The organism is Methylobacterium gnaphalii (genome assembly GCF_007992215.1).
In the GTDB taxonomy this organism is placed as follows: Bacteria; Pseudomonadota; Alphaproteobacteria; order Rhizobiales; family Beijerinckiaceae; genus Methylobacterium; species Methylobacterium gnaphalii.
Map to the genome: position 1 here is coordinate 1 of NZ_BJZV01000027.1, position 50261 is coordinate 50261.

The 50261-nt window shown below is 61.7% G+C and carries 34 protein-coding genes, 2 tRNA genes and 2 pseudogenes; 20 read left to right on the plus strand and 18 right to left on the minus strand.

What is annotated here, in order from left to right; all coding sequences use genetic code 11:
* A pseudogene (locus MGN01_RS23945) lies at positions 1-655 on the plus strand (integrase); the annotation flags it as partial.
* A 539-nt stretch (positions 656-1194) separates the two neighbouring features.
* Here the strand turns inward: MGN01_RS23945 and MGN01_RS19005 are convergent.
* Positions 1195-1269, minus strand: a tRNA-Gly gene (locus MGN01_RS19005).
* Positions 1270-1550: 281 nt separating this feature from the next.
* Entirely contained in the window at positions 1551-2339 is a 789-nt protein-coding gene (locus tag MGN01_RS19010; RefSeq protein WP_170246064.1) for a restriction endonuclease, read from the minus strand.
* 141 nt (positions 2340-2480) lie between these two features.
* On the opposite strand from MGN01_RS19010, the gene MGN01_RS23705 reads away from it, so the two are divergent.
* Together MGN01_RS23705 and MGN01_RS19015 are read left to right on the plus strand one after the other, a co-directional pair.
* Positions 2481-2939 carry a hypothetical protein gene (locus MGN01_RS23705; RefSeq protein ID WP_170246065.1) on the plus strand — a complete coding sequence of 153 codons (459 nt, stop codon included), beginning with the start codon at positions 2481-2483 and terminating at the stop codon, positions 2937-2939.
* Positions 2939-3724, plus strand: a complete 786-nt coding sequence (locus MGN01_RS19015; RefSeq protein ID WP_147048409.1) for a hypothetical protein — start codon at positions 2939-2941, stop codon at positions 3722-3724. Before MGN01_RS23705 ends, MGN01_RS19015 begins: the two co-directional genes overlap by 1 nt.
* 150 nt (positions 3725-3874) lie before the next feature.
* Here the strand turns inward: MGN01_RS19015 and MGN01_RS19020 are convergent, their stop codons facing one another.
* The 3 genes from MGN01_RS19020 to MGN01_RS19030 form a co-directional block, all read right to left on the minus strand.
* Positions 3875-5581, minus strand: coding sequence for a UvrD-helicase domain-containing protein (locus MGN01_RS19020; RefSeq protein WP_147048410.1), 1707 nt, complete (start codon positions 5579-5581; stop codon positions 3875-3877).
* 4 nt (positions 5582-5585) lie between these two features.
* Positions 5586-7361, minus strand: coding sequence for an ATP-dependent nuclease (locus MGN01_RS19025; protein WP_147048411.1), 1776 nt, complete (start codon positions 7359-7361; stop codon positions 5586-5588).
* Positions 7362-7531: 170 nt separating this feature from the next.
* Complete coding sequence (locus MGN01_RS19030; RefSeq protein WP_373319230.1) at positions 7532-7726, minus strand: helix-turn-helix domain-containing protein; 195 nt, start codon at positions 7724-7726, stop codon at positions 7532-7534.
* Between the two features lie 96 nt (positions 7727-7822).
* Here MGN01_RS19030 and MGN01_RS19035 point away from each other — a divergent pair, with 96 nt between their 5' ends.
* A complete protein-coding gene (locus MGN01_RS19035; protein ID WP_147048413.1) occupies positions 7823-8479 on the plus strand; it encodes a hypothetical protein in 657 nt (218 codons plus the stop codon).
* Between the two features lie 405 nt (positions 8480-8884).
* Here the strand turns inward: MGN01_RS19035 and MGN01_RS19040 are convergent, their stop codons facing one another.
* Entirely contained in the window at positions 8885-11167 is a 2283-nt protein-coding gene (locus MGN01_RS19040) for a DUF5906 domain-containing protein (RefSeq protein ID WP_147048414.1), read from the minus strand.
* Between the two features lie 60 nt (positions 11168-11227).
* A complete protein-coding gene (locus MGN01_RS19045) occupies positions 11228-11527 on the minus strand; it encodes a helix-turn-helix domain-containing protein (protein ID WP_210246085.1) in 300 nt (99 codons plus the stop codon).
* Between the two features lie 1988 nt (positions 11528-13515).
* On the opposite strand from MGN01_RS19045, the gene MGN01_RS19050 reads away from it, so the two are divergent.
* The 8 genes from MGN01_RS19050 to MGN01_RS19085 all read left to right on the plus strand — a co-directional run bounded on the left by MGN01_RS19050 (position 13516) and on the right by MGN01_RS19085 (position 30156).
* Entirely contained in the window at positions 13516-15687 is a 2172-nt protein-coding gene (locus MGN01_RS19050; protein ID WP_147048415.1) for a type I restriction-modification system subunit M, read from the plus strand.
* On the plus strand, positions 15684-16961 hold the full coding sequence (locus tag MGN01_RS19055; protein WP_147048416.1) for a restriction endonuclease subunit S domain-containing protein: 1278 nt from the start codon (positions 15684-15686) through the stop codon (positions 16959-16961). Before MGN01_RS19050 ends, MGN01_RS19055 begins: the two co-directional genes overlap by 4 nt.
* Positions 16958-17569: a hypothetical protein gene (locus MGN01_RS19060; RefSeq protein WP_147048417.1), complete on the plus strand. Its 612-nt coding sequence runs from the start codon at positions 16958-16960 to the stop codon at positions 17567-17569. Before MGN01_RS19055 ends, MGN01_RS19060 begins: the two co-directional genes overlap by 4 nt.
* A gap of 179 nt (positions 17570-17748) precedes the next feature.
* Positions 17749-20646, plus strand: a complete 2898-nt coding sequence (locus MGN01_RS19065) for a type I restriction endonuclease subunit R (protein ID WP_210246086.1) — start codon at positions 17749-17751, stop codon at positions 20644-20646.
* An 826-nt stretch (positions 20647-21472) separates the two neighbouring features.
* The gene (locus MGN01_RS24200; protein WP_238258619.1) at positions 21473-24178 is read left to right on the plus strand and encodes a DUF8426 domain-containing protein; all 2706 of its coding nucleotides are present in this window, start codon (positions 21473-21475) and stop codon (positions 24176-24178) included.
* Entirely contained in the window at positions 24175-25509 is a 1335-nt protein-coding gene (locus MGN01_RS19075) for an McrC family protein (protein ID WP_147048419.1), read from the plus strand. Before MGN01_RS24200 ends, MGN01_RS19075 begins: the two co-directional genes overlap by 4 nt.
* Before the next feature lie 306 nt (positions 25510-25815).
* A complete protein-coding gene (locus tag MGN01_RS19080) occupies positions 25816-29250 on the plus strand; it encodes a TM0106 family RecB-like putative nuclease (RefSeq protein WP_147048420.1) in 3435 nt (1144 codons plus the stop codon).
* Positions 29251-29304: 54 nt separating this feature from the next.
* Entirely contained in the window at positions 29305-30156 is an 852-nt protein-coding gene (locus MGN01_RS19085) for a hypothetical protein (protein ID WP_147048421.1), read from the plus strand.
* A gap of 163 nt (positions 30157-30319) precedes the next feature.
* Here MGN01_RS19085 and MGN01_RS23710 read toward each other — a convergent pair whose 3' ends face one another.
* From MGN01_RS23710 to MGN01_RS19105, 6 genes and pseudogenes are all read right to left on the minus strand, one after another.
* Entirely contained in the window at positions 30320-30958 is a 639-nt protein-coding gene (locus MGN01_RS23710) for a tyrosine-type recombinase/integrase (RefSeq protein ID WP_170246066.1), read from the minus strand.
* A 348-nt stretch (positions 30959-31306) separates the two neighbouring features.
* A pseudogene (locus tag MGN01_RS24610) lies at positions 31307-31579 on the minus strand (Arm DNA-binding domain-containing protein); the annotation flags it as partial.
* Positions 31580-31663: 84 nt separating this feature from the next.
* Positions 31664-31766 (minus strand) — tRNA-Gly (locus tag MGN01_RS23715).
* A 360-nt stretch (positions 31767-32126) separates the two neighbouring features.
* Positions 32127-33530 (minus strand): amidase, encoded by a 1404-nt coding sequence (locus MGN01_RS19095; protein ID WP_147048423.1) that lies wholly within the window; start codon positions 33528-33530, stop codon positions 32127-32129.
* Between the two features lie 48 nt (positions 33531-33578).
* On the minus strand, positions 33579-34775 hold the full coding sequence (locus MGN01_RS19100; RefSeq protein WP_147048424.1) for an amidohydrolase family protein: 1197 nt from the start codon (positions 34773-34775) through the stop codon (positions 33579-33581).
* Positions 34776-34824: 49 nt separating this feature from the next.
* Positions 34825-35901, minus strand: coding sequence for a SphA family protein (locus MGN01_RS19105; RefSeq protein WP_147048425.1), 1077 nt, complete (start codon positions 35899-35901; stop codon positions 34825-34827).
* 197 nt (positions 35902-36098) lie between these two features.
* Between MGN01_RS19105 and MGN01_RS19110 the strand changes: the two genes are divergently transcribed.
* The 4 genes from MGN01_RS19110 (at position 36099) to MGN01_RS19125 (ending at position 40147) form a co-directional block, all read left to right on the plus strand.
* On the plus strand, positions 36099-37493 hold the full coding sequence (locus tag MGN01_RS19110; protein WP_147048426.1) for an NAD-dependent succinate-semialdehyde dehydrogenase: 1395 nt from the start codon (positions 36099-36101) through the stop codon (positions 37491-37493).
* 77 nt (positions 37494-37570) lie between these two features.
* Positions 37571-39001, plus strand: coding sequence for a UbiD family decarboxylase (locus tag MGN01_RS19115; RefSeq protein ID WP_147048427.1), 1431 nt, complete (start codon positions 37571-37573; stop codon positions 38999-39001).
* Between the two features lie 48 nt (positions 39002-39049).
* Positions 39050-39634 carry a UbiX family flavin prenyltransferase gene (locus MGN01_RS19120; RefSeq protein WP_147048428.1) on the plus strand — a complete coding sequence of 195 codons (585 nt, stop codon included), beginning with the start codon at positions 39050-39052 and terminating at the stop codon, positions 39632-39634.
* Positions 39635-39664: 30 nt separating this feature from the next.
* The gene (locus MGN01_RS19125; protein WP_147048429.1) at positions 39665-40147 is read left to right on the plus strand and encodes a TIGR02444 family protein; all 483 of its coding nucleotides are present in this window, start codon (positions 39665-39667) and stop codon (positions 40145-40147) included.
* A 6-nt stretch (positions 40148-40153) separates the two neighbouring features.
* Here MGN01_RS19125 and MGN01_RS19130 read toward each other — a convergent pair whose 3' ends face one another.
* On the minus strand, positions 40154-41086 hold the full coding sequence (locus tag MGN01_RS19130; RefSeq protein WP_238258622.1) for a LysR family transcriptional regulator: 933 nt from the start codon (positions 41084-41086) through the stop codon (positions 40154-40156).
* Between the two features lie 179 nt (positions 41087-41265).
* The gene (locus MGN01_RS19135; RefSeq protein ID WP_147048430.1) at positions 41266-41844 is read right to left on the minus strand and encodes an amino acid synthesis family protein; all 579 of its coding nucleotides are present in this window, start codon (positions 41842-41844) and stop codon (positions 41266-41268) included.
* Between the two features lie 76 nt (positions 41845-41920).
* On the opposite strand from MGN01_RS19135, the gene MGN01_RS19140 reads away from it, so the two are divergent.
* The 4 genes from MGN01_RS19140 to MGN01_RS19155 all read left to right on the plus strand — a co-directional run bounded on the left by MGN01_RS19140 (position 41921) and on the right by MGN01_RS19155 (position 46698).
* On the plus strand, positions 41921-42595 hold the full coding sequence (locus MGN01_RS19140) for a DUF4286 family protein (protein ID WP_147048431.1): 675 nt from the start codon (positions 41921-41923) through the stop codon (positions 42593-42595).
* On the plus strand, positions 42595-43263 hold the full coding sequence (locus MGN01_RS19145; protein WP_147048432.1) for a GntR family transcriptional regulator: 669 nt from the start codon (positions 42595-42597) through the stop codon (positions 43261-43263). Before MGN01_RS19140 ends, MGN01_RS19145 begins: the two co-directional genes overlap by 1 nt.
* A 631-nt stretch (positions 43264-43894) precedes the next feature.
* Positions 43895-45172: an MFS transporter gene (locus MGN01_RS19150; protein ID WP_170246068.1), complete on the plus strand. Its 1278-nt coding sequence runs from the start codon at positions 43895-43897 to the stop codon at positions 45170-45172.
* A gap of 107 nt (positions 45173-45279) precedes the next feature.
* A complete protein-coding gene (locus tag MGN01_RS19155) occupies positions 45280-46698 on the plus strand; it encodes an aldehyde dehydrogenase family protein (RefSeq protein WP_147048434.1) in 1419 nt (472 codons plus the stop codon).
* Between the two features lie 26 nt (positions 46699-46724).
* Here MGN01_RS19155 and MGN01_RS19160 read toward each other — a convergent pair whose 3' ends face one another.
* From MGN01_RS19160 to MGN01_RS19170, 3 genes are all read right to left on the minus strand, one after another.
* On the minus strand, positions 46725-47279 hold the full coding sequence (locus MGN01_RS19160; protein WP_170246069.1) for a MarR family winged helix-turn-helix transcriptional regulator: 555 nt from the start codon (positions 47277-47279) through the stop codon (positions 46725-46727).
* Positions 47280-47388: 109 nt separating this feature from the next.
* On the minus strand, positions 47389-47946 hold the full coding sequence (locus MGN01_RS19165) for a flavin reductase family protein (RefSeq protein WP_147048436.1): 558 nt from the start codon (positions 47944-47946) through the stop codon (positions 47389-47391).
* Between the two features lie 31 nt (positions 47947-47977).
* A complete protein-coding gene (locus tag MGN01_RS19170; protein WP_147048437.1) occupies positions 47978-49477 on the minus strand; it encodes a 4-hydroxyphenylacetate 3-hydroxylase family protein in 1500 nt (499 codons plus the stop codon).
* Between the last annotated feature and the right edge of the window lie 784 nt (positions 49478-50261).

Genomic DNA, 50261 nt, shown 5'->3' on the forward strand with positions numbered 1-50261 from the left:
GGCCGACCCTGCACTAACTTTGAACTCGGACCACCGCATGGGGGCAGGTCACCAACGGCTTCAGGCCGAAGCGTTGGCATTTGCCGCTGGACACGCCCGTAAATCCGATCGCTTCGATGGGACCATCCTCTCGCTCTCGCGGCGTTATCAGACTGGTCCAGCGAGCCCGTTCCAGCGGCTGAAGCACAATAGCCGCCGCAAAGACCTCTACACGCTGAAGCTGATCGAAGCGGCCTTCGGCAACAGGTCGCTCGCCGCCCTAAGGGTAGGGGACTTCTATCGCTGGTACGACAAGGCCAAGGAACCAAAAGCACCCGGAGATCCGGAGCGCCTGCGTCGCGCGTACGGCATCATCAAGAAGCTGCGCGAGCTCTTCGCCTATGGCGTCATGGCCGAATTGCCGGACTGCGCTCGGCTCTATGCGATCCTGCGACATGCGCGCTTCAAGCAGCCTGCTCGTCGACGCATCTCAATGGACCTGTCTCACGTCCAGGCGTTCATCGCGACGGCCTTGCGCCTGGACCGCCTCTCTCTGGCGCTCGGCACCGCCATTCAATTTGAAACTGCCCTGCGACAAAAGGACGTCATCGGCGAATGGGAGCCGATCTCGGCAGGGGAGGGTGGAGGTTCGTTCGTCCTAAGGGGACGCCGATAGACCAATGGCCTTACGTGGCAGGACATCGATCCGAATCTGGTGATCCGAAAAGCGACGACGAAAACCGGAGCCTTCGCGGCTCACGACCTCAAGCTCTGCCCGTTGGTAAGCGAACTCATCGCGCTCATTCCCCCCGAAGCTCGGATCGGACCCGTCATCGTGGATGAGTTGGCCGGACGCCCCTACGCCGAGTCAGCGTATGGGCGTGAATGGCGTGTCGTGGCACGGGCAGCCGGCGTGCCGGATAACGTTTGGAACATGGACGCTAGAGCTGGCGCCATCACTGAAGCCGAGGATGCCGGCGCCGACCTCGACCATATCCGGTCAGCTGCAGCACATTCTCAGACGGCTACAACCCAACGCTACTCGCGAGGTGCGCTCGGGAAATCACGCCACGTCGCCGAGCTTCGGATCGCACACAGGGCTGCGAAGAACGGATCCTGAACGAAACAGGAGGCCGATGGGGAACACCATGGGGAACATGGGGAACACCTAGACCATAATCGAGAGCGAAAAGATCAGTGATACGAGACACTTAGTGGAGCGGGCGATCGGGATCGAACCGACGACATTCAGCTTGGGAAGCTGACGTTCTACCACTGAACTACGCCCGCGAACCTATGCGCTATGAGACGCTTAGGTGCCCTACGTCAACGTTCGTTGCGCGAAGGCGAGGTCGTACGTAGCAGCTTCGTAGCGCCCGCGCCACGGGTGCAGATGCCATCTAAGCGATAAGAGATAGAGATAGGCCTTGGGCACCATGTGGCCGCCCACGCGCCGATCGGATTCGCCTTCGCTGTTCCGGTTTGCGCCACGAGGAGACGTTGAATCTGCTCCACATTCCGGACATTCGGGCATAGAGTTGGAGGGCACTGACGCGCTTGGCCACATAAGCTCAGTCGTCGCGTTCAACTGCGCCCGGTACCTTGTCACGCGTGATCGGATTAAGTGCGCGCAGCACCGCTAGGCCCTCGCGGGCATAGGCTTCGAGGAGCTCCAGGAATTCTTGGTAACCGGTCGCGGCCGCGAGGTCCGCGGGCACCTCGACCTTGAACTCGTCTCGGACCACGCCCCGGAGATCAATCGGCAGCCCTGGTAGTGGCGTTGCCTGGCCAAGTTGGCGCAGGTACGGCGAAAAGGCCGGCAGGATCGCGCCGATGAAGAGGTACTTTCGCCAGACGCGATAGTACGCCTCGCGCTCCGCCTCATCCTCGATCAGGTTCATGCCCGGGATGCCGAACGGCTCGTAATAGGTCTCAATGCTGTCGACAGCGCGCGCGAGTGACCACGTCCGGGCGCCGACCCACTTCTCGAAATGCCGCTGCTGAAACTGCGCGAAGGTGAGGAGTTCGATGTTAGTGTTGTGGGCGGCGAGGAGCGCGCCCGGCTGGAAGCCCACTTTCGAGATGATGTAACCGCGATGCGCGCCCGCCTCGGCCATCACAGTCCGGAAGCTGAAGACCACGTCCTGTGGGACATTGCTCTTCCAATTCTTGCACTCGCAGAGCGTGACCGTCTTGATCCCGTTGACCGTCTCCGTCGCCATCACGTCAACTGCGGCCTCGCCGCCCCGGGGCAGGGCGATGGCGGCCTGGCGCACGGCGTCCATCCCACACTCAGCGAGGATCTGGCGCACCGCCTCTTCCAAGGCCTCCCAGGTCGGCGGTTCGCGTTGGGTGATCACGGGGTCATGGCCTTCCTCGGGGCAAGCCCACGGTGATGCTGAATGGATAGTGTGGCCGACACCTGCGGTCCACCGAACATCTGGGCTGTACGACACCCGAACGCTACAAGGGTCATCCCGGCAACCCGAGATTGACCGCGCTTGGCCGAGATCGACCCGATTGTTGAACCGCTCCTGACTGGGCTGCTGAACAGCCCGATGGCGGACTATGGCCGCGCGGCCACGGTGCGGCTCGAGGAGAACGAAGGATTCCGCGACGAGCGCTTCGACCTTCGCGCAGGCAGGCGGGCTGCGCAGCGCCAGCGTCGCCGGATGCGCGCTGAGCGGCAGATCATGGCAATCGACGCCGTCGTCCAGAACGCGCTGATCCGCGAGCTCGCGCTTACCGATCGCCTTCAGGGTCTGGCCGAACGGCTCAAGATTCGCTCAATCGGCGTCCTTCCGGCCGGCACCGGCGAGGCGACGGCCGAAGCGGTTTCCAGCCCGGGCCCGGTCGATGAGCTCCTCAATCCTGCGCGCGCTACGGCAATCAAGACCTTCCTGGAGGTTTGGGCCGACGCCGTCCGCGAGACGCGCCAGCGGCTGGAGCATGAGCTCTAATGGCCAAGCCCAGTGCCGCCACCCTAGCGAAAACTGCGGCCGAGAAGGCGGCGATGGAAGCTAGGATCAGCAAGGCCGCGGCCGACCTAGCGGTCGCCGCGCCGAGCCTCGCCTCAACGAAGGGTAAGACCTACGAGACCTGGGTCATGTTCGAAATCGCCGCACGGCTCGCGATAAGCCACAAGGTCAAGGCCCGCAATAGCGCAGGCAAGTCGACCACCACCTTCCGGGTGCGCGGCGGGCCCGGGCACATCAAGTCGGCGAGCGAGCCCCCCGGCAAACTACCCTGCCACTTCGAGCTCGGGTCGCCCCAGGCGAGAGAGCCGCTCGAACTTCACAACAGCGTCGAGCACGTCGGCCTCAGCGACGAGACGCACGAGTTCGACGTGTCGGCGATCTCGAAGCGGTACACCTCGGGCCTGCGGAAGTCTGCAAAGGGGGGACCCTACGAGGGCCCGTGTGCCCTCGGCCTGGAATTGAAGGCTTATGACGTTGCGACTACGCTGGACAAGGCGATCGCGCGCGCCTTGCTAGGCACCGTCGTCGACCTCCACCCCGGCGCGGTCGTCAAGAGCGTGAAGATCGAATTCCGCGCCAAGGCTTCCGACACCTATGTCGAACGCTTCGGCTATCCGCGCGCGGCGCTCCTGACGACGGCTTGGATCACGCCCGAGACGCGGAAATTCCTTGAAGCCTACGGGATCGGCTCCCACCCCAATGTCGCGCCAGGGCACAACGAAGGCGATCTTGACGCACTGGCGTCTATGATCAGGCCTTGGCTCTGACGTCTACCTGCGCGCGGCCGCCGGGGATGGAGCCTGCTATGGCAGCGATCTTCTTACCCGACCAATGCTCGTCGACCCGCGCCCACGCTTGCCGATTGTTCGTCACATTGGCTCGGCCGGAACTCGCCTGTCGGGCTGGCAGAGCTTGGATTAGGGAAGTAACGAACAAGGGTCCTGGAGTGGCGTCATTAGAACAACGCTGCGCTTCGCGCGCGTGGCCGCCACATGGAGATTGGATCGGGCGGAGCGCTCGCGGTCGCCGCCTCTCGCTGACAGGTAGCGCTGGTAGACACCCTCGAAGACGATGACCTCGTCGAACTCCTTTCCCTTGGACTTGTGGATCGTCATCACCGTCACCCCGCGATGCGGGCGGGTCGTGGCGGCGAACTGATCCTCGACAACTGCGGCCGCCAGGTGTTCACGGGCGTCGCGATATGCACCGTTTGCGCGCCAGGCCTCGGCGAGTCGTCCCTCGATCTGGGCACCGCGCTGAAGCAGACGTAGATGACGCGCCTCACGAGCGACATGCTGCAGCTCTTCACGCGGGCTGTCCGCAAGGGCAGCGCGGACCAGGCGCCAGTCCGACATCGGATCGCCTGTGAGCACGATCTGCCGAACATTGCCGACGAGATCGCGGACGTCCGTCGGAATGCCTCGGGCTCCATAGCCTGCATCGCCGCGCTGCCGGACTTGGCCGGCCGCCCGCCTCAGGCGTCCCGCCTTAGTCAGTGCTGTCGATCCAGCGGCCTCGGTGCGGCCCACCTCAAAGGAGGCTAGAGCTTCGAGCACCAAGGCGGCCAGCTGATGGGGGTCGTTGTGCGGCTCGAGTAGGAGCGCGATCAAAGCCGATGCCAAAATTGGCCCCTCAGCGGCGACCAGGATCTCGGCCGGGTAGGCGGGCAGTCCGTGGTCAGAGCCACGCATGTAGTCGAAGGCGGCGATCGCAAGGGCGTTGGTGGGGACAAGGATCGCGACGGACCACTCCGGCGAACGGCGATAACGGTTCACAGCCTGCAGCATAGCCTGCTTCAACGGCCGCAGGCTCTGTCCACGGTAGCGGTCAATGGTAACGCCGGAATAGGGCTCAGGCCGGAAAGCGCCATCCAGAATGGCGTCGGCGAACCGGATGATGTCTGTCCCCGCGCTACGGTTGTTCTCGCCGCCAAAATCGAACGGCTCCGGCTGGAACGCAGCGAGGAAATCATCAAACCGACGGGGGTCGGCGCCCTTGAAGTCGTAGATGCGCTGCTTCGGATCGCCGAGGGCGATCAGCCGGCTGCGTTGGCCGAGTGTGAAAATCATCTTCCACTCCTCGGCGTTCGTGTCCTGGAACTCATCGACGATGATCAGCGGGTAGGCGAAAGCATAGGCCTCAGCCAAGACCTCCAACCGGGTGAACAGCTCCACAAGAAGAGTCGGGAAGAGGTCGAAGGCGACGAGGCCCTCTTCGTCGAATAGCTGTCGCTGCCGGGCAAAACGGGCGGCACCGTCGAGGCCGGCCAGCCGGTCCCGCGCCTGGGTCGGCAGGAGCAGCCGAACCCCTGGCTTGGCGCACAGCAAGTAGCCGTGGCTCTTCAGGATGGTCCAGGCGAACCCGTGGTAGGTGCTGATCTCGATCCGCGAGAGCTGATCGGAGCCAATGGTCGCTGTCGCCTGCTCGGCAACGCGGGCGACGGTGGCGCGGGCAAAGCTTAGAAACAGGGCCTTGCCCGCCGCGCCTAGGCGTCCTGCGTCGAAGTCGACGCAGGCCTTGGCCAGTGCGATGGTCGTCTTCCCAGAGCCTGCGCCGCCACGAACGAGCACGTGCCCTGTGGTCGCCAGGAGTCGCCGCTTGTCATCGGTGAGGACAAGGGCCATGCGGTTACTTGAACTGGTCAGGAAGGATCGGAGTCGGCGGGGGTGGCGGTGCAGGTGGCGCCGCCATGGTCTTCAGGGCCGCGAGGATGGTCCGCATGGTTTGCGGCACGTGCGCGGCACCCGTGCATTGCTCAAAGAAGACGGTGATGTAATCCGCGCCCTTCTTATGGAGGAACAGCGCATTGAACGCGGCATCGTGCGTGCCTGCCGGCGGCAGAACGTTGGTCAGGGCAGGCGGCCACTCGCCCTGGCCGTTGAACCAGTCGACAAACCAGGACTGCATGTTAGCGGGGACCTCCGCGTTCAGAAGGTTCTCGAACCCGGCATAGGGCTGCTCAAAGGCTTGGTCGCAGGCGGCCACGATCACCGCCTTGTCGGCGGGAGTCTGCTGGTCGAAGATCGTGGCGGTCATCTTACCGAGACCCCGGAAGAAGCGGGCGAAGTCGGCGACCGCGGTTTGGCTGCCAGCGTCGAAAGGCACCCAGCCGAGGGTGTCAAGCCGGTCGTACGTCTGGGGCTCGAAGCTGGCGGCCCGTCGGGCGGCCGCGCTGTAGGCGACCAATTCGGTCTTACCTTCCACCACCAGGACGCGGCGGGCCAACAAGGCCTCACAGAAACGAGTCCTGAACCCGTCGCGGAAGACCTTGAGCTTTAAGTTGTCCGGCAGGACGACCCGCGCGGCGTTGAGTAAGCCCGTGCCGTCGCGCGTCATCACCGTCATCTGCTCGGGCGCAAATTGCTCGATGACGTACGGCGAGTGCGAAGTGAAAAGCGCTTGAGCCGCCAGGTCGCGCACCTTATCGACCACGCGCTTCTGGACGTGCGGCGGCAACGACAGTTCCGGCTCCTCCATGGCAAAGATAACCCGACCCTGCCGCCGCTGGGCGATCAGACCGAGCATGGCCAGGACCAGAGCGTTGATCGTGCCGGAACCCTGGTGCTGGAATGGCGCGGCATAGCCAGGAACCCCCGTCGCCAGAAAGGACTTCAACACTCGGCGGAGGTCTTCGCGGGTCAGCTCCGAGACCCGAAGGTGCGGAGCGTCGGCCCATTCCCCGGGGACGATCTCGCGCATCGCGTCGCGGATGTCGGTGAGGATCTTGCCGAACTCCGGGTCCTTGGCCCCGACGACATCGAGGTCGCGCAGCCCGTCGAGCAGGCCCTCCCACATGCGCGTGCGCACCTCATAGGTGCGCAAGATCACGTCGAGCAGCGAGCCGCGCTCCATCGAGAGCGCCCGACTTCCCGTGCGCAGGGCGCGCAGGTGAAGGAAGCCAAACTCCCGCTTGTCGCCGGACCGGCATTCAGCCTGCGGCACGCCCTGGTCGTTTCGGGGTACAGCGAACCAGGTTTTGGCGGTGAACTCGTCGGCGTCGGCATCGTAGGCGCCCTCGAAGCGGACGCGGACCGCGGGCTTCGTGCCCGGTGCCGCGGCCGCGACGAGGTCGGCGGCCACGTCCTTACTAGCTGGCCGCCAAAATTCGAGATTGTTGCGGAACTTGGTGCAGAGCTGGTCGTCGAGCTCGGAAATCACGACCTCAACGACGATCTTTTTGCCCGCTTCGCCATCGCGCGCCTGGTAGTCGCCGCCGAAGAAATCGTGCTCGTCGATCGCCTGCGTGCGAGACAAGCGATCTGCGCCGACGGCAAGCTCAATGGCCTCGAGCACCGTCGACTTCCCGGTGTTGTTGTCGCCCAGGAAGACAACCGTGCCATCCAGCTCGATGTCAGCCTGCCGAACGCCTCGGAAATTCGCGATGTGAACGCGGACGATCCGCACGACCCGTCCCCTGAACTAGCTCCACCTTTGCGAGCCTAGCAGGTCTTTCGGCCCCAGGCCGCTAAAGGTTCGCGCCCGCGAGCGGACCTTCCGAACGTCGCCAATGGGTCACTCTCCTCCGAGAAGTCGAAAAACCCCACCACCGGCTCACCCAGAAGCCCCGCGGCAGTTCAATCGTCCCGGCTGACGATCTGTTCGATGTCGCTGCCTAGCGCCTCGGCGATGCGCTGGAGCACCACGATTGTCGGGTTGCGGCGCCCTCGCTCGACGCCACTTAAATACGTCGGATGGACACCCGCGCGGTGAGCCAGCTCCTCCTGGGAGTAGCCACGCTCGCGGCGAAGCGCCTGCACATTCAGGCCCACCCTTTTTCGCACGTCCATCGTCGGACGACAGGGGGTCGACCCGACGCCGACCACAGACTATGAGTCAAGTCGCTTGCCTCATGCCTGTGCGGGGTCGTGTTCAACAGTTTTGCCGATTTCGGCCTCGACGGCCTGGAGGCACTTCGGGCTGTCATAGCGGCCACGCCATATCGCACGATCGATCAGGCGGTGGCCTCGTTGGTGGTCTTTAGCCACCCAGACACTGTTCGACAGACCGGCTGTCGCCCCTTCGTCAAAACCGTGAGGGATGCCGCGCGCCGCGGTCAGATCGAGGAGCGGGGAGGGGTCCTCGTTGGTCTCGACGATAACAAGAGCCCGACTGACGCCTTCTTGTGGTGCAATGCTCTGCGACGGCCACGGGAGGCGCAGTTCAATCACGTATACGCCGACAGTGCCGACCCGGAGAGTTATACCTCTTTGGCCAACTTGTGCGTTACGCCTTCGTTTATCGCTAAACTGACCGACACAGACCCGTACGTTCGTAGCCTACTAAGGTATCGCACCTTCGACCTCTACGGCTGGGTTCCTGCGGGCTTGGCCGAGCCGGAGCGGCCTCCCAAGTACGACCGGCTGGTTTGGGCGCCGCCGCTGCCGCCGGTGGCTGACGTTGAAGCAGTGAGCCGCGCGCGGATGAGTCGAAAACCTCGGGACCGCACTGTGCAGATTGTGCGGCGGATCGGCTGGGTCTTCGGGGATTTCGAGGCGACGGTCGTACCATATGGGAAGGTATGAGCTCAGGCTTAAGGCCGGGAGATGACATCGGCTCCTATGTCTCGGAACTTCGTAGGAAGCATCCGGGCTCGCCTAGATCGTGCAGCACATTGCAAGCCCGGAAATGCCCTGCCCACCCTATTTGATCTATGGATGCAAGCGCCACCTGTTCTTTTCCGCCGTAGAGTGGAAGGGAATGGTCGTCATCCAGGCAAAAATTAGGGAGGCAGGTCAGCTTGCGTTTTTGAACTAAAGGCCTCAAGACTAAGAGCCTAATTAGGACTAAGTACGCATTGAAATAATTGATAACAACTGTCGCGCAAATAATAAAGCGCGGCAATGCGAGCATCTCATCACCGCGCTAACGAAGCCCCATTAGCTTTCCCGGAACAACCTATACGTACTTAGCTTGTTAGTCCTCAAGCCTCAGAGCAGGATTTCCGCATCGCCGGGTTTAGACTTTCCATCGAGGTCTCTGAGAGACCTGATGTACTGCTCGATGAGAGCTTGGGGGGACATGCTCCGATAACGATCGATGTTGCGGACCGCCCATAACGATTTCCGCACCTCAACGCCACTCACCGTCCCCTTCTTCTGACCTAGGTCAACCGCTCCGATCGCCCGCATCGCTCTCGTCAGAGCTGGCCGCGTAATAGTCGTCCCTCGACCATCCGAAAGAATGTCGGAAATGACCCGCCTGACCTCGGCGAGCTCGACAAGATCGTGTTGGAACGGCGCCGCACAATCCGCCACCAGATCCGCCACTAGAACCTCAGCGTCACTCCGGCCAGCATCGATCATACGACGCCTGCCCTCCGTGGCCGGCGGTCTTGCGTCCGGCTTAAAGCCGGTCAGATCTCGAGACAGCAGCCAATCAAGAATGACCCCTAGGTGCTGCGCCTCCCAGGCCCATAAGCGGTCGTAGTAGTCCGGCGCTTCGGGCGCCCTATCACTGATGACGATGAAGTACCTGCGATCCCCGTCTTCGAGCTTTAGCGCATCTTCGTGGTTTGACAGGAAAATGAAGTTAGCACGGTTTTCGATCTCGTATGCAACGAGATACTTCTCGTTGACCCTGACTGTCGGCTGAGTGATCAAGGGCTTGAGCCTGTTCATAATCTCAAGCCGGCCAAGAGCCATGACTTCCTCGACGATAACGAGCTGCTTGGCCTCCATGTATCCATTGTAGTCGGATTTGATGTCTGTCGACTCAACGTTCGATGTGTTATGCGCGCCCAAGATCCTACGCATGACATGGCCGACAAAGCTTTTGCCGGTCCCAGGTGGTCCAATGAGCACGATGGCACTCTTGAGCTTGCTACCTGGATGCTGCGCCATGAATGCCAGCATATTTGCGAGATGCTCAAACTCTTCATCAGTCGGGCAGAGGTAGCGCAGATGCCTTTCGTATGGGGCAGCATCGCCGGCCTGCGGTACCGCGTTGGACGGCCGCCAGAGGTTCAGAACCAGAAGGTCGTCGTCCACCCTTACGATCCGGTCTTCATTGCCAGGTATATACGCGAAGCGCTGCACCTTGCGCAGCCGTATATCTTCGAGCAACCTTAGCGCCATACCTTTAGAACCAGTATGTCGAAACATGTTGTTGAGTTGCGCGCTTCGCAGACGGTAGCCACTACGAAGATCTACGAACTGGTCCGTCTCGACGTTGTAAACCAACCGTTCCAACAACTCTTCAAAGCCCAAATCACGCAGTAAAGCCCTTTGGATTGCTGCAGTCGCCGCAGCATTCCGCAGCAGCTCTCGAAGATCTAATCCTGGTGGCGGATCGTCCGCCATGTCCCACCCACGAGGTAGGTCGGAGGGCAATGAAACAACCTTGAATTCGGCCACGCCGGCCTCCATCAAGATCCGAGCGACCTCCTCGACCGACCTCAATCCGGCGGCGTCGGCGTCGGGGCAATATGTGACGGACCGGCCACGTAGCGGTGTGAAGTCGGCTTTCGAGACCTGACCGACACCGCCAGGCCACGTGACTGCTATGATGTCGGGAAAAAGGTCGGTCGCAGCGTCGGCCGTCTTCTCGCCCTCAACAAGCAAAACGGGAGCATCGGGACGCTGGGTGAGCCTGTCGAGCCCGTAGAGCGGCTTCTTTCGACCGCCGAGCCCCTTCCAACGCCAGCCGGCGATGGCGAAGAAAGAGTGCGGCAGGACCTCCTTCGCGATCTTGCCCTTCGGGCTCGTCTGATCCGCATTCTCAAACCGAGCTACGTAGTTGATTAGTTGGCCGCTGCCGTCGCGGTAGGCCCACTTGGCTGTCAGCACGTACCCCGGTTTGTCATGTCTGGGGTGGGGCAACCCGAGGGGCAAATGAGCGCTAGGCGCGCCCGCCGGGACTGGAACTGTCGCCTCGATATCCGCCCTTCGGGCGGAGAGGCTACCTTGAGGAGGTGGATCGCTATCACCGCTGATTTCTGCGATGATGCGCCGCGCCGCTTCAGCATAAGAGACATTATCTCTGGCCGCGCGGAGACTGATCAGGTCGCCGCCCTTGTGCCTCGGTACATTGAAGTCGGCCCACACTCCGGTCTTCAGATTTACTTTGAGACTCTGCCCCTTCTTTCCGTCTATGCTTCCGATGCAGAACTCGTCCCCGAAAATAACTCCGTCAGGGTACATATGCTGCAGCAATTGCCTCGCGCGATCGAGAGTTTCCTGTCTCAAGCGCTTATGCTCAATTCCTTTTGGCATAGCTTCGCCATCCCCCTCGCGAGGGCCTCTGATTTCTGGATTGTCAGGGTTTGGTTCGGGTCAGATTTTGCTTACGCTTCCCGGCACGCGCAGCCGCGCCACCGCAGCGACGACATCGGCGCGGGCATATCGGACTGAGCGACCGATTTTGGCGTAAGGGATCGATGCGAGCGGGCCGCGACCTGTACTGCGGGCCTTCTCAAGCGAGGTCGCGCAGATCTGCAGAAGCATTGCAGTCTGATCTGTCGTCAGCCACTCTGCGCGCTGAAGACTTAAAGCACTGCTTAGTTCGGTGCGGATCATTGATTGGATGCAGGCAAGGTCTTCGCTCTTTTTTCCAAAGGGGCTGTCGCATGTCACAATTTTTCTCCGTCCGTCTGTGGGCCGTGCTGAGCTGCCGGCTTGACGAGGAGATTGACTTAGATTGGCCTGCCGAATCTCGGCTCAAAAGGGCCACACGATTTGAGGCATCTTATGAGCCGGAAAGCACGACGCGAGCCGGAGTGGGCCGTCGACGAAGAGAAAGAGCTGTTACGCGATGCCGAAATGGCCGATAGGTATAGATTCTACTCAGACGACATAACGGCGGCGCGGCACGATCTTGAAACGTTCTCTTGGACCTTTCACAACAATCCTTTTAAAATTTACGAGAAATCGGCGAATTCTATAAAGGTAATAGCGCGCAAATTAGAATACGAATGTGAATGCCTCGATAAGTTAAACAACAATATGAACAGTTCTTTACTTGCCACCTCAATAGCAGAAATAAGACATATTATACGGAAACTAGATTACCTTCGAAGCAATTTGCCGCGCCGTAGTCATAGCTTGCAGACAATATCCGTTATGTATCTTATGGCGTTTTGGTACCATACTATACGCCTGGAAGGATATGATGGGCCACGAGATGTAGTTAATAGCTTCAACGGTGATCAGCCTAGCCATAAATCTATGAAATTTATCGTTGAAATGTTAAACCGTTGTACTGACCCTCAGACTAAAAACACCAGCAAAAGCACTATCACGCGCTCGGTGAAACTGTTCCAAGTAACGAAACCTCGTCCGGATGAGGTGCATCCATTCGAGGGAGACGCTAGTTTTCTGAACTAAATCAATGAATTTATGTTTGAGATTGAAATTGATTGCTATATGTAAGTTTTAGATATTTTATAATGTTTTGTGAGTATTTTTAAGACTTATCAGTGATAAATAATGCGGCCAATCGGATACCACCGGCGGTGTACATTCGAGTAAAACCTAGATACCCTGATAAGCTGCTGTACTTTACAAGATTAATAATCATATATGTAAAAGTTGGACATTATATTCGCATCCGCTTCATTAAGCTAGCTTTTAGACAGAAATCAGACTTACGGCCGATATCATCGCGGCGTTAAGCTGTCTTGTGTTCATCATGTTTTCAGCGCTGTTGGGTGGACTAATGCCTTGATCGGCCGCAATTTTACGCAAGGTAGGCATGGCGACAGGTTCGCGGACGCCATCCCTACCGACAGCAATCGAGCCGCTCTCATACCGGACAATGCGCCGATATCCGGCAAGAGCGGTTACAGTAATAGCCAGGCCATCAAGAGCAACAAGTTCGGATGTGATCTCCTAACCTTGTAACTTAGGATGATACCAGCAGCTAACTCTCTTAATGCTCTGCTCGGAAAGCTAACGTCTTGAGCGATATTGAAGGGAAATTTTCGAATTAGCCGCAAAAGCTTATCAATTTTTGGCAAATGAAATTGAGATACAATACGGCCTATTGTAGCAATATTGTAGCGTTAGGCTAATTTATATGCTGCCGAACCCCCTCAAACCAACGAGAGACGTTCTTTTGCCTCTCCGGCGAGGGAGGGCGATATCGTTCGCTTTGCGCCTGCCTCGGCCTTCTTACTCGACCAGCAACTGCCGCGGAGCGGACATATGCACTGACAGGATGACGGCTAAGGGTGGGTTTTGCCTGTCGGCTTTCGATCGCAGCTTGGAAAAAGCGGACGTTCGGCGTGGTTCCGCCTGACCCATAGCTGAAGTTGAGAAAGTCCGCTTTCTGTGCAATCAATGGCGCGTCTCGCCTAAAGAGACTGTCTAAACACAGATGTCTGAGGCGTTCAGCCTTTCTGCGACAGCGTTCGACAGCTGCAGGTGAAGCATCACCCAACCGCGCCTGAAAAGCTTGAGCCGCTCAAGCACTCGCGGCTTGGCAGTCATTCCCACGCATCGGGCTCGCCTGTTGCGGCTGCAGCTCCCTCTAGACGGGAGCATGGTTATGCTACTTCAAATGGTGCATGCGGGTGAGCAGGAAAACGATTCGTGCTTGATGCCCGTCGGGTTGGGGGAACGAGTTGCTAACCGAACGCCACCGCGAGATCGCCGGCCAGATCTGGGTAATCGCGAACCGACTACGAGGGCCTTATCGACCACCACAATATCGGCTCGTGATGCTGCCGATGATCGTGCTCCGCCGGCTAGACTGCCTGCTCGCGCCCAGTAAAGACGCGGTAATCAAGGAGCACACACGGCTCAAGGCGGCCGGCACGCCCGCGAGCGCCGTCCCGCGGCTCCTGACCAAGATTGTCGACAAGGAGCGGACCCAGCCGCTTTACAACGTCAGCCCATACACGTTCGAGAAGCTGCTCGCGGACAGCGAGAACATCGCGCCGAACCTCGTCGCCTACATCAACGGGTTTTCCGATACGGCGCGGCGCATCTTCGAGAAATTCAAGTTCAGCGATCAAATCGAGAAGCTGGATTCCAGCAATCGACTTTACGCGATCGTTCAGGCGATGGCCGGCGTGGACCTGCATCCGGACCGGATCGGCAACATCGAGATGGGCTACATCTTCGAACATCTCGTCATGCGCTTCAATGAGCAGGCGAACGAAGAGGCTGGCGATCACTTCACGCCGCGCGAGGTGATCCGGCTGATGACCCACCTCGTCTACACGGGCGAGGAGGACGTCTATAAGCCAGGCGTCTTCCGGGAAATCTATGACCCGGCCTGCGGCACGGGCGGCATGCTGTCGATATCCGAGGAGACGGTTCGCGCCGGCAATGCCCGAGCCAACCTCGCCCTCTACGGCCAGGAGTACAACGACGAGAGCTGGGCAATCTGCTGCTCGGACATGCTGATCAAGGACGAGGAGACCGATCACATCGTCCTCGGTGACACACTTGGCGACGGCAAGACCAGCGACGGCTTCCCGGGCCGCCAGTTCCACTACCTGCTCGCCAACCCGCCGTTCGGTGTGGAGTGGAAGGACCAGCAGAAGGTCGTCGAGAAGGAGGCGAAGGAGCTCGGCTTCTCTGGCCGTTTCGGCGCCGGGCTGCCGGCGATCAATGACGGGTCCTTGCTGTTCCTGCAGCACATGATCTCGAAGATGAAGGACCCGCCGGAGAAGGGCGGCGAAGGCTCCAAGATCGCCATCGTCTTCAACGGCTCGCCCCTGTTCAGCGGTGACGCGGGCTCCGGCCCATCGAACATCCGCCGCTGGATCATCGAGAATGACTGGCTCGACGCCATCGTGGCCCTACCGGACCAGCTCTTCTACAACACCGGCATCTTCACCTACGTTTGGCTCGTCACCAACCGGAAGGCGGCCGAGCGGCGCGGCAAGGTCCAGCTGATCGACGGGACCCGCTTCTTCGCCAAGATGAAGAAGAGCCTCAACAACAAGCGCAACGAGCTGACCGAGGCGCAGATCGCCCGCCTGACGGAGATCTACGGCAACTTCCAGGACGGCGAGCGCGAGACGTTGCTGATCGACGGCAAGCCGGAAAGCCGGGTCGTGAGCCGCATCTTCGAAAACCGCGAGTTCGGGTTCCTCAAGGTGACGGTCGAGCGGCCGTTGCGCCTCAACTTCGAGGCGACGCCGGAACGCATCGCGCGGCTGGACGAGCAATCCGCCTTCGCCGCGCTCGCCACGTCGAAGAAACGCAAGGACGTAAAGGCCGTCGAGGCCGAGGAGGAGGCCGGACGGCAGGCGCAAGATGCGATCCGCGCGATGCTGGGCCGGCTCGCAGGCAAGGGCCGCTACATGGGCCGGGAGGTGTTCGAGGCGGACCTGGAGGCGGCCGCGAAGCGGGCGGGCGTGAAGCTGCCGGCGCCGCTAAAGAAGGCGATCTTCGCCGCGTTGGGGGAGCGCGATCCGAAGGCGGAAATCTGCCGTGACGGCAAGGGGCGGCCCGAGCCCGACGCCGAGCTGCGCGACACCGAGAACGTGCCCTTGCCGCCCGGCACGGCCCTGCCGCTGCCGATCGGATTCGGCCCGGATCAGCTCAACGAGAAGCTGGTGACGGCGATGCGCCCTGCCATTGACGCCTATGTGGCGGCCGAGGTGCTACCGCACGTGCCGGACGCATGGGTCGACTACGCCAAAACGAAGGTCGGCTACGAGATCCCGATCAATCGGCACTTCTACGTCTACAAGCCGCCGCGGCGGCTGTCGGAGATCGAGGCGGACATTCAGGCGCTCGAAGGTGAGATTGCGGGGCTTTTGAAGGGGCTGGTCGGGTGAACGAGCACGACTGGCTGGCCGAGTTTCCCGCTGATTGGAAAGAGCTGCGCGCCGACTTCCTCTGCAATCCATATCGCCTAACCGTGTCACCTGACCTCTACGACGGCGAGATGGTGGCCCATTATTCAATCCCGCAGGTGCAGGAGACGGGCGGACCGTTGGTGCAACCTGCCGAGGATATTGACAGCTCCAAGCTGCTGATCACCAAGCCGACCTTACTTGTCTCCAAGCTAAACCCTCGCAAGCGGACGATTTGCATCGCCGAGCCACAAGAGGAGATGCCGACGCTGGCTTCGGGGGAGTTTGTGCCGATTCAATCGGATCAGTTCCAGCAGCGGTACGGGTATTATCTCTGGGCAAGCGAGAAAGTGACGGACCGCCTCTCGGCCATTGTTCAGTCCGCTACTCGCAGCCACCAGCGCGTAAATCCAGCTGACATTCTAAAACTTCCCTGGAAGTGGCCGCCGCTCGAAACCCAGCAGCGCATCGCTGCCTTCCTCGACAAGAAGACGGCGCAGATTGACGGGCTGATCGAGAAGAAGCGGGCGCTGCTGGAACGGTTGGCGGAGAAGCGCCAGGCGATCATCACCCAGGCCGTAACCAAGGGCCTCAACCCCGCCGCCCCTATGAAGGACAGCGGTATCGACTGGCTCGGCCAAATCCCCGCGCATTGGGAGGTGAAACCACTCAAGCGTATATCGCCGCGCGTAACTGTCGGCATCGTCGTCACGCCGGCTGCATACTATGCCGACGAGGGCGTGCTCGCATTGCGAGGCTTGAACGTCCGCATCATGGGTTTCGACCTGTCTGACACGCGCAACATTACCGAAGACGGTCACGAGCTGAACCGGAAGTCCGAGCTTCGGCAAGGAGATTTGGTCGCGGTCCGTACGGGAGCTCCGGGCACCACGGCAATCATCAGCGAGGACCTCGCAGGCTCCAACTGCATTGACCTCGTCATTATCCGTAAGCCCTTGAATGCCGATCCGCGCTATCTCGGCTGGTTTCTTAACAGCGATGTGGCTGCTACGCAGTACACATTAGGCTCCGAGGGTGCCCTTCAGCAGCACTTCAATGTGGAAACATCTAAGGCAACGCTCGTTTGTCTACCCTCTCCCGACGAGCAACGCGCCATAAGTGCTCATATTGATTCCGAGATCGCCGCGCACGACAGACAATCGGAGCTTGTTGAGAGCAGCGTCAGCCAATTGCTGGAGTACCGCTCCGCCCTCATTACAGCCGCCGTCACCGGCCAAGTTGAGGGGCTACAATGAGCCTCGACGCGGCAACTTATTTCCAGCACCTGAAGGCTTATGTGAACCATCGCTACGTCGTCCACGACGGCGAAGGCGGGCATGTGATACTTACCGAGAAGTACTATCCCGAAGGCGCGACGCGGGCGCGGACCCGACGTATCTCGCTCGGCCTCAACGGGCTGGGCATGGCGTTCAAGCTAGACCACGATCAGGTCGAGTTGCAGCGCAAGAAGGCGAAGCCCGCGTTGTTCCACTTCCTCGACGATAATGCCAAGCCTTGGTCAAAGCGGTGCGACTTCGTTGTTTTTCGCACCGAAGGCCGCAGCTTCGTTGCCGACTGCATTGAATTTAAGAGCAAAAGCCTGACAGCCGAAAAAATCGTGCCGCAACTGCGAGCGGGGGTGTGCTGGTGCCGCAGCCTGAAGCGCACAATAGAGCATTACACCGGCGACGCGAGGCGTATCCGCGTCCGCAAGTTCGTATTTGGCACTAACGATAACCCCGGCGCTTACTTGAACGGTAACGGGCAGCTCAACGCCGACCCTTCGATCCGCTACTTTCACTTCGACGAGGTCAATGGCCGAACACTATCCGACATTGATAATGCTTCGGTCGTGGAGATTTGAACGTGCCTGGCCATACGGAAGCCGATTTCGAGCACGCGATCGAGCACGGCCTGATCACGCGCGACCGGTACCAGAAGCGCGCGCCGGCAGACTTCGACGTGTCTTCCGCGCTGTTCTCCGAGGACGTGATTGCCTTCATCCGCGACAGCCAGCCCGCGCGCTGGGGCCAGCTCGAGGCGATGCTGAAGGATCGCACATCCGCCATGGTGCTCGACAGCCTGGCTAAAGAGCTGGCGAGCAAGGGAGCGCTCGGCGTGCTGCGGCATGGCTTCAAGTGCTATGGCAAGGAGCTCCGGCTCGCCTGGTTCCAGCCGAACTCGGGCATGAACCCGGAGAGCGCGGCGCGCTATGCCACGAACCGGCTGACGATCACGCGGCAGGTTGCCTTCCCTTCGCAGGTGCTAAAGCGCCCGGACGGAAGTCCGCGCACCTGCATCGTCGATGTGGTGCTGAGCCTCAACGGGCTGCCGGTCGTCACTGTGGAGCTCAAGAACCCGCTTACAGGCCAGCGTGCCGCGGATGCCTGCAAGCAGTATCAGATCGACCGCGACGGCCGCGACCTGCTGTTTCGCTTCAAGGAGCGAGCACTGGTGCATTTCGCGGTCGATCCCGATGAAGCTTGGATGACGACCGAGCTGAAGGGTGCGGAGACGCTGTTTCTGCCGTTCAACCGCGGTCACGGCTTCGGGGCCGGAAACCCGCCGGTCGCGGGGAACTGGAAAACGCATTACCTCTGGGATGAGGTCCTACGCGCCGACAGCCTGCTCGATATCCTGCAGCGCTTCATGCACCTCGACGTGAGTGAGCGGACGATCGACACGCCGACGGGCAAGCGCACTGTGCGGCGCGAGGCAATGATCTTCCCGCGCTACCATCAGCTCGATGCGGTGCGAAAGCTCGTCGGCCACGCACGCGCGCACGGGCCTGGGCGCAACTACCTCGTCCAGCACTCGGCGGGGTCGGGCAAGTCGAACAGCATCGCGTGGTTGGCTCACCGGTTGGCGAGCCTGCACGACGGGAACGATGCCAAAGTGTTCGATTCGGTGATCGTCATCACCGACCGCCGCGTGCTCGACCAGCAGTTGCAGAACACGATCTACCAGTTCGAGCACAAGACAGGCGTGGTCGAGAAGATCGACGAGAACACGCAGCAGCTCGCCAAGGCGCTGGCCGGCGGCACGCCGATCATCATCACGACGCTCCAGAAGTTTCCGTTCATCAGCCAGGCGATCCGTACGCTGGAGAAGAAGGGCGAGGGGCTTGCGCTCGACACCGCGGGCAAGCGCTTCGCCGTGATCGTTGATGAGGCCCACAGCTCGCAATCCGGCGAGACGGTCGCGGCGCTCAAGGGCATCCTGAACAAGGACGGCATTGCCGACGCGATCGCCGCGCAGCTCGGCGAAGAAGAGGACGATGCCCTCTCGGAGGAGGCGCGTGCCGCGATCCTGAAAGAGGTGATGAGTCGGGCACGGCAGCCGAACCTCAGCTTCTTCGCCTTCACCGCCACGCCCAAGTTCAAAACCAAGGCGGTATTCGACGAGCCTGGGCCGAGCGGCGCAGCACCCTTCCACGAGTACACGATGCGGCAGGCGATCGAGGAAGGCTTCATCCTCGACGTGTTGCAGAACTACACGACCTACAAACGCTTCTTCGGCCTGGTGAAGCAGGCCGAAGGCGACCGCGAAGTTCCCAAGAAGGCGGCCGCGAAAGCGTTAGGGCAGTTCCTGGAGCTTCACCCCGTAAACGTGGAGCAGGTCGTCCAGGTAGTCATCGAACACTTCCGCCTGAAGGTGATGCACGAGCTGGGCGGGCGAGCGAAGGCAATGGTGGTGACCGCCTCCCGTCTGTCGGCAGTCAAGTACAAGCAGGCCTTCGATCGCTATATCAAGGACAAAGGTTATAGCGGCATTCGCGCTCTCGTCGCCTTTTCCGGCACCGTGGAGGACCCGGACATTCCAGGATCATCCTTCACCGAAGTGAGCATGAACAACGGCCTGCCCGAACGCGAGCTGCCCGAACGCTTCGCGGGCGAGGAGTACCGCATCCTGATCGTGGCCGAGAAGTATCAGACCGGCTTCGATCAACCGCTCCTGCAGACCATGTACGTGGTCAAGAAGCTGGCTGGCGTGCAAGCCGTGCAGACGCTCTCGCGCTTGAACCGTACCGCTGTGGGCAAGACCCGCACCTTCGTCCTCGACTTCCGCAATGAGGAGGAGGATATCTTCAAGGCGTTCAAGCCTTACTACGAGACGACGCCCGTCGGGGAGAACGCCGATCCGCAGAAGCTCAATGAGTTGCACCACAAGCTGCTGCAGGCAGCCATTTTCACGCCTCAGGACGTGACGGACTTCGCGGCGGTCTGGTTCAAAGCGATCCGCGACCCGAGCGGCCAAGACCACAAGCAGATGAACGCGGTTCTCGACCGCTGCGTCGCACGCTTCAAGGAGCGCGACGAGGAAGCGCAGGAAGCGTTCCGCGGCGTACTGACCGCCTACCGCAATCTATACGGCTTTCTGTCGCAAATCCTGCCTTACTTCGACGAGGAGCTGGAACGGCTCTACGCATTCGTGCGGAACTTGGGTCCGAAGCTGCCGCCGCCCGGGGGCGGGGTCCGTTTCACGCTCGACGATGAGGTCGCCCTGAAATTCTTTCGACTGCAGCAGGTAAGTGAGGGGGCGATCGACCTCCAAACCGGTGAGATTGACCCGCTTAAGGGGCCAACCGACGTTGGCACTAGCCGCCAAATGGACACCGAAGTGGCCTTGTCCACCTTGGTCGGGCAACTCAATGAGAGGTTCGGTACTGACTTCACGGAAGCGGACCAGCTGTTCTTCGATCAGGTCCGTGCCACAGCTGAGAACAACGAGCAGGTGATCGAGGCCGCCAAAGCCAATAATGAGGCGAATTTTGCAGCGTACTTCAGCCGCGTATTGGACGATCTATTCATTCAGAGGATGGAGGGCAATGACGAGATTTTTAGCCGAGTGATGAGCGACAAGCAGTTTCGGTCGGCTGCTCAGGAACACCTGGCGCGGGAGGTCTTCGAGCGAATAAGAGGCTACGGGCATCGAGAATAACGACGGTCTGCTGCAGATCGCATTTTGCCAATGCCCGTCCCAGGCGATCCATAATCGGCGGCGTCAGCCACCTTGTCGTGCTCGCGTCCGCTTCAGGACAGCCACCCGGCTTCTGCTTATGGCGCACCTGAGACTTTCATCAGATCTGAGGTGACGTCCGCTTCCGGAATGAGCGCGAAGCGGCCGGAACCTCGACAGAGCAAAAGTCCGCTTTCCGGCACTGCACCGCGCGCTGTGAATAACAAAATTGGGTCGACATCTGCCGCTCCATCTAAGTCTGCTTCGGAGTAATGAGGCCGAAAGCTGTCAGTCAGATGTCGGCCAGTTTGCGATCAATCAAACTGGTTGTTCGCTCGTCGAAAAATAGTTCAACTTCGACCGGTCCACCGGACTTTGAGCAAAAGGCACAATGGCAAAATTGTGGTATTCTGGTGACATTCTAGAGCCAGATCCGGGCACCCAGGCAATAGTGTATGCCGGTCTTTTCCCAGGTCCATTTACTTCGACCCTGCACTAATTTTGAACCCAGATCACCGCGATTGGGACGATCAACACGAAGGTGGTTTCACTTTCCGTATTCTAGGCTGATCTGCTTTATTTCACTTTAGGGGACTCATCCCAGGTTGCACGAAGCCGCTCGTATGCGTTCACATCCTCGACATAAGCCTCCATCGCCCTGGACAAGCGCAGTGCATCAATCTTTAACCCAGGAAAAAGAGGGAAAAGGCAGCTGGAAATGCAACTGCGATTTGCTGCCTCACTCGCGCAGACATCCTTGCTGTCGAAGGCATGTCAACTGCGGCCGTTACTAGGAACATGAGCGTCAATGGCCGATGATGGGTCGAATCAGATCGGAACGGCACCTGCAGGCAGTGAAACATCAACGCAAGCCGCCAGTGCGTCATCATCTGGTGTCGCCTTTACTGAAGCAGCGTTGCGCGCTCGATATGGCACGCCCATTTGCGGCGACAAGCCGAGCGGAAAGGCGGTTGGGTTTCAACTCCCGGATGGACGCCAGATCGGGCTTCAGCGGGACGTCGGTACGATCACCATTTGGATTGAAGCCGACGGGCTCCAGAGCCCCCTGCCCATCGGCGATATGACCACATACACGGCGGACCAAGGTCGCCATTCGAACTTGCCACCCCGCTTGAAACACGATCCAGGCGCGTCGTTAAGGGCGCAAGGGTTTCCGCGCGCGGTAGCGAGCGTAAAACTCGCCGAAGCCGCCGCCGTTGCTCAATTGCTCGACTGGTACGATGCGCATCGCCCTGTACTAAATCGAGCGGTGTTGGAGCGGTTAAAGCAGGTCTTCCTAGCGGCATTCCCAGACTTCCTGCCGAGCGCCTTCCAGGCCGAAGGCGGGAAATTTCATGCCGACGAGGATACCGACAAGCGCGCGTTGATTGCCCGAGTCTCGGCACTGGTCGACGGCGCAACAGGTGACGACGCGGCCCTCGGTAGCGCGATTCTTGAGGTGCTGCTCGGTCGCGACCATAACTTGCTGGGCAATTTTCGCACGAATGAGTTGCTGCGCGCCGTGCGAGAAAGTCATCCCGGGGTCCTGGAGGCGGCAACTGGGCGTCTGGCGCGCGATACTGCTGGACCGGACGAGGCCGCGGCCCACTTTGTCGAGACCGTCTGGCCAGCCCTTTCCGCGGGGCGGGAGGCGAACATGCCCTACGCCGAAAGCCGCGTACTCCCGACCCTCGTTCTCGCTCTCGTGCGGCCGGACGAGGCTATCCTTGTACGCTACCAGCCGTTTTATAACGCTGGCATGATGCTGCTCGGCCGTTCCCTCTTCGCGAATGGCCCGCTGACCCGCACCGAGTACGCCACCGTGCTCGAACTCAGCCGCGCGATCTTCGCCATCATGCGCGATGCCTGGGATTGGCGCCCGCGCGACCTCTTCGACGTCCAAAGCTTCATCTGGGTCACATGTCGCGACCGCGCGGCCGCGCTCTCATCAGCTTCGATCCCGGAGTCTGCAGTGTCCGCACTTACACCAGAGCCCACGAACCTGATTCTGTACGGCCCACCGGGAACAGGGAAGACCTTCAGAACGGCCGCCGAAGCTGTGAGGCTGTGCGGTTACGACGACTTCGATTTCGACGATCGGTCTGCCGTTATGGCGAAGTATCGCGAACTCTGCGGACTTAAGCAGATCGCCTTCGTGACCTTCCATCAATCTTATTCGTACGAGGAGTTCATTGAGGGCCTGCGTCCGAAGCCTATTCACTCGGAAACGGGTGAAGCGGGTGCAGGATTTACCCTGGAGCCAGAACCCGGTGCATTCGTCCGGCTGGCACGTAGCGCGTTGACCGGCGGCGGCCAAAGTGACGCCAACTACGATCTAGCGAACAAAAAATTCTTTAAGATGTCGATCGGGCGAGCCAATAACTCGACCGACGAGCATATTTTCGAGGACGCGATCGAAACCAATTCCGTACTGCTCGGCTGGGGCGACCAAGTCGATTGGTCGGACGAGGCTTTCGCCAGTCGGGAGGCGATGATTGAGGCTTGGCGGCCACATCACCCTGATCACGAAGAGGCGCACGCCAATGTCGGCTATGTTCGCTTCCCATACATCCTACGCAACGAGGTCCGCACCGGCGACATCATCATTGTGTCGAGGGGCAACAGCCTCTTCCGCGCAATCGGCGAAGTCGTCGGACCCTACCGGTATGTGCCCCGCGAGGCGGACGGTTATGTCAACCAGCGACCGGTGCGATGGCTCTGGGTGAACCGGGAAGGCGCCCCGGTCAGTGACATCTTCGACCGTGCCTTTGCTATGGCGGCGATCTACGAGCTCGCCGCGAGCAGCATCAACAGGCCCGTTCTCGAACGCTATATCCTGTCGAACCGCGAGAGCGCAGACGCTCATCCGCCCGTTCCCTTCGTACTCATCATCGACGAGATTAACCGTGCCAACATCTCGAAGGTGTTCGGCGAACTGATCACGCTTATCGAGCCAGACAAGCGCTTCGGTGGGCTAAATGCGCTCGAGGTGCAGCTTCCTTACTCGCGCAGCTCATTCGTAGTGCCAGCCAATCTGCACATCATCGGAACAATGAACACCGCCGATCGCTCGATCGCGCTGCTCGATACGGCGCTGCGTCGTCGTTTCACGTTTCGCGAGCTGATGCCCGATCCGAGCCGTCTTCCGGAATTCGTAGACGGCGTCCCGCTCCGCAACATGCTGCGCGTCCTCAACGAGCGCATCGAGTACCTTTTCGATCGCGACCATCAGATCGGGCACGCGTACTTCATCGGCCGCGACACGCGCGCTGAGATCGACGTCGTGATGAGGACCAAGGTGATCCCTCTGCTGGTCGAGTACTTCTTCGAGGACTGGACCCGGGTGGCGATCGTCCTGGGGGATGCTGACGCAAAGTCCGGAGAGGGTCGGTTCCTCGTGCGCACGGAACTCAAACCGCCGCCCGGGATGACCTCCGACGATCACGCGCTGCCGCGCGTCCGGTGGGCACTCCGCGACCCGTTCCTGCCCGACGCCTATGCAAGCTTCGCATGATCGAGCGCACGATGCTGGAGTGGAGTCGCCTACCTTACGGCGAGGACCTCTCCCAACGCGATACCATCCCCATGGCTATGGCCGACCGGCTCGCGGCAGTGGCACGGCGTACCGCACTCGGCGGGGAGGATGGCGGCCGCATCCTGCAGCACGGACGCGACGCGATTCGAGCTGGCCAGATCGTCGGCGTCCTCGCGGCCGAGGGCTGCGCTCTGGAAATTCTGCCGAAGATCGATCTGATTGGCTTCGGAGCGGGTCACGCAGATAGGCCGGCGGCGCTCAGGCGCGAGCTGATCCACATGCTCGCGGTCGCCCTCGATCTCGATATCGCCATCGGGTCCATAACGGCGCTCGGCACGCAGCACGAGACGCTCCTCGAGGTGCTGATTCGCCTCTTCTGTACCAAGCTTTTCGAAGCGGTTCGCCGGGGCTTGCCGCGTCGGTACATTTCCCAGGCAGACGATCTGCGAGCTTTGCGCGGTCGCCTTGACGTTGTGCGGCAGTTCTCGGCGCTTGCTGCGTCACCGCAGCGTCTGGCCTGCCGCTATGACGAGCTTTCGCCCGACAACGCCCTCAACCAAATCTTGAAGGCGGTGGTGTCACGCCTCGCGTCTGTGGCGCGTGCGTCTGACAATGTGCGCAGCCTGCGCGAGCTTGCATTCGCGTTCGCCGATATCACCGACATCCCGGTTTCGGCCTTGTGCTGGGACGATGCGGTCATCGATCGGACCAACGCGCGCTGGGGCGAGCTGAAACGGTTGGCGCGTCTGCTCCTCGGCAACCAGTTCCAAACGACCTCGCGCGGCCACGCGCCGGGCTTTGCGCTCCTCTTCGAGATGAACGTGCTGTTCGAGGAATATGTGGGACGCCTTCTGGCGCGCGCACTCGCCAAAGAAGGGTTCGCAGTTCGTCTGCAGGGAGGCGGCCGTTACTGCCTAATCGAGCTCGACGAAATCGGAACAAGTGGCTCCAAACGCTTCCTCACTCGGCCCGATATCATCGTCAGCCAGCGAGATGCACCTAAGTTGATCATCGACACGAAGTGGAAGCGCCTCGCGTCGCAGATCGATGACCCCAAGCGGGGCGTCGCGCAAGGGGACGTCTATCAGCTGATGGCATACGGACGTCTATACGGCTGCCAGCAATTGATGCTGCTTTACCCGCATCACGCCGGCTTGATTCAACCCGAGGGCGTCATCGGCCGGCACCGCATCGAGGGTGGCGATGATCGGCTGACGATCGCGACCATACAGCTCGGGCAGAGGTCGACCATCGCAAACCGGCTCTCAACGCTGGCCGCGATGCGGTCCGTGGAAACCTCGCCAGGCTAGGCTAATCCTCGGTTCGCAGGCCTGTCGGTCGCAACGCGAGGGGAGGGGCTGCAAACCCAATTTCTCTTGCTCGAGCGGCAAACGCCGGCTCGGAAACCACGATCGAGGGGCGTCTGTGGCGATGCTGGCGGCGGATGCGACCGCAATACCCAGCACGGGAAACGCGGCCATCGCCCTTTTTCATCCCGATCGATTGGTTGCAGTCGGCAGCCGGTCAACTGTTGCGACGCTAACCGATCAACCTATGGTAGGTGCCCTTAACGCTATCCGGCGTCCACAACGGCCGGAAGGAAAGGGAAGTCGGACATGCAGGCCTCGACGCCCGAGATCGGTCGCCTCTCGCCGACCTTCCTCGCGACGTTTCTCGGCTGTACGACCTCGGCGGCTTGGACGCTGGAGAAGCGGCGCGGCCTGCGCTCTGCACCCGAGGTCGTCGCGGATGCTCAGGCCGGGCTGATTCAACGTAAGGGGCAGGAGCACGAAGATCGCTGCCTAGCCACGCTATGCGCGCAGCACGGCGCGCCGGTCTTGATCGGCCGGGACAGCCCCGAGCAAGCCATGAGGGCGACTCGCACTGCAATGGACCGCGGCGCACCGCTAATCGCGCAGGCGGCCCTCGTGGACGGGCCCTGGATCGGTTACGCCGATTTCCTTGTGCGGGTCGAGACAGCCTGCCCGAGCTGGGCATGGTCGTACGAGCCGTGGGACGCCAAGCTAGCCCATACGGCCCAACCCGCACACGTGCTGCAGATCGCCCTCTACGGTGATCTCCTGGCTCGCGTGCAGGGACAGGTGGCTGAGCACGGCGCGCTAATGCTCGGTAGCGGCGACCCGGCCAAACCGCACGTAATCGAGCGGTTCCGCCTCGCCGAAGTTCGGCACTACGTCCGCCGTGCCGCCCAGCGTCTCGAGCGGTTCGCGGCTGACATCCCGGTCGGCCTTGAGGGCGAGCCGTGCGGCCATTGCGGCAAGTGCGAGTGGATGGTGACCTGCGACGAGGCGTGGGCGAAGGCCGATCATCTGTGCCGGGTTGCAGATATCTCTCGGCGTCAGCGCCTGCGTTTGATGGAGGCCAACGTCTCGACAGCGGCCCTGCTCGGCGCCCTCGACGCGCAGCGCGTGCCCGGTATCGGCGCCGAGACGCTTGCCCGGCTTGTCCAGCAGGCGCGGTTGCAGCATCAGAGCGCGAGCGAAGGGCGCGGCGTGTACGAATTGCTAGCGCACGCTTCTGGCCTTGGGTTCGATCGCCTGCCGCCGTCCGATCCGGGCGACCTGTTCTTCGACTTCGAGGGCGACCCGATGCACCCGGGCGGCCTCGAGTACCTGTGCGGCGTTCTCTGGCGAGCGAAGTCCAATGACCCGGACGGAACGCCGGTGCCCGGCCATCCTGAAATGCGCTTCCTAGCCATCTGGGCGCATGATCGGGCACAGGAGAAGCGCGCATTCACTGATGTGATGGCGTTCCTCATGCGCCGCCTCTTGGAAGCGCCCAGAGCCCATCTCTACCACTACGCGCCCTACGAGAAGACAGCCTTGCGCCGGCTTGCCTCGATGCACGCGGTGGCCGAAACCGCAGTCGACAACCTTCTTCGAGAAGGCCGCATGGTCGATCTCTATCGCGTCGTGCGCGAAGGCGTACGTGTCGGCGAGGCGAGTTACTCGATCAAGAGCCTAGAGCGATTCTACATGCCGCCTCGCACGACTGAGGTGGTCTCGGGTGGCGACAGCCTCGTGCTCTATGACCGCTGGCGAACGACCGGCGATGCAAGCGCGCTAGCGGCGATCCAAGAGTATAACCGCGACGATTGCCTCTCGACCCTGTTGCTGCGCGACTGGCTGATTGGGCTGGCAAAGGCGGCCGGCATCGTAGCCGCGCGCGGCTTGGCTGACGGATTACCGCCCGACTTGGATGAGGGGCGCGAGAAACGGGAAGAGCGCGAGCGCGCGCAAGCCGAGCTCGAGGCGCGGGTAGTGGGTGATCCGAGCCTGCCAGGGGCCGAGGTTCGCCAGCTCATGGCGGACCTCGTGGGGTTTCATCGGCGCGAGCAAAAGCCCGCCTGGTGGGCGTACTTCGATCGTCAAGAGCGCGGACTCGAAGAGCTGCAGGAGGACGAGGAGTGCCTTGCTGGCTGCGAGCGGGACGGCGATGACTGGATTGGGACCGAGAACCGGAGCTTTACCTACCGCTTCCGCTATCTCGAGCAGGAGACGAAGTTGCGTACGGGCAGCGCGGTCTGCCTTACGCAGGACGGTGCGTCAGTCGGGAACATCGTCGCCCTCGACGAGTCGCGCCGCCTCGTTACGCTGAAGCGCGCCCAACGAAGCGGTCCGCTGCCGGAGGCGGTCAGCCTCATGCCTGGCATGCCGCTGTCGGTCGACGTCCTGCGTCAAGCCGTGTGGACGGTCGCGGCGGACATGACAGCAGGCGGCTCGGGCTTCCCGCACATCACCGCGCTGCTGGCCCGGATGCCGCCCCGGCTAACGGGACGCGCCGCCGGAAGCCCAATTATCGCGATGGAAGACCGCGAGGACCCCGCTCGGCTGCTCACGTCCGCGATCGCGGCGGTGCGCGCACTGGACCGCTCATGGCTCGTGATCCAGGGGCCGCCCGGCGCCGGCAAAACCTATACGACCTCCCATATCATCGCGGCGTTGATCGCCGACGGTAGGACGGTGGGCATCGCCTCGAACAGCCACAAGGCGATCGACAACGTGCTGCACGCCGTCGAGGAGCGCCTCCACGCGGCAGGGCGGCCTGTCACGACGCTTGGGCAGAAGAAGGACAGCGGGAACGAGGGCGGCTTCGCGGGTCGCGGCTACATCGCGAGCATTGCGGACAACAAGCAAATTGACCCGGATCTGCCGATCCTAGCCGGTACTGCGTGGCTGTTCGCACGCGAGGAGCTGCGCGCGAGCCGCGACGTGCTCTTCGTGGATGAAGCAGGTCAGGTTTCACTGGGCAACCTTGTGGCAATGGCACACGGCGCGCGCTCCCTAGTGCTCGTGGGCGACCAGATGCAGCTTGCCCAGCCAATCCAGGGGGCGCACCCTCGTTCGAGCGGCGCCTCGGCACTCGATCACCTGCTCGAGGATCACGCGGTGGTGCCGCCCGAGCGCGGCATCTTCCTCTCGCGCACCTGGCGGATGCATCCGGATCTCTGCGGCTTTGTTTCGGCTGCGGTCTACGATGGGCAGCTTCAGGCTGAGGTCGGCTGCACCCAACAGCGGCTCGTGCTGGCCACCGACGCCCATCCGGCACTCAAACCCGCAGGTCTCGCCTTTCGTCCCGTGGCGCACTCCGGCTGTCGGCAGCGATCGCAGGAGGAAGCCGACGAGGTGCTTGCTATTTTGAATAGCTTGCTTCGGCAGCGCGTGGTCGACCGAAAGGGACACGAGCGCGCGATGTCGCTCGACGATGTGCTGGTGGTCGCCCCCTACAACATGCAAGTGAACCTACTGAGGAGTCGCCTGCCGGCGGGCGCGCGCGTCGGCACGGTCGATAAATACCAGGGGCAAGAGGCGGAAGTGGTGCTCGTGTCGATGGCGACGTCGGGTGCCGAGGACATGCCACGCGACGCCGCATTTCTGTTGTCGCGCAACCGCTTCAACGTCGCCATCAGCCGGGCACGGTGCCTGGCCGTCCTCGTCGCGTCGCCGGGGCTCCTCGATATCGTGGCTAAAAGCGTCGAGGAGATGCGGCTGGCCAACCTGTTCTGCTGGGCGGCAGAGCACGGGAGCTGACCGGTGCGATGCAAATACCTGCAAACGCAAAAGATCGGGACTGGGGAGGTTTGATTGCCGCGCAACACTGCACAGATCGCTGACCCGATCTCGGGCGACCAGCTGTTTCAGCAGCGCGCTCGCCGTGCTCTCCCTCTTCTGGTGCGTCAAGCCGAGCTTCAGCGCCCGATTATTTACGGCGATCTTGCAGCTGAACTGGCCATGCCGAATGCCCGCAACCTCAACTATGTCTTAGGCAGCATCGGCAACACTATTGAGAGACTGGCTAAGTCGTGGAAGGTCGATATCCCACCGCTGCAGGCTTTGGTCGTCAATCGGCAAACGGGCCTGCCCGGCGAGGGCATTTCATGGTTTTTTCGCGCTGACAAATTCGTCGAACTTCCGATCGACAAGAAGCGGGCCGTCATCGCCGGTGCGCACGCGAAGATCTACGCTTTTCCGCGATGGCGGGAGACACTTGACCTGTTGTCTCTCGACTACCCGACTCCAAACGCGGCTGACGATGTCTATGCGGCAGCTGCGTTTGGCGGTGGCGAAGGAGAGCGGCATCGCGCGTTTAAGGAGCGCGTGGCGAAGCAACCCGACTTGTTCGGGTTGCCGAAGGGCACGCCGGTTGGACGGACCGAGGTACCACTTCCTTCGGGAGACCGCCTTGACGTATCGTTCGACCGGCAAGGCATATGGGTCGGAGCTGAGGTCAAGCCATCCACCGCTCCCGAGCCCGACCTTGTGCGAGGGCTCTTTCAATGCATCAAATACAGCGCGGTGCTAGAGGCGATGGAGCGTGTTTGCGGCGGCACGCGCGTTGTGCAAGTATTCCTCGTGCTGGAAGGTCAACTACCGGCTCGACTTATCCCATTGCGCAATATGTTGGGTGTACGTGTGCTTGAGGCACCCTTCAAATAAATACTGCGCCCCATTGAACTGTCCTGCCCAGAAGTATGGTTTCAAGGCCAGATGAAGGCGGCCGAATAGAACGAAGCGTAAGATAAACTTGTGACTTCATTCTTCGATTGTGCGGAGGGAGAACTCGAACTGCCTTAGCGTCTCCCTGAATTCGGTCAGCCGCTCAACTCAGTCCACGACGATCCTCCGAGCGACACGGTTCTAAGCGCAACTGGGGCAGGCTCCGACGCAACCTCCGCGTCAACCCTGCATTGCCGACGAATTCGAGCTTGCCATCCAGAAAATCAGCGACGCGTTGGGCAGCGTTGGCGACATGCCCAGCCGACGGCTGCACGTAGCGAGAAGTTACATCCGTCTTGTCCATTGCATGGTTGAGCAGCAACTTGATCGTGTAGGGGTCAACCCCCGCCTCCGCGCAGGCGGTAGCGTATGTACGGCGCAGATCATGCGGCCAGACTCCTGGGAAAGCTTTCAACTCACGCATGTTCTGAACGTGACCGAAGCTGCTGTCGGCTGGGAAGACCCATGGGCTCTTCGGATCCAGCTGTAGCGCAGCCGCGCGAGCCTCTTCGAAAATGATTTGGGCTTGCCTTGTGAGAGGCAGATCATAGGCACGGGTGCGGCCGCCCTTCGGGTTCGGACGGTGCAATACGCCGTCCCGTAGATCCTCCCAACGAACGGTCGCAGCATCTGTCATGCGCAGACCAGAGAAAAGGAGCAGCTTCCAGTACGACCGCCTGACTGGATTGCTTAGGGTCAGCACCTGGCCCCACCACTCAGGCAGATCCTCCCAGGACAGCACGCGTCGTGTCCCTCGCTCGGGAAAGAACTCGACGGCGACGCACGGATTTGCGGGTAAGTCGTCTACGAGCCTCTTGTCTGCAAAGTTGTACACGGCACGAAGAAGCCGAGCGCCCTGATTTGCCGCCGTCGGACCGATAGATCCCCAACCCTCGTGCCAGGACCTTATGTCACGCCTCGTGAGAGTACGGAGTTCCCGACCCCCGTGGGGCGAGAGCATCTTCCGCCAATTATGCGCGTTGAGCGCGAGGGTCTTGGGCGACGCCGCCTTGCGCGTTAGAGACGCTGTGTACTCTGAAAAGGCGTTGGAGAGCGTGAGTCGGGTTCGCTCGGCGAGCTGCCGCTCATCAACGAGGTCGCGCCCCTGATGTGCAGCGGCAACGATCTCGACGGTCCTGGCGCGGGCGTCCGCTACTGAAAGTTCGTTCACCCGGCCGAGAGTCAATTTTCGCTGACGACGACCAACTCGGTAATGGACGAAGAAACTGCCAGATGTGGTCTTGCCGCGGTATGCCCCCAGGCCCCGCGTCTCGGTATCCCACACCACGAGTTGGGCGCTTCCTTCGGCGGGTAGCGTCAAGTAACGGGATAGCGTTGTGGTAGAGAACTTGAACCTTCTCACCTGCGTCGCTCCATTGTAGCAGTTATGGAGCGTGGCGCTTCCAGCTCCAGCTAGCGACGTACAGCGTACAGATGGGGAAGCGAATACGGGCGAACAGCTTGGTCAGCGCCGTCTAGCTCAGAGATACTCAAAAAAAATGGCGAGCTCTGCTTGGGAAGCTGACGTTCTACCACTGAACTACGCCCGCGAACCTATGCGCTATGAGGCGCTTAGGTGCCTTACGTCAACGTTCGCCGCGCGAAAGCGAGATCGTACGTAGCAGCTTCGTAGCGCGCGCGCCACGGGTCTAGATGCCAACTAAGCGATAAGAGCTGGAGCTAGGCCCTGGGCAACACGTGGCCGCCAACGCGACTATCAGATGCGCCTTCGCTGTTCCGGTGTGCGCCATCAGCGGACCTTAGTTTGAAACCACTGGAATGGCCGCTTGGAGCCCGAAAGCGGAATGACAGCTTCTAAGGACATTCCCTCCGATAGCTGACGCACGGTGCCGAACGATTTCTGGCGGTCCCGCACTGGTTGTGGTGGCCATCGCTCTCGTCTCTCCGAATTAGCCGTGCTGGGGCGATGGCCAGACGACGGGGTCATGCAGCGCAATGGCGTCGCCCACTGCGAAGCAGAGCTCTTCCTGAAAGCGCCCCGATACGACTTGGACGCCCCTGGGCAGACCGTCCTCGAAACCGATCGGCACGGCCAGGCTCGGCAGACCGAGCAGCGAGATGGCGGTTAGCGGGCCGAAGCCGCGTAGCATGGCATGAACGGCCGCATCGCCCTGCTGGTCGACGTCCACGGCAGGAGGTCGTTCCAGCGCAACAGGCATGACCAGGACAGGTGTATTTTGCGTCCGTTCCACGAAGTCCCGGATGAGGGCGGATCGCCTCTGAAGCAGAGCGACGTACGCAGCTGCCGTATCGACCCTAGCAACGTAGGTCAGGGCCGCCCGCCTCGCCTGAATGATCGCCCGATCGCCGAACCGTTCCACGAGCGAATGCAGGTGCCCGGCGTCTTCGGACGTCGTAAGCGTCCAGAACAGCCGTCCGGCTTCCTCGAGCCACGGTATCTCGACATCGACGACATCGAAGCCCTGGCCGCTGAGCGCTGCGGCCGCAGCTTCGACCGCATCGAGATTGAAGGGATCGATCCGTCCCGTCGGCCAGCGGGTCAAGACCCCGATCCGCGGTTTCATCCGATGCGACGATGCGGCCGGAATCCAATTGGGGTCTGCCGCATCGCCGGCCGACATCGCCTCGAAGGCCACCCTCAGCTCGGGGATCGATCGAGCGAAGCATCCCTGGACGTTCGTGATCTGGGTTCCCAGCGTCGGCTCGAAGCCCAGTGTCGCGTCATGGCTCGGCACGCGGCCGACCGTGGGGCGGATACCGAACACGCCCGCGACATGCGCGGGATAGCGGATGGAGCCGGCGCGGTCGTTTCCGTGAGCGATCGGGACCATGCCGGCAGCGACCGAGACTGCCGCGCCACCGCTCGATCCCCCCGGCGTGATCGCCGGATTCCAAGGATTCAGCGTGCGCCCATAGAGATCGTTGTCCGTGAAGTAGCGCGCCGAAAAGGCTGGTACGTTGGTGCGTCCGATGCAGATCGCACCTGCTCGCTTCAGGTTGCCGATGCAGGGGTTGTCGCGGGCGGCGATACGATCCGCGAAGCCGCGCACGCCATTCGTCGTGGCAAGACCTTCGTAGTCGGAATTGAGCTTGGCGGTGAAGGGCACGCCTACCAACGAGCCCTTCGGGGCTTCCCCGCGCGACACGGTAGAGTCGACCAGTTTCGCCTGTGCCAACGCAGCATCGTCGAGCCGATCCACGATGGCATTGACCGCCGGATTGGTCTCGTCGACACGCCGCAAGGCGGCCTCGACGACCTCGACGCAGGAAAGGTCGCGGCTGCGGATCAGATCGGCGATCTGGTGCGCGCGGAGGCCCCACAAGTCGGTCATGAAATGCAGTCCTCGATCCCCGGCCCATCGGCCGCGGCAGGGCCGTTCCTAGCCGTGCTCCGCGGTGAACTGCTGCACGACCTTGCTGCTTGCGACACGAACGTGGCGCGTCGTCGCCGGAGTATTGCGACTACGGCCGACGAACCGAGGTATCCCATCGGTCACGACCGCGCCGACGGCCGGCACGTCTCCGTTGCGGAGCGCGGAGATCGCGTCGTTCTTCGAGCCGCCCGCGCAGGCGTCGACGAGGACGATATCGGCATCGCGACCGACATCCAGAATGCCGCTGTTCAGACCATAGACAGCCGCGTTGTTTCCGGTCGCGGCGGCGATTGCCCACTCTGGGGGGATCTCTGTGAGACTTGCGATGTGCGAGATCGTGTAGAGCATGCCGAGCGGCATGATCCCGCTACCCGTCGGCGTATCCGTGGCGATGAGAAGTCGCTCGAACTGGCCAGCGTCCCGAAGGAGATTGGCCGTCAGAAGCGTCGTCCTGAGATTGCCTGCCGTGCAGACCTGCAGTGCGATGTCGGACTCGTCGACCAGCCTTGCGAAACCCTCTTCAGGCATCGCCACCGGACCACCGTTCACGTGGAACGACACCTTCGGGCGCAGATGCAGAAGGTGCTCGGCCCAGATCCCCGAAGAACCGGGAATCGAGGAGCCGCCAGTATGAACCAGCGAGGTCATACCGAGTTCGTGCGCCCAGCCGATGAGTTCCGCATAGCCGTAGGGAGTCGCGAACGCACCGAAGCCGGCCTTCACCAGCCAGACGCCCAGACGCTTGACCTCGACGAGGTTCTCACGCGTGAGGCCCGGCTCGAGGATCAAGGCGCCGGCGTGGACCCGCATGCCGCCCGGCCGATAGGTGTCGAAGCAACGCCGCGCCGCGACTGCAAGCGCCATGACGCCCTCTGGATCGCGAGGCCGTCCCGGAACGTGGACCTCCGACGCACTGATCGCCGTCGTCACGCCCCCGTGGACGTAACTTTCGAGATATCCGACGGTCTTCTGGCGAGGCGTATAGTCTCCGAACGTGATGTGCACGTGGCTGTCGATGAGCCCCGGGATCGCAGTCGTGCCGTCGGCATCAATGACCACGTCGCAGGACGACAGATCGAAGTCGTCCGCGCTTCCGATCGCGACGATCTTGCCGCCGTCGGTAAGGATGCCGTCTCCGGCTCGATCCGGGTGCCGGAAGTCGCCGGAGACGATGCGTCCGATGTTGACGAGTGCTACCTTCACGTCGTGCCTTTCACCAAACTGCCGACCGAAAAACCCCGTGGCTGGCGCGTCAACGCGGGCCTGCGGATTCGATCTCCGCCGGAGAGTTGGGTCGATCAGTGTACAAGGGGAAGGATACGCGCCCCCAGATCTGGCTACCTCCGCCCGTGTTCTTGGCCACGAAGTTCTGCTGGTAGTAGAGCTGCACCGCGAACGGCCCCGGATTGTAGCTGATCATCGGGCCGATCGAAGCATACTCGAGCTTGTTGCCGTAGCCGCGACCATTTGGAATCGCGCTGACGATCCGCCCGTACTGGCGATCAGCTTCGAATTGATTGATGTAGACCGATGTGACGCCGATGTCGAAAATGCCGAACCTGCGCGTCAACGTCGCCTCGTTGATGAAGAACGTTCCGGACTGATAGTGCGTGTAATTGTTCTCGGTGTTGATGTTCAACATCATATTGTCGGTGAACGACCAACCGTTGTTGAGATAGGTCAATGCGACGCGAGGCTGGTAGGTCCAGTAGTTTCGGCCCACGCTGACCGGTGCCGTCGCCGGGGTCGGCGACAAGCGGTTGATCCGGTACGATCCGTCCTTGAGATACAGGTCGTGTCCAACGCTCACGTTGAAGCCGTTGCCGAGCTTCCAAGAGAGCGTTCCGAAATTGACGACCGTGTTCACGACCCCCAACTGGTCGCTCGAGAGGGCTGGTGTATCGAGGGTCTGGTAGCGGATCGGCTGCGTGACGCCGAACGCGTAGGACGCCCCGAAGATATTTAGGTTCGTCACGTAGAGAAACGTCAGGGCGGCCGGGGTCGATCCGATGCGAGCCGCGGTCTCGTCGCCTCGGCTGTTATGGCCGCGAAACGAGAAGTGCGATGCGAAGGCGGACGCGTAGAGACCGGGCGCCGGCAGCAACCCGAGCGGTAGGCCGAGGGTAACGCCGGGCAGATACGCCGGCACGTCTTCGACCGCATGCGCGGGTTGGGCCGCCAAGGAGGCGGTTAGGCCGATCGCGAGTACATCAAATCTCTTCATCGTCGCCAGGCCCCCAGCCCGATACGGACATTGCCGCAGTTCATTTGATCGCCAGATTATCTGACAATCTGGCGCAAAGATTCCGCTGAGGTTTCGAAAGGTCAAGCCTCAAAGTCGATCACGGACAGCGCAAAAACTTTGCAGTCGGCGCTTTCAGGATGCATCGCATCATCGGATCCGAGAGCGGACGGCAGCGCACAAATGAGCCATCTTGACCGTCGCATTGACAAATTGTTTGACAATATGGATGGCTAGGCGGCAATCCTGCCTTCAGCCTCGCAGACCGACATCCCGAGACGACAGTGGCGATACCCGAGCACAACGACGCCAAGGCGCAATCGATCAGCCCTGTGGACGGGACTTTGATCGAGACGTTCGACGATCACTCCCCGAGCGAGGTGGAGCGTCGGCTATCTGCTGCCCAGGGTGGCTTCGATGCTTGGCGTCGGCGGTCCGTCGAAGAGCGAGCGGACGTCGTCGCTGCGTTGGGAGCGTTCCTGGAGCGGCATCGCGACCGTCTCGCGGCCCACATCACCGCCGAAATGGGCAAGACGATCAAGGAGGCGACGGCCGAGATCGACAAATGCGCTGCCACATGCCGATGGTATGCGGAGCACGGGCCGGCGATGCTGCGGGATCGCGTCGCGCCCGTCGATCAAGGGCGGGCGATGGTCGCGCAGCGGCCGATCGGCGTCATCCTCGGCGTCATGCCGTGGAATTTCCCGTTCTGGCAGGTTCTTCGGGCAGCCATCCCCATCATCCTGTCGGGCAACGGCTATGTCCTGAAGCACGCCCGCAACGTCATGCGCTGCGCCTTCGAACTGGAGGTGGCCTGGACGGAGAGCGGCTTGCCTTCCGGCGTCTTCACCGTCGTCAACGTCGACCAGGGCATGACGGCGAAGATTTTGGCTGACGCGCGGATCGCGGCCGTGACCTTGACCGGCAGCGCGCGGGCTGGAGCTGCGGTCGCGTCACTCGCCGGTGCGAACTTGAAGAAGTCGGTGCTCGAGCTCGGCGGATCCGATCCTTTCGTCGTGCTTGAGGGCGCCGACCTGAAGAAGGCTGCGGCAGCAGGTGCGAAGGCGCGCTTCCAGAATGCAGGACAGGTCTGCATCGCCGCAAAACGGTTCATTGTAGAGGCGTCGATCGCGGATGCCTTCACGGAGCACCTGATCGACGCGACCCGTGCCCTGAACGTCGGAGACCCGACGGTTTCGTCGACGGATCTCGGTCCGATGGCGCGCAGGGATCTCCGCACCGAACTCCAGGGTCAGATCGAACGCTCGATCGCCGCCGGAGCTCGTCCGTTGCTTGGGGGCCACGAAGTCGAAGGTGCCGGTAATTTTCACGAGCCGACCATCCTGGCAGGCGTGTTGCCGGGGATGGCCGCCTTCGACGAGGAGACCTTCGGACCTTGCGCGGCCATCACGGAGGCGCGCGACACGGATCATGCGATCGCCCTGGCCAACCTGAGCTCCTACGGCCTGAGCGCCAGTCTCTGGACGGAAGACAGCTCGACTGGTGCGGCGTTTGCTGACCGCTTCGAATGCGGAGGCGTATTTCTCAACGGGTTTCCCACCTCGGATCCGCGTATTCCCATCGGGGGAGTCAAACAGAGCGGCTACGGTCGCGAGCTCTCCCATTACGGCATCACGGAATTCGTCAACGCTCAGACCGTGTGGCGCGATCGGCCCTGATTGAGCCCATCCCGGAAGTCCATAGGCCAATTCGCCGGCTTCCCGCCCACGGACTACGAAGCCCTCAGGAGCCTTCGATGCACACAGTCGCCTACAAGGATCTTCGCGAGTTCATCGCGCTCGTAGAGGAAGCCGGAAGCCTCAGGCGGATCGCAGGTGCGAGCGCGCTCCATGAGATCGGTGCCATCACCGAGGTGGCTGCCGGGATGCCCGACCCGCCGGCGCTCCTGTTCGACAAGATTCCCGGGTTCGCGCACGGCTTCAGGGTGTTCAGCAACGCTACGACGAGCCTGCAGCGCGCGGCCTTGGCTCTCGGCTTCGACGCGGAGACCACGCCACTCGAGGCGCTCAAGGCGTGGAAGTCCCGAAGGAACGAACTCAAGCCGATCCCGCCACGCGTCGTGAAGGATGCTCCTTTTCTCGAGCACACGAGCTGGGGTGCCGACGTCGATCTCCGACAGTACCCGGCACCCCATTGGCACAAGCTCGACGGCGGTCCGTACATCGGGTCGGGCAGCCTGATCATCACGCGGGATCCGGACAGCGGCTGGATCAACGCGGCGATCTATCGGGTCCAGGTCCATGGCCACAACAAGGTGACGATCCAGTTCGACCACACCGGCCGCCACGGCTCGATGATCGCACGAAAGTACTGGGAGAAGGGCAAGAGCTGTCCCGTCGCGATCGTGAACGGTCAGGATCCGGCTCTCTTCATCGCCGGCTTCGAGTACCTTCCCGCCGAGCAGTCGGAGTACGATTTCGCAGGCTCGATCAAAGGCTTCCCGATCGACGTTGTCGACGGGCCCGTGACGGGGCTGCCGATTCCCGCCGGCGCGGAGATCGTACTCGAGGGCGAGCTTCTACCCCTTTCCATGGAGAGCCTGTCCGAGGGACCGTTCGGCGAGTTCACCGGCTACTACGCGGCCGATGCGAAACCCGCTCCCGTGATGGTCGTGCAGGCATCCTACCACCGGACGGACCCCATCCTGTTCGGCTCGCCGCCTCTCAAGCCGCCCCGCTTCCATTTCGGTCTGCCGTTCCGGGCGGCCACGCTCTGGAGCGGCCTCGAGCAGCTTGGCGTCACCGACGTGACGGGCGTCTGGCAGCATGTCTCCCAGCTGATGACCGTCGTATCCTTGAAGCAGCGCTACGCGGGCCATGCCAAGCGCGCGGCTCTGATCGCAGCGGCGAACAGCTACATGGGCCGCATCGTCGTCGTGGTCGACGACGACATCGATCCGTCGAACCTTGCCGACGTGATGTGGGCGGTCACGACCCGGGCCGAGCCGTCGGAGCAGGTCGACATCGTCCGGAATGCGTGGAGCTCGGCTCTGGATCCGCGGATCCCGCTGGCTTCGAAGCAGGTCGGCCTGACCTCGCATTCCAAGATGATCATCGACGCCTGCCGCCCCTTCGATCAGCTCGAAAGCTATCCGAAAACCACCGCGCTCTCGATCAAAGACGCCCAGGCGACCTTCGCCAAGTGGGGCCGGTTTCTCCAGAAGTAGTAAGATCGGCAAGGGGTCGGCCGAATCTCCCGAACAGGCAGAAGATCGATGGTCGAAAAGACGGCGGATCTGATCGTCGCGATGACGGGAGCCAGCGGATCGGTTCTCTGCGTCAGGCTCCTGCAGCGGCTGAGGGCGACCCCGCTCCGCGCACACCTCGTCGCGAGCAAATGGGGGATCCAGACCCTCCAGCACGAATGCGGGCTCGGGTTGTCCGACCTGCAGGCATTCGCCGAAGTCAGCTATTCGGATCAGGATCTCGGGGCGGCGATCTCCAGCGGCTCCTTCCGAACGATCGGCATGGTCGTGCTTCCGTGCTCGATGAAGACTTTGGCCTGCATCGCCAACGGGACCGGGTCCGGGCTGATCCACAGGGCCGCCGATGTCGTCCTCAAGGAGCGTCGGCGCTTGGTCCTCGCCGTCCGCGAAACGCCTCTGAACGACATCCACCTGGAGAACATGCTCAAGTTGTCCCGGATGGGCGCTACGATCTTTCCTCCGGTGCCGACCTTCTACGCCTTGCCGAAGACCGTCGAGGAACTCGTTGATCACAGCGTTTCACGCATCCTCGATCAGTTCGGCGAGTTCCACGAACCATTGGTGCGCTGGCAGGGGATGCGCGAACGCTCCTAGTTGCAGCGAGACCCCATCCAGGCGGACTTCATGAAGGACGTTTCGAGCGACTTGCAGCGCTTCGCGTTCGAGAGATACCAGGAGCCGGGAGTGGGCTCGTCCTGCCTGGAGTTCCAGGAGGCGGGCTTCGACGTGATCCTCGTCCTCTACCTCGTGTGGTGCGCCGAGGCAGGCTATGTCCTGACCTTGGACGATGTCGTCGCAGCCGATCGGCGACTGTCGGACTGGCGGCGGCAGGTGATCGAACCGTTACGGTCGGTTCGAAGGCTGCTGAAGACAGCCGATCTGCTGCCGGGAGTCTCGCTCGGGCCCTATCGAGACAGGATCAAGACCATGGAAATCGAGGCTGAAACTTTGGCGTTCGAGTCGCTGGCTTCGATCGATCGCCGCCGAAGCGATCCCCTTCGGCAAAGCGCTGAAAACTACCTGCGCATGTATTCGGCATTTCTCGGCAGGATCGCGCCCGAACAGGCGCTGCAACGGATCTGCCTCCAGCTGCCAAGGCCGGCTTGATCGCAGCTAGATCGACGCAGACGAGCCCGTCCCGGTGCCAACCGAACTTTGTTCGACGAACCGCTGGATCAACCAACAGCCGGCCGGTCCAGGCGGCTTGTCTGCCCGGTAGATTGCAGTGAACGGGAGACGCCGATGCGTCGCTTCAGGCATGTGCAGCTCGACCAGGCGTCCAGCATCGATATCCGCCTGGACGAGGTGGGTCGGCATGGTTCCCCAGCCGATGCCCGCAAGCAGCAAGGTACGCTTCGAGCTGAGATCGGAGAGGCGCCACGTCCGCGTCGCGACGATGCCGAATTCCTGGCCTTCCGAAAGAGGTGTGCGATCGGCGATGACGAGCTGAACGTGGTCTCGGGCTGAGCCAGGTGTCTCGGCGTCGGCTGTCACCAGGGGATGCTCGGGCGCCGCAACTGGCAACATCTCGACATCGCCAACCGATATCTGCTCGATGGCTGGCCCGTATCGTCCCAGACCTCGACCGCGATCCCGATGACCGATCGTCCGCTGATGACGGATTGTTGGACTGCGCCCAACGCCTCGACATTCAAGGCGTAGCGCGACGGTCGAAAACCGCGCCTGGAAGCCCGTCAAGACGTCCACGAGCCTGTCGCCCGGCATGAGAACGCTCACGGCTATGCTGATTTCGGCCTCGAGGCCGCTCAACATGCTGCCGACCTTGGCCCGTAGCGCGTCGAGGCTGTGTGAAACGGTCCTTGCTTCGGCAAGAACCGCGGCGCCAGCTTCGGTCAACTGGGCCCGCCGAGTCGTCTCTCTGTCGAACAGGGGCAGACCGAGCTGTTGTTCGAGATTTGCGATCGCATAGCTGATCACGGACGTAGCGCGATTCAGCTTTCGGCCCGCGGCGGCGAAACTGCCGGTCTCGACCACGCAGAGAAAGACCCGCAGTTGGTCGAGCGTCGGACTTCCAGGTCCAGACATGCCTGTGCCTTCGACTTGCCTCTACGCGGCATCGCGTGCGCAGAAGACGCGGCCTTACGGCGAGCCGTCCGACGCTTGCGGTTGCCGCTATGCCCGGACGTTCGATTAGGCATCCTTCGCGGCGGCCGCTTTCGCCGCGAAGAATGATCGGCAGGATACAGTCGCGCGATCGAACACGACTATCTCGATCGGCTGGACTGCGCCTCCTCGCGCGTCATGCCGCCGACACGGGCGTTCAACCGACCGCGCGTCGCTACGCAGAAGATCAGAGCGACCTCGTCGGGCAGCGGCGAGTCCGGAATGAACAGACTCATCGTGTCGTAGTGCGACCGGACGTAGACGTCGTCCATGGAGTTCATCGGAACATCGACGGGGGTCCCTGGAGAGGCGACCTTCGTGACCGAAGAGATCCAGGCTTCGCCGCCGATCAGTTCCCGGATCGGGTTCGCGAAGGCTGTGCTGAGGAGCATGTTGGCGTGCTCCTTCTCGCCCGCGAGGCCTACGAGACCAGCCTTTCCGTAGCTCTGCGCGGTCGCGCCGTGGAACTCCAGTGTACGGCGAAGCCTGTCGCCCATTTCGCGACCAAGCTCGGGGCTGGCTTCGATGTAGGGACCAAGGTCCTCAACATAGCGGCCGACCAATGGATTCTCGACGACGAGAATTTCGGCGATCTTGATCAACGGCTCTTCGGAAACCTGGCCAAAATCTTGGAATTGCTTGTCGATGATTGTCGAAGTTCGTCTAACCTTGAAGGCCATGTGATTACCGGTTGTGGCGTTGACAGCCACGCTATTTTCATATTGTAAGACAACCTGTCAAGATGAAGGAGTGGCCATGCGTGGCGATGCCGTCCTGTTTTCGGAGATGACGCCCGATGCGTCCTTCGAAGCGGATTTTCACGATTGGTACGACAACGAGCACATCCCGATCAGGATGGACGCCCCCGGATTCCGCAGTGCGCAGCGCTACAAGCGCGACGGCGGGCCGGGCTATCTCGCCGTCTACGAACTTGCGTCTGACGAGGCTCTGCGCACGCCTTCATACGATGTGATCAAGAAGCAGCCGAGTACCCGCACCCGCTTCATGTTGGACAACGTGACCGGTTTCACGCGCTACACCGCGCGCTCCATCGGGATCGCCGAAAAGGCGGAGCATCCAGATGCATTCGCGACTGCGCCGGTGCTATATGCTGTCAGCTTCACGGTTCCCAAAGACGGTATGGCCGAATTCGACGCCTGGAACGAGGAGGAGCACGTTCCGCTTCTCATGCGTTGCGGCGACTGGCTCCAAGTTCGGCGTTTCGAAGTGATCAGTGGAGAGCCCGGGACCTACACGCGTTTGACCTTGCATTACCTCCGCGACAAGTCCGCATTGGAGTCGCCCGAACGCGCGGCGGCACGCGATACAGACTGGCGGAAGCGGCTGGCCAAGCGGTCCTGGTTCAAGGGCGACTATGCGGTGTTCGAGGCCTTCCGGCCTCGGCAGGTTGGACGGTTTCCAGAGCTGTAATGGATCTCAGAGTCTCCACCCAATCCGTCCAGGCCGTCGCCGTCCGCAACATGCGGGAGGCGATAACCTCGGGGTTCTTCCGGCCGGGGGATCGGCTGGTCGAGACCGAGATGTGCACGATGCTGGGCATTTCGAGACCCTCTTTGAGGGAAGCACTGCGAAGCCTCGAGGCCGAAAAGCTCATCACCATCGTTCCGAACAGAGGCCCGATCATCCCGATCCTGACTGCGGAGGAGGCGCGCGAGCTCTACGATGTCCGCATGATGTTGGAGCCTGAGGCATGCGCGCTCTCCGCCTCGCGCGCCTCGGAGGCGGCCATCAACGCCATGCGCGAAGCGTTGCGCGCGTTCGACGTCGCGGTGAAGAGCGAGGACGCCGCCAGCCAGATCAAGGCGACGCGCTCGTTCTACGACCAGATCCTGTCCAGCTGCGGGCATCGGTTGATCGAGGAGATGCTGAACACGCTCCTCGCCCGTGTGACCTTTCTCCGAATGAAGTCGATGTCCCTGGCCGGGCGTGCCGAGAAGAGCTCGCAGGAAATGTGGGCGATCCTGAAGCACATCTCGGCCGGCAATCCAGCCGCGGCGCGGACTGCGGCAGTGCGTCATGTCAAGAAAGCCTGCGAGGCCGCCATGCTGGCCTACGAGAAGAATGAAGCGACCAGCTGACGGAAACCCGGGCGCGTTTCCAACGGGCTCGCCCCGTCTTGGAAGATTCCGACACGATCGCGATTGCAGGGCAATTTGCCGTCAATCAAACCTAGGCAAGCTCGCCCTGTTCGTGCCGGAGCATTTTTTCAGTCGTATTGCCGCGCGGACTCGGCGCCCGAATAATATCGGGCGAACGTCGTTCGCCAAGACATAATGGGTCGATTGAAGCGCATCCGCTCTCGATTCCGGCTATGCCAATTATTCATTCGGTTATCTTGGCATGCCTCTATCAAGTTCTGATCGGGGCCCTTTTCTATTGCGGCAACATCCGAGTTGCGGCCGATGCAGCTTTAGCCAAAACGCTCCCCGCAGAGGCAGGATGCTCCCAAGATATGGGCATTCTTGCGCATCTGGTCAGATTGTCATACATTCTGATTGGCATATCGCTTGCAGTTGGCAGGATCGGATATCCGGGCTTCATGGGTGGCTGCGCCTCCAACGGGAGGCGGCCGGGAGTCAGGAAGCCGATCTCCTCAGCCGCAGCGGCAGGGAGGTTGCGAAGATCATTCCCGTACCTGCCCACCAAACGGGCGTGGGACGTCGATCTTCGATCCGGTTCATTCATAAGAACGCGAAGAAAGACCCAGACATGCCCGAGGCCTACGCGTCCGCAACCACACCAACAGACGTGAGATCGACGGCCGCGCCCGCCGCGGTCGACAGCCGCTATCGATGGGTGATCGTGGCGCTGCTACTGTTCGCGGTCACGACGGCCTATTTCGACAGGATCAACATCGCAGTCCTCTTCACCAACGCGGATTTCAAGAACACCATCGGCATCGGAAACAATCCGGCGCTGCTCGGCCTCCTGATGACGGCCTTCGTCTTCGCCTATGGCTTGTCGGCCGTATTCCTCAGCGTCGTCTCGGACATGATGGGGCCGCGCAGAACACTTTCGGTGATCGCCCTGGTCCTTGCCGTCGTCATGGCCGCGATGGGCGGCGCCGTTTCCTATGCGGCGATGCTCGCGGGACGCATCGTCCTCGGCATCGCGGAGGGACCCATGTTCGGAACCGCGAATGTCGCCGTGAAGCAGTGGTTTCCGCCCGAGCAGCGCGGTTTCGCGACGGCACTGTGGAGCGTCGGAGCGCCGATCGGGTCGATGATCGGGTTTCCGCTCGTCATCTGGCTGGTCGCCACCTACGAATGGCGCGCTTCGTTCTACATCCTCGGGGCCCTGAACGGTCTGCTCGTCCTTCCGATCGTCTGGTTCTTCCTCAAGGATCGCAACACCGCCGCCCGGGGTCCACTGAAGAAGGTCGAGACCGGCTCCGACGCCGTGACCTACACGGAAGCGTTCAAGATCCTGGTCCGGAACCGGTATTTCTGGCTCCTGTCCCTCTACGACTGCGGCGCCATGATCTTCTTGTGGGGCTTCAACAGCTGGCTCCCGGCCTACCTCCAGGAAGCACGCCATTTCGACGTCAAGCACTCGAGCCTATTCTCCGCCTTGCCGTTCGCGCTCATGGTGGGCGGCTTTCTGCTCGGTGGTTGGCTGGGAGACCGGTTCCGGAAGAAGGCGCTCATCTGCGTGCTCGGACTGATGGCGGCCGGCCTGTTCATCCTGGGAGCCGGCCTCGTCGAAAGCGCAGTCCATGCCGCTCTTCTACTGGCATTTGCAGCCGGCGCCTGGGGCATGACGGTTCCGACCCTGTTCGCGACAGGAACCGAGATCATCCCTCCGAAGGTCACGGCGATGGGCTTCGGCATCTATGCCGGCATCGCGAACATCGTCGGAGCGACGGCGCCCTTCGTGATGGGTCTGCTGATCGGCAAGGACGGCAACTACTTCGCCGGCCTCATGGTCATGGTGGTGTGCTGCATAGGCTGTTCGGTCGCTCTGGTGCCGCTGGTCCGCAAGCACTGACTGATCGCGCCTTTTCGCGGTGGCGGCCGGCCGTGGTCGTCCGGCACCGCGATCAAAGCCGTGCCGGACGACAGCATCCGAGTCCCGACGATCAGGTGGAAGCCGACATGCGACGCAACGACCTCTTCTACATCGACGGCCGTTGGGTGCAGTCCGACACGGGGGACACCTGCTCCGTCCTGCACCCTGCAACTGGAGGCATCGTCGCCACAATCGCTTTGGGATCCCGTAGCGACGTCGACCATGCGGTGGAAGCGGCACGTCGCGCCTTCGATCGGTACGCGGATACGAGCGTGGAGGAGCGCATCGCCCTCTTCGACCGCATCGTGACGGCCTACGAACGGCGATGGGACGATCTCGCCGAGGCCATGACGCTGGAGATGGGAACGCCCATCACCTTCTCGCGCGAGATCCAGACGAAGATGGGCCTGTCGCATCTCGAGGAGATGCGGCGCGTGCTGGTCGAGTATCCGTTCGAGCGCGATCGGAAGGGTTCGACCATCCGACGCGAACCGATCGGCGTCTGCGGACTGATCACGCCCTGGAACTGGCCGATCAATCAGATCACCTCGAAACTCGCCCCCGCTCTCGCCGCGGGTTGCACGATGGTCGTGAAGCCGAGCGAATTCGCTCCCGTGAGCCCTATGATCCTCATGGAAATCCTGCACGAGGCCGGAGTGCCGCCCGGTGTCGTCAATCTCGTCAATGGCACCGGCGAGATCGTCGGCGACGCGATCTCCAGGCATCCCGGGATCGACATGGTCTCGTTCACCGGGTCGACACGGGCAGGCATCCTCGTCGCACAGGCGGCAGCTCCGACGGTGAAGCGGGTCACCCAGGAGCTCGGCGGCAAGTCCGCCAACATCCTGCTGCCCGACGCCGATTTGGAGAGAGCCGTCCCCGCTGGGGTACTGCGCTGCTACTTCAACGCCGGACAGTCCTGCCAGGCGCCGACGCGCATGATCGCGCCGCGCTCGCAGCGCGACACGGTGGTGCGGCTTGCGGCACAGGCAGCTGCGTCGGTCGTCGTCGGCGATCCCTTCGATCCGAAGACGACGATGGGTCCACTGGCGAATGCCGCGCAGTACGAACGTGTCCAAGCCCTGATCGAAAGCGGGATCGAGGAAGGAGCCACGCTTGTCGCCGGCGGCCTCGGCCGGCCGGACGGCCTCGAGGGAGGCAGCTACGTGCGTCCCACCGTCTTCGCGGATGTCGGACCTTCGATGTCGATCGCGCGAAAAGAGATCTTTGGACCTGTCCTGGTCATCCAGTTCTACGACGAGCTGGAAGAGGCGATCGATCTCGCCAACGACAGCGAGTACGGCCTCGCCGGCTATGTACAGTCACGTGATGCGGCCGCGGCGCGCCGCGTGGCGAAGCGGCTTCGCGCCGGCCGGATCTACCTGAACGGCGCGACGGCCACGCCGGACGTTCCCTTCGGAGGCTACAAGCAGTCGGGCAACGGGCGTGAACAGGGCGTATTCGGCCTCGAAGAGTATCTGGAGGTGAAGGCGATCGTTGCGTGACGCCGATATCGCGCGACGCAGACCTCTCAGTCGACCGGCGCCGAGGTCTGCCGCAGATAATGCGTACGAACCTCCGCCATGGCGGTCTCGTAGTTGAGGATCAGCTGGCGAGCCACCTTGTGGACGATCTCGAAGTCGGCCGGCTGGATGTCTCGAAAGAGCGCGTCGTTCACCAGTCGGACGAGCGGTGCCACCCGCGAGATCTCGCGCTCCCCCATTTCGGACAGCGAGACGAGCACGCTGCGCCGATCGGTCGGACTGGGTCGTTTGACCAGGAGGCCCACGCGCTCGAGACGCCCGACTTCGGTCGTAGCGTGAGTGGACGCGAGAGACACGAAGCCTGCGAGGTCGCCGATGGTGACCCCGTCATGGCCTTGGCAATGCGCCACCCCCATCAGAACGGCGAATTGGCTCGGCGTAAGCTGCAGCTCCTTGCCGAACGCGTCTCGGAACGAAAGAAGCCTGCCGACGCTCTCGACCATCGCGTAGATGATCTCGCGGAAATGCGCGTCGGTGCCGTTTCGTAGAAAATCCCCTCGCGAGATCGTTGTCGGCGGCGTGTAGGCGGCGTCGGGCGTCATCGCTCTCGGGTGCTGCATCAATTCGCGTTCACCGTATCGGATCGCATCGACGGCGGCAGCCGGCTTTTGGCGCCAGCTTGAAACGACGGTCATTTTCGCGACAGACCCCTCACCAACCGTGCAGCCAGAGGTTCTCGTCGTAGGGCGTATCGATGGGATGTTCGTAGTCGAGGCGCCGGTAGCGGCTCGAGAAGAACAGGAGCGGGCGAGGATCCTTGGCCGGAGAACGCCGGATGGCCTTCACTTCTCCCAGAAGGATCAGGTGGTCGCCGGCTGGGATGGTCGAGAATCTCGCACACTCGAACCACGCGAGCGCGCCGGGTACGAGCGGAACGCGCAGTACCTCTCCATCCAGGGGCGAGATGCCGCTCCATTTGTCGGACTGGGCGCGAGCGAACCGCGTCGACAGCTCGCTCTGGGATTCCGCAAGGATATTCACCGCGAACTCCTCGACCGACGACCAGAGTTCGAACGCCTTCGAGCTGTTGGCGACGTTGAACGAGATCAACGGCGGCTCGAGAGACACGGAGGTGAAGGAGCTGACGGTCGCGCCGAGGCGGATACCCTCCCGGGTATCCGCCGTGATGATCGCCACGCCGGTCGGAAACAGGCCGAACTGATCGCGCAACTCGCGGCTCGAGAACGTAGGGCCGAGACCTTCAGACATGGCGATACCTCTACGGTGGAGAGCCTGAAGGTCAGATGCCGAGAGCGAGCGCGCTGTCGACCAATCCGGTGGCCCGTTTGAAGTCGAACGAGCGGTACATGTTCTGCTTTACCAGGAACGAGGCACCGCCGTAGAACTTCTCGTATTGCTGGTGGCGGTTGCCGAATTCGGATCCGATGAAGTCCCAGGCCATCCGCATCAGGGCCGCACGATCGCGGGCGCTGGCAGTGCCGCTCTGCATGAAGCGTTCGATGTCCGGTGCCGTCACCGGGCTGTCGAAGTCCTTCAGCGAGGACGGCATGGTGATCATTGCTGCGCCGGTGATCTCGCGGATGATCTCGATCATGCGCGGGTTCAGCTCGGACTGGAGCGACATCACGGCGTAGAGCGCCTGTTTCGACGGCCAGACGACGCCCTTGTCGTCGATCGTCGCTTTCAGCTCCTGCGCCTCGAGCATGGTCTCGACGATCGAGACCAGGGCGGCGAGTTCTCCCATTTCGATCATGACGGGTGGCGCGGCGTCGTTGCCGGTCATCTCGTTCATGCGCTTGGCGAGCCCGATCATGAAGCGCAGCTTCGTGATGTAGCGGGCCTGGGCCTGCAGGTTGCCGTAGGCGTGGGAAGGCGTCTTCCACCACTGGTCGCGGCAGACCTCGAGGTTCCGGTAGATGAAGACATGCTCCCAGGGCACGAAGACGTTGTCGAGGACGACGAAGCAGTCCGACTCGTCGAACCGACTCGACAGGGGGTGATCGAAGCTGTTCTCGGCCATCTTCGCGAAAGGACGGCGCGGATAGAGACGCAGCCCTTCGGCATTCATCGGGATCGCGACGCCGATCGCGTAGTTCTCATCGCCGGGACGCAGCGGGTGGATGCAGCTGAGATAGAGATAGTCCGAGTAAAGGCCGGCGGTCGCGAGCTGCTGGGCTCCGGCGAGAACGATGCCACCGTCGCGCTCCTTGACCACACCCGCATAGAGCGTCGGGTCGCTCTGCTGGTGGGCGGGCTTCGACCGGTCGATCTGCGGAGGCACGATCGCGTAGGTCGCCCATAAGTGGTTGTCGCGCAGATGCTTGTAGAAGGAGGTGACGTTGTCGGCGAAGCCCTGGCCGCCGGCTGCAAAGACCTCCGGAACCGCCGCATAACCTGCGAAGAAGCCAGCCACGTGATCCGGGGTACGCCCGATCATACCGAACGTCGATTCCGACCAGGTCTCGCTGGCGAGACGCTTGGCGCGAAGATCCGCATGCGAGCGCGGGATCTGGTAGGCGCGCAGAGCTCTCGTGCCCTCGTCCGTCACGTACGTCATCCTCTCGGCCATCGCGGGATCCGCCGCGATATCGAAGAGGCGCGCGCAGGACCGAGCAGCGCCAGCGAACGCGGGGTGCTTCGTGACGCTCGCAATGCGTTCGCCGTCGACGAATACGGCCCGCCCGTCATCGAGGGATCTCAGATACTCGTCGCCGAAACGCATAGTGGTGCCGGGAAGCGTAGTGTTTTCGTTCAAGGCTACGGAGGCGTGAGCAGTCATCTAACGACTTCCCCATTTAGCTACATAATGTAACTACATTGCGTACATAAATTTGCAAGTCAAGCGAATCTCGGCGCAATTTCGGTGGGAGGCGCCGCTCGTTGCCAATCAAGCGATAGGAAGTGAAGCGTAGGCACGTTCGGCTCAGGGGCTCATTAGAGCAGCAAGATTCGACGCCTGCTTTATCGACAGCGATTGCGCGCGCTGAACGGCTGGTATGGGCGCGCTGCAGCCAGAACGGTGGCAGAAACTGCGTCCGCTTTCGGGAACTGCACAGACCTGCATGAACGACTAGGTTGGGTCGCCAGCTGCCGGTAGGTCTATGTTTGCTTCCGCATAATGAGGCCGAGAGCCGCCGTTAGCTGTCGGTCAGTTCACGACCAATCAGCTCAGGTGTTCGCTGGTCGAAGAGCAGCTCAGCTCCGATCGGACCACTAGGCTCTGAGCGGAAGGCCCAACGGTGACATTGGGGTCGTCTAGTGTCTGTTCAGAACCATACCCGGGCACCCGGACAATAGTGTCTGCTAAGATATCCCCGGGTCCATCAGCGGTCTTTGCGTTTAACTTCCTCTCCAAAAAATTGGCAACACGCTGCGCACTCGAAGCGACATGAGCAGGGGAGGGGCGAACATAACGGGAAGTCACATCTGTCTTGTCCATGGCGTGATTTAACAGCAGCTTGATTGTGTAGGGGTCGACACCGGCCTCCGCACAAGCGGTCGCATAGGTCCGACGGAGGTCGTGAGGCCATACGCCTGGGAAGGCCTTAGAGCGCCTAACAGAG

What these genes read in the sequence shown, in the direction of transcription:
- MGN01_RS19095 (WP_147048423.1), bottom strand. Translation starts at nt 33,530, where the DNA reads ATGACCGACTTGTGGGGCCTCCGCGCGCACCAGATCGCCGATCTGATC.
- MGN01_RS19065 (WP_210246086.1), top strand. Translation starts at nt 17,749, where the DNA reads ATGCTGAAGGATCGCACATCCGCCATGGTGCTCGACAGCCTGGCTAAA.
- MGN01_RS19080 (WP_147048420.1), top strand. Translation starts at nt 25,816, where the DNA reads ATGCAGGCCTCGACGCCCGAGATCGGTCGCCTCTCGCCGACCTTCCTC.
- MGN01_RS19155 (WP_147048434.1), top strand. Translation starts at nt 45,280, where the DNA reads ATGCGACGCAACGACCTCTTCTACATCGACGGCCGTTGGGTGCAGTCC.
- MGN01_RS19060 (WP_147048417.1), top strand. Translation starts at nt 16,958, where the DNA reads ATGAGCCTCGACGCGGCAACTTATTTCCAGCACCTGAAGGCTTATGTG.
- MGN01_RS19140 (WP_147048431.1), top strand. Translation starts at nt 41,921, where the DNA reads ATGCGTGGCGATGCCGTCCTGTTTTCGGAGATGACGCCCGATGCGTCC.
- MGN01_RS19120 (WP_147048428.1), top strand. Translation starts at nt 39,050, where the DNA reads ATGGTCGAAAAGACGGCGGATCTGATCGTCGCGATGACGGGAGCCAGC.
- MGN01_RS19020 (WP_147048410.1), bottom strand. Translation starts at nt 5,581, where the DNA reads ATGGCCCTTGTCCTCACCGATGACAAGCGGCGACTCCTGGCGACCACA.
- MGN01_RS19075 (WP_147048419.1), top strand. Translation starts at nt 24,175, where the DNA reads ATGATCGAGCGCACGATGCTGGAGTGGAGTCGCCTACCTTACGGCGAG.
- MGN01_RS19125 (WP_147048429.1), top strand. Translation starts at nt 39,665, where the DNA reads ATGAAGGACGTTTCGAGCGACTTGCAGCGCTTCGCGTTCGAGAGATAC.
- MGN01_RS19150 (WP_170246068.1), top strand. Translation starts at nt 43,895, where the DNA reads ATGCCCGAGGCCTACGCGTCCGCAACCACACCAACAGACGTGAGATCG.
- MGN01_RS19160 (WP_170246069.1), bottom strand. Translation starts at nt 47,279, where the DNA reads ATGACGCCCGACGCCGCCTACACGCCGCCGACAACGATCTCGCGAGGG.
- MGN01_RS19040 (WP_147048414.1), bottom strand. Translation starts at nt 11,167, where the DNA reads ATGCCAAAAGGAATTGAGCATAAGCGCTTGAGACAGGAAACTCTCGAT.
- MGN01_RS19015 (WP_147048409.1), top strand. Translation starts at nt 2,939, where the DNA reads ATGGCCAAGCCCAGTGCCGCCACCCTAGCGAAAACTGCGGCCGAGAAG.
- MGN01_RS19165 (WP_147048436.1), bottom strand. Translation starts at nt 47,946, where the DNA reads ATGTCTGAAGGTCTCGGCCCTACGTTCTCGAGCCGCGAGTTGCGCGAT.
- MGN01_RS19130 (WP_238258622.1), bottom strand. Translation starts at nt 41,086, where the DNA reads ATGTCTGGACCTGGAAGTCCGACGCTCGACCAACTGCGGGTCTTTCTC.
- MGN01_RS19170 (WP_147048437.1), bottom strand. Translation starts at nt 49,477, where the DNA reads ATGACTGCTCACGCCTCCGTAGCCTTGAACGAAAACACTACGCTTCCC.
- MGN01_RS19145 (WP_147048432.1), top strand. Translation starts at nt 42,595, where the DNA reads ATGGATCTCAGAGTCTCCACCCAATCCGTCCAGGCCGTCGCCGTCCGC.
- MGN01_RS24200 (WP_238258619.1), top strand. Translation starts at nt 21,473, where the DNA reads ATGGCCGATGATGGGTCGAATCAGATCGGAACGGCACCTGCAGGCAGT.
- MGN01_RS19115 (WP_147048427.1), top strand. Translation starts at nt 37,571, where the DNA reads ATGCACACAGTCGCCTACAAGGATCTTCGCGAGTTCATCGCGCTCGTA.
- MGN01_RS19135 (WP_147048430.1), bottom strand. Translation starts at nt 41,844, where the DNA reads ATGGCCTTCAAGGTTAGACGAACTTCGACAATCATCGACAAGCAATTC.